Origin of the sequence: Actinacidiphila oryziradicis (assembly GCF_005047355.1) — a bacterium.
In the GTDB taxonomy this organism is placed as follows: domain Bacteria; phylum Actinomycetota; class Actinomycetes; order Streptomycetales; family Streptomycetaceae; genus Actinacidiphila; species Actinacidiphila oryziradicis.
Window position 1 is genome coordinate 1 of the sequence record NZ_SUMC01000038.1, and the last position, 57,671, is coordinate 57,671.

Annotated in this window: 51 protein-coding genes and 2 pseudogenes (1 of these 53 running past the window's edge); 30 read left to right on the top strand and 23 right to left on the bottom strand. The window is 69.7% G+C overall.

The genetic code is table 11. The features are described 5' to 3' along the window. Positions 1–107: 107 nt before the first annotated feature. The 4 genes from FCI23_RS31370 to FCI23_RS31385 all read left to right on the top strand — a co-directional run bounded on the left by FCI23_RS31370 (position 108) and on the right by FCI23_RS31385 (position 2,223). Entirely contained in the window at positions 108–380 is a 273-nt protein-coding gene (locus tag FCI23_RS31370; RefSeq protein ID WP_136727355.1) for a hypothetical protein, read from the top strand. 277 nt (positions 381–657) lie between these two features. Further along, positions 658–918, top strand: coding sequence for a helix-turn-helix transcriptional regulator (locus FCI23_RS31375; RefSeq protein WP_246144230.1), 261 nt, complete (start codon positions 658–660; stop codon positions 916–918). 51 nt (positions 919–969) lie between these two features. Beyond that, positions 970–1,680: a site-specific integrase gene (locus tag FCI23_RS31380; protein WP_136727358.1), complete on the top strand. Its 711-nt coding sequence runs from the start codon at positions 970–972 to the stop codon at positions 1,678–1,680. A 6-nt stretch (positions 1,681–1,686) separates the two neighbouring features. Continuing rightward, the gene (locus FCI23_RS31385) at positions 1,687–2,223 is read left to right on the top strand and encodes a site-specific integrase (protein WP_246144232.1); all 537 of its coding nucleotides are present in this window, start codon (positions 1,687–1,689) and stop codon (positions 2,221–2,223) included. A 123-nt stretch (positions 2,224–2,346) separates the two neighbouring features. On the opposite strand, the gene FCI23_RS31390 is transcribed toward FCI23_RS31385, so the two are convergent. From FCI23_RS31390 to FCI23_RS31405, 4 genes are all read right to left on the bottom strand, one after another. Next, positions 2,347–3,876 (bottom strand): UDP-N-acetylglucosamine 1-carboxyvinyltransferase, encoded by a 1,530-nt coding sequence (locus FCI23_RS31390; RefSeq protein WP_136727359.1) that lies wholly within the window; start codon positions 3,874–3,876, stop codon positions 2,347–2,349. A gap of 14 nt (positions 3,877–3,890) precedes the next feature. Further along, positions 3,891–4,382 carry a methylated-DNA--[protein]-cysteine S-methyltransferase gene (locus FCI23_RS31395; protein ID WP_136727361.1) on the bottom strand — a complete coding sequence of 164 codons (492 nt, stop codon included), beginning with the start codon at positions 4,380–4,382 and terminating at the stop codon, positions 3,891–3,893. A 4-nt stretch (positions 4,383–4,386) separates the two neighbouring features. After that, positions 4,387–5,862: a DNA-3-methyladenine glycosylase 2 gene (locus FCI23_RS31400; protein WP_136727362.1), complete on the bottom strand. Its 1,476-nt coding sequence runs from the start codon at positions 5,860–5,862 to the stop codon at positions 4,387–4,389. Positions 5,863–5,929: 67 nt separating this feature from the next. Further along, the gene (locus tag FCI23_RS31405; RefSeq protein WP_136727363.1) at positions 5,930–6,499 is read right to left on the bottom strand and encodes a Uma2 family endonuclease; all 570 of its coding nucleotides are present in this window, start codon (positions 6,497–6,499) and stop codon (positions 5,930–5,932) included. Positions 6,500–6,662: 163 nt separating this feature from the next. On the opposite strand from FCI23_RS31405, the gene FCI23_RS31410 reads away from it, so the two are divergent. Further along, positions 6,663–7,487: an isocitrate lyase/PEP mutase family protein gene (locus FCI23_RS31410; RefSeq protein WP_246144233.1), complete on the top strand. Its 825-nt coding sequence runs from the start codon at positions 6,663–6,665 to the stop codon at positions 7,485–7,487. A gap of 114 nt (positions 7,488–7,601) precedes the next feature. Here FCI23_RS31410 and FCI23_RS31415 read toward each other — a convergent pair whose 3' ends face one another. Further along, on the bottom strand, positions 7,602–8,915 hold the full coding sequence (locus tag FCI23_RS31415) for an MFS transporter (RefSeq protein ID WP_136727366.1): 1,314 nt from the start codon (positions 8,913–8,915) through the stop codon (positions 7,602–7,604). Further along, on the bottom strand, positions 8,912–9,523 hold the full coding sequence (locus FCI23_RS31420; RefSeq protein ID WP_136727368.1) for an ArsR/SmtB family transcription factor: 612 nt from the start codon (positions 9,521–9,523) through the stop codon (positions 8,912–8,914). Before FCI23_RS31420 ends, FCI23_RS31415 begins: the two co-directional genes overlap by 4 nt. Positions 9,524–9,570: 47 nt before the next feature. On the opposite strand from FCI23_RS31420, the pseudogene FCI23_RS63965 reads away from it, so the two are divergent. Then, a pseudogene (locus FCI23_RS63965) lies at positions 9,571–9,801 on the top strand (helix-turn-helix domain-containing protein); the annotation flags it as partial. Between the two features lie 105 nt (positions 9,802–9,906). After that, the gene (locus FCI23_RS31430; RefSeq protein ID WP_246144235.1) at positions 9,907–10,266 is read left to right on the top strand and encodes a copper homeostasis protein CutC; all 360 of its coding nucleotides are present in this window, start codon (positions 9,907–9,909) and stop codon (positions 10,264–10,266) included. On the opposite strand, the gene FCI23_RS31435 is transcribed toward FCI23_RS31430, so the two are convergent. Next, on the bottom strand, positions 10,263–10,706 hold the full coding sequence (locus FCI23_RS31435; protein WP_136727369.1) for an RICIN domain-containing protein: 444 nt from the start codon (positions 10,704–10,706) through the stop codon (positions 10,263–10,265). The two genes, FCI23_RS31430 and FCI23_RS31435, sit on opposite strands and share 4 nt — an antisense overlap. Positions 10,707–11,100: 394 nt before the next feature. On the opposite strand from FCI23_RS31435, the gene acnA reads away from it, so the two are divergent. From acnA to dxs, 9 genes are all read left to right on the top strand, one after another. Then, positions 11,101–13,833 (top strand): aconitate hydratase AcnA, encoded by a 2,733-nt coding sequence (gene acnA, locus FCI23_RS31440; protein ID WP_136727371.1) that lies wholly within the window; start codon positions 11,101–11,103, stop codon positions 13,831–13,833. A 301-nt stretch (positions 13,834–14,134) separates the two neighbouring features. Continuing rightward, positions 14,135–15,520: an N-acetylglucosamine/diacetylchitobiose ABC transporter substrate-binding protein gene (ngcE, locus tag FCI23_RS31445; RefSeq protein WP_246144236.1), complete on the top strand. Its 1,386-nt coding sequence runs from the start codon at positions 14,135–14,137 to the stop codon at positions 15,518–15,520. A 78-nt stretch (positions 15,521–15,598) separates the two neighbouring features. Then, a complete protein-coding gene (locus FCI23_RS31450; protein WP_136727375.1) occupies positions 15,599–16,531 on the top strand; it encodes a carbohydrate ABC transporter permease in 933 nt (310 codons plus the stop codon). 11 nt (positions 16,532–16,542) lie between these two features. Beyond that, complete coding sequence (locus FCI23_RS31455) at positions 16,543–17,484, top strand: carbohydrate ABC transporter permease (RefSeq protein ID WP_136727376.1); 942 nt, start codon at positions 16,543–16,545, stop codon at positions 17,482–17,484. Between the two features lie 218 nt (positions 17,485–17,702). Then, on the top strand, positions 17,703–18,896 hold the full coding sequence (locus FCI23_RS31460) for an ROK family transcriptional regulator (RefSeq protein WP_136727465.1): 1,194 nt from the start codon (positions 17,703–17,705) through the stop codon (positions 18,894–18,896). Between the two features lie 147 nt (positions 18,897–19,043). Continuing rightward, positions 19,044–20,144: a sugar ABC transporter substrate-binding protein gene (locus tag FCI23_RS31465; RefSeq protein ID WP_136727378.1), complete on the top strand. Its 1,101-nt coding sequence runs from the start codon at positions 19,044–19,046 to the stop codon at positions 20,142–20,144. A 165-nt stretch (positions 20,145–20,309) separates the two neighbouring features. Next, positions 20,310–21,098, top strand: coding sequence for an ATP-binding cassette domain-containing protein (locus FCI23_RS31470; protein WP_136727379.1), 789 nt, complete (start codon positions 20,310–20,312; stop codon positions 21,096–21,098). Between the two features lie 280 nt (positions 21,099–21,378). After that, entirely contained in the window at positions 21,379–22,599 is a 1,221-nt protein-coding gene (locus FCI23_RS31475; protein WP_136727467.1) for a sugar ABC transporter permease, read from the top strand. 257 nt (positions 22,600–22,856) lie between these two features. Beyond that, a complete protein-coding gene (dxs, locus tag FCI23_RS31480) occupies positions 22,857–24,770 on the top strand; it encodes a 1-deoxy-D-xylulose-5-phosphate synthase (protein ID WP_136727381.1) in 1,914 nt (637 codons plus the stop codon). A 76-nt stretch (positions 24,771–24,846) separates the two neighbouring features. Here the strand turns inward: dxs and FCI23_RS31485 are convergent, their stop codons facing one another. Beyond that, positions 24,847–25,263 (bottom strand): NTP pyrophosphohydrolase, encoded by a 417-nt coding sequence (locus FCI23_RS31485; RefSeq protein WP_136727382.1) that lies wholly within the window; start codon positions 25,261–25,263, stop codon positions 24,847–24,849. An 83-nt stretch (positions 25,264–25,346) separates the two neighbouring features. Here FCI23_RS31485 and FCI23_RS31490 point away from each other — a divergent pair, with 83 nt between their 5' ends. The 3 genes from FCI23_RS31490 (at position 25,347) to FCI23_RS31500 (ending at position 28,505) form a co-directional block, all read left to right on the top strand. After that, complete coding sequence (locus FCI23_RS31490) at positions 25,347–26,111, top strand: DsbA family protein (protein ID WP_246144238.1); 765 nt, start codon at positions 25,347–25,349, stop codon at positions 26,109–26,111. A 148-nt stretch (positions 26,112–26,259) separates the two neighbouring features. Beyond that, complete coding sequence (locus tag FCI23_RS31495) at positions 26,260–27,531, top strand: peptidoglycan-binding protein (protein WP_246144239.1); 1,272 nt, start codon at positions 26,260–26,262, stop codon at positions 27,529–27,531. After that, entirely contained in the window at positions 27,528–28,505 is a 978-nt protein-coding gene (locus FCI23_RS31500; RefSeq protein WP_246144241.1) for an SPFH domain-containing protein, read from the top strand. Before FCI23_RS31495 ends, FCI23_RS31500 begins: the two co-directional genes overlap by 4 nt. A 108-nt stretch (positions 28,506–28,613) precedes the next feature. On the opposite strand, the gene FCI23_RS31505 is transcribed toward FCI23_RS31500, so the two are convergent. Continuing rightward, positions 28,614–30,749 carry a 3-hydroxyacyl-CoA dehydrogenase NAD-binding domain-containing protein gene (locus FCI23_RS31505; RefSeq protein WP_136727385.1) on the bottom strand — a complete coding sequence of 712 codons (2,136 nt, stop codon included), beginning with the start codon at positions 30,747–30,749 and terminating at the stop codon, positions 28,614–28,616. Next, on the bottom strand, positions 30,746–31,963 hold the full coding sequence (locus FCI23_RS31510; RefSeq protein WP_136727386.1) for a thiolase family protein: 1,218 nt from the start codon (positions 31,961–31,963) through the stop codon (positions 30,746–30,748). Before FCI23_RS31510 ends, FCI23_RS31505 begins: the two co-directional genes overlap by 4 nt. A gap of 65 nt (positions 31,964–32,028) precedes the next feature. On the opposite strand from FCI23_RS31510, the gene FCI23_RS60320 reads away from it, so the two are divergent. Next, entirely contained in the window at positions 32,029–32,496 is a 468-nt protein-coding gene (locus FCI23_RS60320) for a type II toxin-antitoxin system Phd/YefM family antitoxin (RefSeq protein ID WP_246144245.1), read from the top strand. Here FCI23_RS60320 and FCI23_RS31520 read toward each other — a convergent pair. The 4 genes from FCI23_RS31520 to FCI23_RS31535 form a co-directional block, all read right to left on the bottom strand. Next, positions 32,462–35,128: a beta-galactosidase gene (locus FCI23_RS31520; RefSeq protein WP_169317017.1), complete on the bottom strand. Its 2,667-nt coding sequence runs from the start codon at positions 35,126–35,128 to the stop codon at positions 32,462–32,464. The two genes, FCI23_RS60320 and FCI23_RS31520, sit on opposite strands and share 35 nt — an antisense overlap. 105 nt (positions 35,129–35,233) lie before the next feature. Next, positions 35,234–36,487, bottom strand: a complete 1,254-nt coding sequence (locus FCI23_RS31525) for an HRDC domain-containing protein (protein WP_136727389.1) — start codon at positions 36,485–36,487, stop codon at positions 35,234–35,236. Between the two features lie 182 nt (positions 36,488–36,669). Beyond that, the gene (locus FCI23_RS31530) at positions 36,670–37,332 is read right to left on the bottom strand and encodes a response regulator transcription factor (RefSeq protein ID WP_136727391.1); all 663 of its coding nucleotides are present in this window, start codon (positions 37,330–37,332) and stop codon (positions 36,670–36,672) included. 388 nt (positions 37,333–37,720) lie between these two features. After that, complete coding sequence (locus FCI23_RS31535) at positions 37,721–38,344, bottom strand: DUF3000 domain-containing protein (protein ID WP_136727393.1); 624 nt, start codon at positions 38,342–38,344, stop codon at positions 37,721–37,723. Positions 38,345–38,434: 90 nt separating this feature from the next. On the opposite strand from FCI23_RS31535, the gene hemE reads away from it, so the two are divergent. After that, complete coding sequence (hemE, locus tag FCI23_RS31540) at positions 38,435–39,481, top strand: uroporphyrinogen decarboxylase (protein WP_246144243.1); 1,047 nt, start codon at positions 38,435–38,437, stop codon at positions 39,479–39,481. Positions 39,482–39,644: 163 nt separating this feature from the next. Here the strand turns inward: hemE and FCI23_RS31545 are convergent, their stop codons facing one another. Beyond that, the gene (locus FCI23_RS31545; protein WP_136727397.1) at positions 39,645–40,559 is read right to left on the bottom strand and encodes a DUF4349 domain-containing protein; all 915 of its coding nucleotides are present in this window, start codon (positions 40,557–40,559) and stop codon (positions 39,645–39,647) included. 125 nt (positions 40,560–40,684) lie between these two features. On the opposite strand from FCI23_RS31545, the gene hemG reads away from it, so the two are divergent. Together hemG and hemQ are read left to right on the top strand one after the other, a co-directional pair. Then, entirely contained in the window at positions 40,685–42,088 is a 1,404-nt protein-coding gene (hemG, locus tag FCI23_RS31550) for a protoporphyrinogen oxidase (RefSeq protein WP_136727398.1), read from the top strand. A gap of 49 nt (positions 42,089–42,137) precedes the next feature. Continuing rightward, positions 42,138–42,866: a hydrogen peroxide-dependent heme synthase gene (gene hemQ / locus FCI23_RS31555; protein ID WP_136727400.1), complete on the top strand. Its 729-nt coding sequence runs from the start codon at positions 42,138–42,140 to the stop codon at positions 42,864–42,866. A gap of 77 nt (positions 42,867–42,943) precedes the next feature. On the opposite strand, the gene FCI23_RS31560 is transcribed toward hemQ, so the two are convergent. From FCI23_RS31560 to FCI23_RS31575, 4 genes are all read right to left on the bottom strand, one after another. Then, positions 42,944–44,101, bottom strand: coding sequence for a DUF1996 domain-containing protein (locus tag FCI23_RS31560; RefSeq protein ID WP_136727402.1), 1,158 nt, complete (start codon positions 44,099–44,101; stop codon positions 42,944–42,946). Positions 44,102–44,114: 13 nt separating this feature from the next. Next, positions 44,115–44,861: a DUF4142 domain-containing protein gene (locus FCI23_RS31565; protein WP_136727404.1), complete on the bottom strand. Its 747-nt coding sequence runs from the start codon at positions 44,859–44,861 to the stop codon at positions 44,115–44,117. A 204-nt stretch (positions 44,862–45,065) separates the two neighbouring features. After that, entirely contained in the window at positions 45,066–46,388 is a 1,323-nt protein-coding gene (locus tag FCI23_RS31570) for a DUF692 domain-containing protein (protein ID WP_136727406.1), read from the bottom strand. A gap of 335 nt (positions 46,389–46,723) precedes the next feature. After that, positions 46,724–47,521: an aminoacyl-tRNA hydrolase gene (locus FCI23_RS31575; protein ID WP_136727408.1), complete on the bottom strand. Its 798-nt coding sequence runs from the start codon at positions 47,519–47,521 to the stop codon at positions 46,724–46,726. On the opposite strand from FCI23_RS31575, the gene FCI23_RS31580 reads away from it, so the two are divergent. The 3 genes from FCI23_RS31580 to FCI23_RS31590 are packed head-to-tail and all read left to right on the top strand — an operon-like array spanning position 47,463 to position 49,664. Further along, entirely contained in the window at positions 47,463–48,140 is a 678-nt protein-coding gene (locus FCI23_RS31580; RefSeq protein WP_136727410.1) for an AIM24 family protein, read from the top strand. The genes FCI23_RS31575 and FCI23_RS31580 overlap by 59 nt on opposite strands. A 7-nt stretch (positions 48,141–48,147) precedes the next feature. Next, positions 48,148–48,987 (top strand): ATP-binding cassette domain-containing protein, encoded by an 840-nt coding sequence (locus FCI23_RS31585; protein ID WP_136727475.1) that lies wholly within the window; start codon positions 48,148–48,150, stop codon positions 48,985–48,987. Positions 48,988–48,992: 5 nt separating this feature from the next. Further along, positions 48,993–49,664, top strand: coding sequence for an ABC transporter (locus FCI23_RS31590; RefSeq protein WP_136727411.1), 672 nt, complete (start codon positions 48,993–48,995; stop codon positions 49,662–49,664). Between the two features lie 69 nt (positions 49,665–49,733). Here FCI23_RS31590 and FCI23_RS56845 read toward each other — a convergent pair whose 3' ends face one another. Next, on the bottom strand, positions 49,734–49,886 hold the full coding sequence (locus FCI23_RS56845; RefSeq protein ID WP_169317018.1) for a hypothetical protein: 153 nt from the start codon (positions 49,884–49,886) through the stop codon (positions 49,734–49,736). Positions 49,887–50,091: 205 nt separating this feature from the next. Here FCI23_RS56845 and FCI23_RS31595 point away from each other — a divergent pair. Beyond that, positions 50,092–52,202 (top strand): annotated as a pseudogene (locus FCI23_RS31595) (prolyl oligopeptidase family serine peptidase). Here FCI23_RS31595 and FCI23_RS31600 read toward each other — a convergent pair. Both FCI23_RS31600 and FCI23_RS31605 read right to left on the bottom strand, forming a co-directional pair. Next, positions 52,203–53,105, bottom strand: a complete 903-nt coding sequence (locus tag FCI23_RS31600; protein WP_136727413.1) for a lysophospholipid acyltransferase family protein — start codon at positions 53,103–53,105, stop codon at positions 52,203–52,205. Then, a complete protein-coding gene (locus tag FCI23_RS31605; RefSeq protein WP_136727415.1) occupies positions 53,105–53,878 on the bottom strand; it encodes a GNAT family N-acetyltransferase in 774 nt (257 codons plus the stop codon). Before FCI23_RS31605 ends, FCI23_RS31600 begins: the two co-directional genes overlap by 1 nt. Before the next feature lie 397 nt (positions 53,879–54,275). Between FCI23_RS31605 and FCI23_RS31610 the strand changes: the two genes are divergently transcribed. Continuing rightward, entirely contained in the window at positions 54,276–55,112 is an 837-nt protein-coding gene (locus tag FCI23_RS31610) for a helix-turn-helix domain-containing protein (protein WP_136727416.1), read from the top strand. Next, positions 55,109–55,366, top strand: coding sequence for a DUF397 domain-containing protein (locus FCI23_RS31615; protein WP_136727418.1), 258 nt, complete (start codon positions 55,109–55,111; stop codon positions 55,364–55,366). The genes FCI23_RS31610 and FCI23_RS31615 overlap by 4 nt, the downstream gene beginning before the upstream one ends. Positions 55,367–55,525: 159 nt before the next feature. Here FCI23_RS31615 and FCI23_RS31620 read toward each other — a convergent pair whose 3' ends face one another. Further along, the gene (locus FCI23_RS31620; RefSeq protein ID WP_136727420.1) at positions 55,526–56,998 is read right to left on the bottom strand and encodes a purine-cytosine permease family protein; all 1,473 of its coding nucleotides are present in this window, start codon (positions 56,996–56,998) and stop codon (positions 55,526–55,528) included. 198 nt (positions 56,999–57,196) lie between these two features. Between FCI23_RS31620 and FCI23_RS31625 the strand changes: the two genes are divergently transcribed. Further along, positions 57,197–57,671: the 5' portion of a sulfite exporter TauE/SafE family protein gene (locus FCI23_RS31625; protein WP_136727421.1), read on the top strand. 278 nt of this gene lie beyond the right edge of the window; 475 of the gene's 753 nt are visible here — the first part of the coding sequence; the start codon lies at positions 57,197–57,199; the stop codon falls past the right edge of the window.

The window sequence follows — 57,671 nt, forward strand, 5'->3', positions numbered from 1 at the left end:
ACGTAATTCACCCGTCCAGCCTTTCCCTCGCCTGTTGCTCCCCGATGGCCGGAGAACTCTTGGGCTTGAACGCTCAGCTTCACACCCCGCCGTTACCGGCAACGCATGTGAGCGCGGGATGGGAGCAGGCCCAAGAGGCTGTCCTGCCCCGGGACGAGCTGTACTCGTGGCGCCTGGGAGAGCCCATCTCCATCCTCCGCGAGTCCCGCCTGACGGAGTGGCTGAAGATGGGCATCTCGTCCTTCGCGGTTGCCGAGTTGGCCGGCGTGACCCCGGATTGGCTAGCGCTTCGCTACCCGTACTGCTTCCACGACAAGGATGTCGACATCGACTGGGATCGCCTGGCCAAGGCCATGGCCCTTCCAAAGCTCAAGCGGTGAAACCAGCCCGCGCTCCGGCTGATTCACGGAGCGCGGTTACCCACTGATTTCTTCCTCCGCCCCCTCGCCGGCCCTCACGTCAACGACGCCGTCACGTGACGAGGTCCCTCTCTGCGCCGTACTGCTGCCACGTGGCCAATGCCATGACAGAGCTGGTTGACCTTCGGGGAGCCGGTTCTCCGCCCGCCCGGGTTCACCCCCGCCCGCACCTCACAGAGAACCTCACATGCCTGCACAAACGTTGCTCGCCCCATCCGCTACTCCTGCTTCCCCGGGCGTGGCACGCACGGCGTTCCTGACCGTGAAGGACGCCGCCGAGTACCTCGGCCTCTCACCCCACACCCTCTACGTCTGGCGCCACCGACGGCAGGGACCCCCGAGCTTCCGCATGGGTCCACGCGGCCGCGTCATGTACCGGCTGAAAGCCCTTGACGCTTGGGTGCGCGAACAGGAGCAGGCCGACTCACGGTCCAACTCGGGCCTCAACCCGCTGAACGTGCCTCCCCAGGAGCGGTCCGCCCGCTTCCCCAGCGCCTGACGCTCCCAGGGCCGCAGAGCGCCGTTTCCACCCCTTCGTCAAGGAGTTTCATTGGCCGGCTACATAGAAGACCGATGGCTGAAGAAGCGCCCCAACCCGAAGACCGGCAAGCGCGAACGTACGACCATGTACGGCAAGTGCACCCGCTACCGCGTGAAGGGCATCCCCGGCGTCAAGGACCGTTCCTTCGACGCACTCCAGGACGCCAAGACCTGGCTCGCCCAGGCTCAGACCGACGCACGCCGAGGCGAGTTCGTCGATCCACGCGATGGAGCCATCTCCCTCAAGGACTACATTGCGACCCACTGGTGGCCCACCCAGAGCGGTGACCCGTCCACCCTTGAGCGCATCGAGCAGCGGGTGCGCCGGCACATCGTCCCGCATCTCGCCGCCTTGCCGCTCAACAGCGTCGGCACCGAAGCGCTGCGGAGCTGGAAGAAGCGGCTGGAGAAGGACCTCGGCCCCACTTCGATCCGTCTCGTCTGGGCGACGCTGTCCGGCGTTCTGCAGGCTGCCGTCGAAGACCGCCGGCTTGCACGCAACCCATGCCGCGCGAGTACCGTCCGCCCTCCGGCAGCCGCACCGGGGCGGGTCGAGGCATGGCCACCCGAGCGGGTCCTGGCGGTACGCGCCGCTCTGTCCGAGCGTTACCGGGTCCTCGTCGAGATCGGCGCGGGCCTGGGGCTCCGACAGGGAGAGGCGTTCGGTCTGGCTGCAGAGGACATCGACTTCGAGGCGGAAGTCGTCTACGTCCGACGCTAGGTCAAGGTGGTGCGGACGAAGCTGTGCTTCGCGCTCCCGAAGGGCCGCAAGGTCCGCGATGTGCCCCTGCCCCCGAGCGTGGCCAGAGCCCTGCGGCAGCACATGGAGCTCTTCGCACCTGTGCCGGTCACCATGCCGTGGGACGATCCGAGCCCGCCGCAGACCCCGGTGGAGGCCAAGCACCGTCGGCCCAGGACATATAACCTCCTGGTGACGGAGCGTGAGCGCAAGGCGATCAACCGGAACTACTTCAACTCCTACGTCTGGAAGCCCGCCCTGGCCGAGGCCAGTGTTATTGCGACGTTGGAGGAGAGCGCTCTGGACGGGTCACGTGTCTGGGAGCCGTCTCGGGAGCACGGCTACCATGCCTTGCGCCACTTCTATGCCTCCGAGCAGTTGGAGGCCGGCGAGTCGGTGGTCTCCCTGGCCCGGTGGCTCGGCCATTCCGACCCTGGGTTCACGCTCCGGAAGTACGCGCACTTCCTGCCCCGTGCGGGTGCGCGCGGCAGCGCCACCATCGACGCGGTCTTCGCGTTGCCGTAGCCCCGGGCGACCGGGACCAGCCCGGTCCCGGCCCAAAGTCCCAGAGAAGTCCCAGAGATGCCGCCGCACCCTTCCTTGACCTGTATTCGAGCAGGTCAGACAGGGTGCGGCGGCATCCTCATATCAGATGTCCCGGAAGGTCTCGATCTGCGCTCCGATCGAGGTCAGCCGGTTTGCCAGGTCCTCGTACCCGCGATTGATCACGTAGACGTTCCGCAATACGGAAGTACCCTCGGCGGCCAGCATGGCCAGTAGTACGACCACCGCCGGCCGCAGCGCGGGCGGGCACATCATCTCCGCGGCGCGCCAGCGCGTCGGGCCCTCGACCAGCACCCGGTGCGGGTCCAGCAGCTTCACGTTCGCGCCCAGCCTGGTGAGCTCGGTGAGGTAGATGGCGCGATTGTCGTAGACCCAGTCGTGGATGAGGGTGGATCCCTGGGCGGCGGCCGCGATGGCCGCGAAGAACGGCACATTGTCGATGTTCAGCCCGGGGAAGGGCATCGGATGGATCTTGTCGATGGGGGAGCGGAGCTTCGAGGGGCGCACCGTCAGATCGATCAGCCGGGTGCGGCCGTTGTCGGCCGGGTATTCCGGGGAGCGCTCGTGGTCGAGGCCCATCTCCTCCAGGACGGCAAGCTCGATCTCCAGGAACTCCACCGGCACCCGCCGGATGGTGAGTTCGGACTCCGTCACCACGGCCGCGGCGAGCAGGCTCATCGCCTCGACCGGGTCCTCCGAGGGCGAGTAGTCGACATCGCGGTCGATGGCGGCGACGCCGTGCACCGTCAGCGTCGTCGTACCGATGCCCTCCACTTTCACGCCGAGTTGCTCCAGGAAGAAGCACAGGTCCTGGACCATGTAATTGGAGCTCGCATTGCGGATGACTGTTACACCCTGATGCCGGGCGGCGGCCAGCAGCGCGTTCTCCGTCACGGTGTCGCCGCGTTCGGTCAGCACGATCGGGCGGTCCGGGGTGACCGACCGGTCGACCCGGGCGTGGTACATCCCGGTCGTGGCGGTCACTTCGAGCCCGAAGCGCCGCAGCGCTGTCATGTGCGGCTGGACGGTACGGGTACCGAGGTCACAGCCGCCCGCGTACGGGATCCGGAAACGGTCGGTGCGATGCATCAGCGGGCCCAGGAACATGATCACGCTGCGGGTACGGCGGGCCGCGTCGGTGTCCATGGAGTCCAGGTCCAGCCGGGCCGGCGGGATGATCTCCAGGTCGTTGCCGTCGTTGATCCAGCGGGTGCGCACCCCGATGCTGTTCAGCACCTCCAGGATCCGGTAGACCTCCTCGATCCGGGCGACCCGGCGCAGTGTGGTGCGCCCGGCGTTGAGCAGGGAGGCGCACAGCAGCGCCACGCACGCGTTCTTGCTGGTCTTGACATCGATGCTGCCGGAGAGCCGGCGCCCGCCGACCACCCGCAGATGCATGGGACCGGCGTACCCCAGTGAGACGATTTCGCTGTCGAGTGCCTCACCGATTCTGGCGATCATCTCAAGGCTGAGATTCTGGTTACCGCGTTCGATGCGGTTCACCGCGCTTTGACTCGTGCCGAGGGCCCCCGCCAACTGCGACTGTGTCCAGCCACGATGCTGACGGGCGTCACGGATGAGCTTGCCGATACGTGCGAGGTAGTCGTCTCCCATGGGGACAGGATATCTCACGTGTGAGATAGCAGCCCGCGCTCAAGGTTCAACAGATACTGCTTCCGGCCGACCCCGCCCCCATAGCCGGTGAGGCTCCCGTCCGACCCCACGACACGGTGGCACGGAACGATGATGCCGACCGGATTGCGGCCGTTGGCCAGCCCCACCGCACGGGAGGCCCCGGGCTGCCCGAGACGGTCCGCGAGCTGGCCGTACGAGAGGACCGACCCGAACGGGATCTCCTGGAGCGCGGCCCACACCCGCTGCCGGAACGGCGTGCCCGTCAGCACGAGCGGGATATCGAAGCGGGTCAGCTCACCTTCAAAATACGCCTTCAGTTGTTCGGTCACCTGCTCGAACGCCATGGGATCGCGCTCGCCGAAGGACGACTCGCCCGGCCGGTGGCGTTGCTCCGTCATATAGAGGCCGCTCAAAACGCCGTCATCGGCGACAAGGGTGAGCGGGCCGAGCGGGCTGTCGGCGACGCTATGGGTGCGGCGGGTCATTTGCTCACGCTCCAGGCAGAAGGTTGATGGGATGGTCGCCCGTCGCCCAGAGGTACTGGACGGCATAGGCACGCCAGGGCCGCCAGGCGGCGGCACGACGGGTCAGCGCCGCAGGCGTGGCGGGCAGGCCGAGCCGGCCGGCGGCCAGCCGCACACCGAGGTCGGTCGGGAGAAAAGCGTCCGGGTCACCCAGTGCCCGCATCGCCACGGCCTCGACGGTCCAGGGGCCGATGCCCGGCAGAGCGGCGAGCCGCGACCGCGCCAGCTGCCAGTCGCTGCCGACATCGAGATCGACGTCCCCGGCCGCGAGCGCCGCCACCAGCCCGGTCAAGGTCGCCACCCGGGTCCGCGGCATCGCCGGCACGGCCGGATCCAGCTCCGCCAGCGCGGCCGGCGACGGGAAGAGCCGGGTCAGCCCGCCGGAAGGATCGGGATCGGCCACCGGCTCACCGTGCGCCGCCACCAGCCGCCCCGCGAGCGTCCGCGCCGCCGCCGTCGACACCTGCTGCCCCAGCACCGCCCGCACCGCGAACTCCGCCCCGTCCACAGTCCTCGGCACCCGCCGCCCCGGCGCCTTGTCCACGTACGGCGCGAGCACCGGATCCCCGCGCAACAGCCCGTCCACCGCCACCGGATCGGCGTCCAGGTCCAGCAGCCACCGGCACCGGCTGATCGCGTTCGACAGATCCCGCCAATCGGTGAGCGACAACAGGCACGCGATGTGCCCCGCCTCCGGCCGCAGACTTACGACGCCGTGCCCGTGCGCCAGCCGCAAAGTGCGCCGGTAGGCGCCGTCCCGCCACTCCTCCACCCCGGGCACAGCGGTGGCCGCCAGGTGGCCGAAGAGATTGTCCGGGCACAGCGGCGCCCGGTACGGCAACCGCAGCGGCAGCACACCCGAGACCGGCGCCGGGGTACGCCTGGTGCGCGCCCGCAGCTCGCTCGGCGTCAGTGCGAAGACCTCGCGCACCGTGTCATTGAACGTACGGATACTCGCGAATCCGGCTGCGAACGCCACCTCCGCCATCGACAGCGCCGAGGTGTCGATCAGCAGTCGCGCCGTCTGCGCCCGCTGCGCCCTGGCCAGCGCCAGCGGCCCCGCCCCCAGCTCGGCCAGCAACTGCCGCTCCACTTGCCGTGTGCTGTACCCCAGCCGCGCCGCCAGCCCCGGCACGCCGTCCCGGTCCACCACCCCGTCCGCGATCAGCCGCATCGCCCGGGCGACGAGGTCCGCCCGCTCGTTCCACTGCGGCGAGCCCGGACTCGCGTCGGGGCGGCACCGCTTGCAGGCCCGGAACCCGGCGGCCTGGGCGGCGGCCGCGCTGGGGTAGAAGGTCATGTTCTCCGGCTTGGGCGGCACCGCGGGGCAGCCCGGGCGGCAGTAGATCTTCGTCGTCAGCACAGCCGTGAAGAACCACCCGTCGAAGCGGGTGTCCTTGGACTGCACGGCCCTTACGCAGCGTTCGAAGTCTTCATGCACAGCCCCCAGCATTGTCGGTTGCGGACGCCGGGGCTGGCGGGAATCCGACGTCAGCGTTCCGAGACGCTCAGAAGCCGGACGTGTCCAGCTCAAGGTCGAACGGCTCGGGGAGCTCGACGGGCGTGCCGAACGGATGCGGGCCGTCGACTCTGGTGTAGCCGAGTTCCCCGGGACCGGCGTAGAGGGTGCAGGTCCGCTCCTGCCGGTCGACCAGGAGATACAGCGGCGCCCCGAACTCGGCGTAGCGGCGGCGCTTCACCGTCCGGTCGGTGTCTCCGTTGGATTCGGAGGTGACTTCGACGATCAGCAGGGTCTGGTTGGGCAGCAGAGCGTCCTGGTCCGCCAAGTGTTCGGGTACGACGGCTACGTCTGGCACGTACCAGTTGCTGGTACCCGGAAGATCAATATTGCCTCCGCCCGACAGGCAGCCCAGCTTCTCCACGATGGGCTCGATTTGCTTGCGGATCTTGGCTGCCGCTTTCTCATGGCCCCAGGTTGGTGACAACGGTTCGATGACCCCCTCGACGATCTGCACTCGGTCTCCCTCGATGTGCTGGATCGCATACTTAAGTGCGGTTTCGGGGTCGTCAGCCGTGTACGAATGCGCCTGCGCGTTTGAATGGGGCTGTGCGCTCATCGGTCCTCCAACGGACATCGTTACTGCAGCATGACGACTACCTCCGATCTACCGCAATCCGCACCTCACAGTCGGCGATCCCCGCCCTCGTTCCCCCGAACCAGTGACCTCCATGGCGGAAATCCGCGTGACTGCCCCGGCGCCGCCTGATGAACTCCCCTGTGTGACGACAGACCTGAAGGCCAAGGCCGAGCTCTTCCACTCCCTGCACACCGCCGCCCACCGTCCCCTGATCCTCCCCAACGCCTGGGACGCCGCCGGCGCACGCATCGTCGAGGAGACCGGCGCCACCGCGATCGCCACCACCAGCTCCGGAGTCGCCTGGAGTCTCGGCGCCGCAGACGGCAATCACGCCGACCGGGACGAGGTGGTGCGGAGCGTCGCCCGGATGACCGCCGCCGTGGGCGTCCCGGTGAGCGCCGACATCGAGGGCGGTTACGCGGCGGACACCGATGGCGTCGCGGAAACCGTACGGCGGGTGCTCGCGGCGGGAGCCGTCGGCATCAACATCGAGGACTCCTACGCCGGAGGTCCGCACCCCCTCCGCCCGGTCGCCGACCAGGCCTCCCGCATCGCCGCCGCCCGCGAGGCCGCCGATGAGGCGGGCGTACCACTGTTCATCCACGCCCGCATCGACACCCTCCTCCGCCAGGCCGGCGGCATCGGGGACACACTGGACCGTGCGGCGGCCTATCTCGCCGCCGGAGCCGACGGCATCTTCGTCCCCGGTACCACCGATCCGGGCGTGATCGCCGAACTCGCCGCCGCAATCCCGGCCCCGCTCGGCATCCTCACCGGCCCCGGCGCGCCGCCGGTCACCGCACTGGCACAGGCCGGTGCCGCCCGCATCAGCGTGGGCGGCGCGATCGCTGAGGCGGCGTACGCCCTGGTCCGGCGCGCCGCGCGCGAGGTGCTGTCCACGGGAACGTACGAGGAGCTGAGCGGGGCGCTGGGTTACGCCGAGCTCAACGCGCTGATGCGCGGCTGACGCAGGAGCCGCGGCACCCGTCCACAGGCCGCCGGTGGCCCGGGCCCGGACAGTTGCCGCAAGCATGGGTTCCTCCACCGCGCGGCCAGGGAACGCCAGACCGGGCGGTCGTGGTCAGTGACGCGGCAGGACCGGCTCGCCATCGGGGTCCAGCGGACGTTTCGAATCGCTTTTTGGCTGACGGGACGTCGGCAGGTCCCGGGTACGCCGGATCGGCGAGAAGAACAGGATCAGTGCGGCGAGCGGGACCCCCGCTGTTGTGATCCACATCGCTGTGCGGATGCCGACGGCGGTGCCGAGCGTGCCGCCGAGCAGCGCTCCCAGCGGGATCGTTCCGTAGTTGAGGAAGGCTGTGCTTGCGGTGAGGCGGCCGAGGAGATCCGGCGGGCAGTAGCGCTGCTGGAAACTCGCCTTGATCACATTGCCTGCCACGACGCCCGCGGAGACGCAGAAGCCGCCCGCTACGAAGAGCAGGATCCCGGCTCCGCCGACGGTCAGCGGGATGAGCAGGGCGAACACGGGAAGACCCAGTTCGAACAGCAGCGTCGCGCGGGCTGTGCCCACCCGGGCGGCGACCCTGCGTGCGACGAAGGCCCCGGCAACGCCCCCGGTGCCGGCCGCCGCGATGAGTCCACCGACCACTCCGGGGACCAGGCCGACGTTCCGGACCAGGAAGATCACCAGGAGCGACTGGTATCCCATGAGGGCGAGGTTGGAGGTGGCGCCGAAGAGTGTCAGCGTGCGGAGCCAGGGGTCGTCCGCGACCAGCCGCAGGCCCTCGCCGACTTCGCTGACCAGTGCTTTGGGGCGACGTTCGGTCCTGGTGACGCGTGGCTCGCGGTACTGGATGCCGCCCAGGCAGAGGAGGGACACGAGAAACGTCGCGGCGTTGGCGAACAGCCCGTTCACCGCGCCCGCCAACTGTGCGATCAGGCCGCCGGAGCCGAGCCCGGCGATCTGTGCGGCGGACGCGCTGCCGTGCAGTTTGGCGTTGCCCTCGGGCTGGTCATGGGGTTCCAGAATGCTGGGGAGATAGGCGCTGTAGGCGGTCTGGAAGAACACCGCTGCCGTGCCCGTCAGCAGTGCGACGGTCAGCAGCAGGCCGATACTCAGCCAGCCGAACCGGGCGGCGACCGGGACGCCGGCGAACAGTAAGAGGGAGACCGCGGCGGCGGCCAGCATGATCGGCCTTCGCCGCAGCCGGTCCACCCAGACACCTACCGGAAGACCGATGATCAGCCAGGGGGTCCAGGAAGCGGCGGTGAGCAGGCCGACTTCGAACGTGCCGGCGTGCAAGTTGGAGACGGCGACCAGCGGCATCGCCACCCCGGTGACGGACGCGCCGAACTTGCCGGCGGTCTCGCCGCACCACAGCAGCCGGAAATCACGGTGGCGCCGCAGGAGGCCACCGCGTATGCCCTGGCTCATGCGGTGCCACGCTCCTTGCGTGGGAACGACTGGAGTTGGACGACCACGGGGAGCGCGCCCGGGGCGGGCTCGGCGTCCGGAGCAGGAGTGTGACGGGCGATGACGGCCATCAGTTCCTCGTTGAGCGCCTCCAGCTGATCCGGTGTCATCCGCAGGTCGCGCCAGTCCGAGATGGTGCCGACGCTCCGCCACTCGTCGTCCCAGTCCTCGCTGAAGTAGTTCATGACCCGGCTGAAGTACTGCTGCACCAGTTCGTGCATGTAGACCGACAACGCACCCCGGGTGTCGGGATCGTCGCGGAAATCGGCGGTGTTCAGCACGTTCGTGACGCCGACCGTTCTCCACCAGCGCTCACGTTTTGTGCCCCGTCCGGTCTCCTCCTCGATGAAGCCGTGCTCGGCGAGATGGCGCAGGTGCCAGCTGACGGTGCCGGTGTTCTCTCCGAGGCGTTCGGAGAGCCCGGTGGCGGTGGCGGGCCCGTCGAGACTGAGCAGTTCGAAGATGTTCATCCGCAGCGGATGGGCCAGCCCCCGCAGGCTGCGCGCATCGATGCGCCGGGTGGGCCTGGCCGGCTGGGGTGTGCGTTCGGGTTCGCGTTCGTCAGGCATGTCCGCATCATATATTGCAGAGACTTCTCTGCAGAGAAGTCTCTGCAATTGATCTCAGACGGCGATCGTCTTGTGCTCCAGGTACCCAGAGCAGCACCAAGGGCGACGCCTCCTCCCTCGCTGCGCGTGTCCTCGAACTCATCGCCTCCGGGCAGGCGACATCGCGCACCGAACTCGCGGAACACCTCGGTGCCGCGCCGTCGACGATCTCGCTCACGATCAGTCACCTCGTGGACCGGGGACTCGTCGCGGAGCAAGGCACGCGCACATCCACCGGCCCGTTCGACCCGGACCTGGCAGACCCGGACCTGGCGGCCCGGATCGTCGCGCCCTCGAACGAGCCGCTCACCGGGGCAGACGAGTGAGCCGGTCCGCAGGCTCACGTGGGGGGTGCGGTCACGGCCGCGGCCGGTCTCGCCACCATCGGCGAGATGGTCGCAGCGGCGCCGGGGGTCGAGGTCATGGCCGGTGCGGGCGTACGACCGCCCGACGTGGCCCGGCTCGCCGCCGTGGGCGTCGCCGCGGTGCATCTCTCCGCGGAGCGCGCCGCACCCGCCCACCGTGGCGGCACCTGGGTGCCCATGGGAGCCGCAGGCTCCTCCGCCGACGCGGACACCCATTTCGTCACCGATCCGGACACCGTTGCCGCGGCCCGGGCCGCGGTCGACGCGGTCGGGCCGCCGTCCCAAGGTGGTGCCCGGGCCGGCCTTGGCCTTCCCGGGCACCTGGCTCCGGACTTCTAATCCACGAGTTCGAAGGTCCACGCCTGGCGCTTGTCGCCGACGTCGAGTGGCCTCAGGGCGATGCGCGGCGGAAAGATTCTCAGCATGCTGAGGTCCGCGGCCAGCTCCTCGCCGTCGATGGGGCCTCCGGGAACGACGAGGTGGAAGGTGTGAGGAGCCGAGCTCTGGTAGAGCGCCCATTCGCGGCGCTCGGCGTACCCGCCGACCGGCTTGTTCACCTCGGGGTCGCCGTCGAAGCCCAGGTACGTCCCGCTCTCGAGGTTGCGGATCGTGAAGTTGCCGTTGCTGAGTCCCTCCAGTGACCATTCCTGCTCACCCGGAGTGCCGGTTGGGGGCAGTAGCACCGCCGGTGTCTTGGGCTCTGCCGACCCGCCCTCCATGGTGAGAAGCTGCTCGCCAGGGCGGGCGATCGCGTAAGTGCCGTTCGGTACAGCTGCCAAGGCCGGCTCCATTTCCGATGTGCGGCACCTGTGCGAGGTGCCACCGATCTACTGGGTGGGCCCATCCAATCCCGGCCAAAGCGCCGGATAGCGGGGGAACACGCCCGCATCGCCCTTTAGGGCTACCAACAGCTTCGCCCCGCAGGAACGCGCATCGGACCGGCACCGGGTCGCTGCTGTCACAAGGGCAAAGGCAAGGCCCCAGCGCATGACCGTGCGACGGTGATGTACTAGAGTTATCTCGACATCGAGATATCTACCCGAGGCGCACCACCGCCCACCGGGCAAGGGCAACCTGACTTAGCGTGACCTTACCCGGATCGGCCAGTGGCCGCAGCGGCAGCATCATGGTGGTACGCGCGAAATCACGCACGAAGGCAAGAAGGAGACTGTCGTGTCGGCGAACAGCTTCGACGCCCGCAGCACGCTGCAGGTGGGCGACGAGTCGTACGAGATCTTTCGGCTGGACAAGGTGGAGGGCTCGGCCCGCCTTCCGTACAGCTTGAAGGTACTGCTGGAGAACCTGCTCCGCACCGAGGACGGCGCGAACATCACCGCCGACCACATCCGCGCGATCGGAGGCTGGGACTCCCAGGCGCAGCCGAGCCAGGAGATCCAGTTCACCCCGGCCCGCGTGATCATGCAGGACTTCACCGGTGTGCCGTGTGTGGTCGACCTCGCCACCATGCGTGAGGCCGTCAAGGAACTGGGCGGCGACCCGGCGACGATCAACCCCCTGGCCCCGGCCGAGCTGGTCATCGACCACTCGGTCATCGCCGACCGGTTCGGCACTCCCGACGCCTTCGCGCAGAACGTGGAGCTGGAGTACGGCCGCAACAAGGAGCGCTACCAGTTCCTGCGCTGGGGCCAGACCGCGTTCGACGAGTTCAAGGTCGTCCCGCCCGGCACCGGGATCGTGCACCAGGTGAACATCGAGCACCTGGCCCGCACCGTCATGGTGCGCAACGGCCAGGCGTACCCCGACACACTCGTGGGCACCGACTCGCACACCACCATGGTCAACGGTCTGGGCGTGCTCGGCTGGGGCGTCGGCGGCATCGAGGCGGAGTCCGCGCTGCTCGGCCAGCCGGTGTCGATGCTGATCCCGCGGGTGGTCGGTTTCAAGCTGACCGGCCAGCTGCCGACCGGCACCACCGCGACCGACCTGGTGCTCACGATCACCGAGATCCTGCGCAAGCACGGTGTCGTCGGCAAGTTCGTGGAGTTCTACGGCGAGGGCGTCGGCTCGATCCCGCTGGCGAACCGCGCCACCATCGGCAACATGTCGCCGGAGTTCGGCTCGACCGCCGCGATCTTCCCGATCGACGTCGAGACGGTCAACTACCTCAAGCTCACCGGCCGTTCCGCCCAGCAGCTCGCGCTCGTCGAGGCGTACGCCAAGGAGCAGGGCCTGTGGCTGGACCCGGCCGCCGAGCCGGACTTCTCCGAGAAGCTGGAGCTCGACCTCTCCACGGTCGTGCCGTCCATCGCCGGCCCGAAGCGCCCGCAGGACCGTATCGTCCTGGCCGAGGCCGCCGAGAAGTTCGCCCAGGACGTCCGCGGCTACGTCCCCGTCGCCGACCTCGACGAAGCGGGAATGGAGTCCTTCCCGGCCTCCGACGCCCCGGCCGTCACCAACGGTGTACCGACGCATTCGGTCCTGGTCACTGCCCCCGACGGGTCGACGTACGAGATCGACCACGGCGCTGTCACCGTCGCCGCGATCACCTCCTGCACCAACACCTCGAACCCGTATGTGATGGTCGCGGCGGCGCTGGTGGCCAAGAAGGCGGTCGAGAGGGGCCTGACCCGTAAGCCGTGGGTCAAGACGACCCTGGCGCCGGGCTCGAAGGTCGTCACGGACTACTTCGACCGGTCCGGCCTCAGCCCGTACCTCGACAAGCTGGGCTTCAACCTGGTCGGCTACGGCTGCACCACCTGCATCGGCAACTCCGGCCCGCTGCCGGAGGAGGTCTCCAAGGCGGTCAACGAGCACGACCTGGCGGTCACCGCGGTGCTGTCCGGCAACCGCAACTTCGAGGGCCGGATCAACCCGGACGTCAAGATGAACTACCTGGCCTCGCCGCCCCTGGTCGTCGCGTACGCCATCGCCGGCTCCATGAAGGTGGACATCACCAAGGACGCCCTGGGCGTCGACCAGGACGGCAAGCCGGTCTACCTGGACGACATCTGGCCCTCCGAGCAGGAGGTCAACGAGGTCGTGGCCTCCGCGATCGGCCAGGACATGTTCACCGAGTCCTACAAGGACGTCTTCGCGGGCGACGCCCAGTGGCAGTCGCTGCCGATCCCGACCGGCAACACCTTCGAGTGGGACCCGCAGTCGACCTACGTCCGCAAGCCCCCGTACTTCGACGGCATGACGATGGAGACCACCCCGGTCACCGACATCACCGGCGCCCGGGTGCTCGCCAAGCTCGGCGACTCGGTCACCACCGACCACATCTCCCCGGCAGGTGCGATCAAGGCCGACACCCCGGCCGGCAAGTACCTCACCGAGCACGGTGTCGAGCGTCGCGACTTCAACAGCTACGGCTCCCGCCGCGGCAACCACGAGGTCATGATCCGCGGCACCTTCGCCAACATCCGCCTGCGCAACCAGGTCGCGCCGGGCACCGAGGGCGGCTTCACCCGCGACTTCACCCAGGAGGGTGCGCCGGTCTCCTTCATCTACGACGCCTCCCAGAACTACCAGGCCGCCGGCGTCCCGCTGGTCATCCTGGCGGGCAAGGAGTACGGCTCCGGCTCCTCCCGCGACTGGGCAGCCAAGGGCACCTCGCTGCTCGGCGTCAAGGCTGTCGTCGCCGAGTCGTACGAGCGCATCCACCGCTCGAACCTCATCGGCATGGGCGTCCTGCCGCTCCAGTTCCCCGAGGGCGCCTCGGCGGCGAACCTGGGCCTCACCGGTGAGGAGACCTTCTCCGTCACCGGGGTCACCGCGCTCAACGACGGCGGCATCCCCGAGACCGTCAAGGTCAAGGCCGCCGCTCCCTCCGGGGCCGTTACCGAGTTCGACGCCAAGCTGCGCATCGACACGCCCGGCGAGGCGGAGTACTACCGCAATGGCGGCATTCTGCAGTATGTGCTGCGCAGCCTGATCCGTAAGTAAGCGCATATAGACCCCGCTTTCCGGGCCTGCATCCCTTGCCGGGGGTGCGGGCCCGGAGATGTTTCCGGAAGCCCGCGGACCCGGGCGGAGCCGGCTCCGCGTTTCCGGGAGGTCTCAAGTAGGAGAAGCTGTCCGCCAAACGCGCGCATGACCTTGCTCACCCCACCAGAATTGGACTATACCTGTCGAAAGCCAGGGGGCCCGTGAATGCGGGCCGTAGGCGGGGGGAACGACGGGCATGTGGCCCGCGTACGGTGCTCTCCGCACCGCTTCAGTCCCTGGAGAATGCGAGGGCTTGAACGTGGCATCCGACGTAAATCGACGCGATCTGATCAAGCGGGCGACGGCAGCGAGTCTGCTTGCGGTCCCGTCCGCCGGCGTGCTGAGCGCGTGCGCTTCCAGCGGTGGCGGCACCAGCAGCGACAAGACGGGGGCCAAGACCAACACCAACCCCTTCGGCGTCACCGACTCCGCCGCCCTGGATATCGTTATCTTCAAGGGCGGCTACGGCGACGCGTACGCCAAGTCGTTCGCGACGCTCTACGAATCCAAGCACAAGGGTGCCAAGGCGGCCGTTCTGTCCACCCAGGACATCACGGGCAAGCTGCAGCCGCGTTTCAACGCGGGCAACCCGCCGGACGTCATCGACGACTCCGGCGCCGCGCAGATCAAGCTCGACGTGCTGCACAAGAACGGCCAGCTCGCGGACCTGACGCCGCTGCTGGACGCTCCGTACGCCGACGACCCGACCAAGAAGGTCCGTGACGTGCTGCAGCCCGGCACGATCGACCCGGGGTCCTTCGGCGGCAAGATGTACGCCCTCAACTACATCTACACCGTGTGGGGATTCTGGTACTCCGGCAAGCTCTTCAAGGACAAGGGCTGGACCGAGCCCAAGACCTGGGCCGACTTCCTCTCCCTCTCCTCGGAGATCAAGAAGACGGGTATCGCGCCCTTCTGTCACCAGGGCAAGTACCCGTACTACATCAACATGGTGATCATGGACCTCATCGCCAAGAACGGCGGTCCGGACTACCAGAAGCGCATCGACGCGCTGGATGCCTCGGTCTGGGACGAGGCTCCGGCGAAGGCGGCCATCGACGCCGTCTACTCGATCGTGGACAAGGGCTACCTCCTGCCCGGCACCAACGGCCTGACCCACATCGAGTCGCAGACCGCGTGGAACGAGTACAAGGCGGCTTTCATCCCGTGCGGCTCGTGGCTGGAGAACGAGCAGCTCAAGTCAACGCCGACGGACTTCGACATGAAGTTCATGCCGCTGCCCTCGCTCGCCGGTGACAAGATGCCGTTCGAGGCCATCCGGGCCGGTGCCGGCGAGCCGTTCATCGTGCCGGAGAAAGCCAAGAACAAGGCCGGCGGCCTGGAGTTCCTGCGCATGATGCTGACGAAGGAGGGTTCCGGCAAGTTCGCGGCGGCCGCCAACTCCCTGACCGTCCTCAAGGACGGCGTTGGCAGCGATGTGCAGTTGCGCCCGGGGACGGCGTCCAGCGTGGTGGCGCTGAAGGCGGCGGGCACCAACACCTTCAACTATGCCTACCCCAACACCCAAAGCCAGTTCGACGTCGACGTGCAGAACGCCAGTGGTGAGCTGATGGCCAAGCGCATCACCCCGACGCAGTGGCTTCAGCGGGCCAAGACCGCTGCGCTGAAGGCCAAGAAGGCCTGATCGCAGCAACGCCAGGTGCCGTGGGGGCCGAAACCAGCGGCCCCCGCGGCACCCAGCCCCTCGACCAGGAGCAGGATCATGCGCCACCGTAAGTACCCGTTCATCGCAGGATTCCTCTTCGTCCCGCTAGCGCTGTACCTGATCTTCGTGATCTGGCCCTATCTGCAGACCTTCGGGTATTCGTTCACGGACTGGCAGGGCCAGTCCCAGACGATGAATTTCATCGGGATCGACAACTACAAGGCGCTGTTCTCCGACAGCGTCTTCATGACCGCGCTGGGGCACAACCTCCTGTTCCTGGTCTTCGTGCCGGTGGTAACGATTCTGCTGGCGCTGTTCTTCGCGTTCATGCTGAATGTGGGCGGGCGCGGAAAGTCCGGGGGAGTCAAGGGCGTCACCGGCTCCCCGGTGTACAAGGTGCTCTTCTTTCTGCCGCAGGTGCTGTCAGTTGCGATTCTCGCGGTCCTCTTCGGCGCGGTGTACCGGAGTGACCAGTCCGGTCTGCTCAATGGCGTCCTGATAAAGCTGCACCTGGTCACCGCGGCCAACCCGATCGAGTGGCTGAACGACCCGAACCTGGTCCTCTGGTGCATCCTGGCGATCCTGGTCTGGTGGTGGGTCGGCTTCTATCTGGTGCTGTTCTCCGCAGCGATGCAGTCCATCCCCAAGGACATCTACGAGGCCGCGCTGCTGGACGGCGCGGGCCGCAGCCAGACATTCTTCAGGGTCACCCTCCCGTTGCTGTGGGACAGCATGCAGACCGCCTGGGTCTATTTGTCCATCGTCGCCATGGATGTCTTCGCGCTGGTCTCGACGCTGACCCCCGGGACCGGTTATGGAGGCGGCCCCGACCACCACAGCGAGGTCATGGCCACCGATCTGATGCGTAACTTCCAGTTCTTCGGAAAGAGTGGCTACGCCTGTGCGATGGGCGTGATCATCCTCCTTCTGACCCTGATCCTTTCCGCGATCACGCTGCGGGTCTCCCGCCGTGAGCGCATCGAGTTCTGAGTGGGGCACCGATGAGCACACCCATCAAGGAGTCCAGGGCAGGGCTGCTGGACAATGTGCCGGCCCAGGGCGCGGCGAAGAAGAGCCGGGGCGGTGCGGCGGACCCGGCGGGAGGCGAGGGCCGGGTCCTCAATGTCTTCTCGCACGGTTTCCTCGCTCTGTGGGCCGTGCTGATCGTCCTGCCACTCCTCTGGATCATCCTCGGCTCCTTCAAGAGCGACGCGGAGATCGGTGCCAGCGCCTGGTCCTGGCCCTCGCACTGGGGCCTCGACGCCTTCACCCGGGCCTGGGACAAGGGCATCGGGGACTTCTTCGTCAATACCGTCATTGTCATGGCCTTCTCGGTCCCGCTGACGATGCTCTTCGGATCGATGGCCGCCTATGTGCTGGCCCGCTACGACTTTCCCGGCAACAGGTTCATCTACTTCCTGTTCGTCGGCGGTGCGATGTTCCCGGTGTACCTGGCTCTGGTGCCGCTGTTCTTCATGGTCAGGAACCTGGGGATGCTCAACACCTACCAGGGCCTGATCCTGGTCTACATCGCCTACTCGCTACCGTTCACCGTCTTCTTCATGCACTCGTTCTTCCGGACGCTGCCGACCGCCATACACGAGGCCGCAGTGATCGACGGCGCCTCGCACACCAGGGTGTTCTTCCAGGTCATGGTGCCCATGGCGAAGCCGGGACTGCTGAGCGTCGGGATCTTCAACGTATTGGGCCAGTGGAACCAGTACATCCTGCCCGTCACCCTCATGCAGCAGCAGAGCAGCACCGACCCCGATCACTCGATGCTCGCCCAGGGCCTGGTGAACCTGGCGCTCAGCCAGGGCTACGCCGGTGACCAGCCCGCGCTCTTCGCCGGGATAGTGATCGCCATGCTTCCGGTTCTCGTCGTCTACCTTTCCTTCCAGCGTCAGGTCCAGGCCGGCCTCACCGCGGGCACGCTCAAGTAACTTTCCGTACGTATCCCCGCAGAGCGGCCCTGCGCCACCGGGGCCGCCTGCGGAGTTTTCGGCCGTTTCCGATAACGGAGTGCCTCCGCCCCTTGACGGGACGCAACCCAAAACGCTCAGCTTAGAGTTCACATGTTGTAGACGACGGGGTCTCATCGGTGCGACCCCGTCCGGTTGGGCGGTGGTCGTGCTGCCTGCCGAGGCAGGAGTGGATGAGCGTGGAGACTCCGGGATCGCAGTCGTCGCTGCACCGGGCCAACCTGGAGCGCGTGGTCCGGGCTGTACGGCTGGCGGGTTCGCTCACCCAGGCGGAGATCGCCCGAGGCACCGGTCTTTCGGCCGCGACGGTCTCCAATATCGTCCGGGAGCTGAAGGACAGCGGCACGGTGCAGGTCACGCCGACCTCCTCGGGCGGCAGGCGGGCCCGCAGCGTGGCGCTCTCCGGCAACGCCGGGATCGTCGTGGGTGTCGACTTCGGCCACTCGCATCTGAGGGTGGCCGTTGGCAATCTGGCCCACCAGGTGCTGGCCGAGCAGTCCGAGCCGATCGATGTGGACGCTTCCGCTTCGCAGGGCTTCGACCGGGCGGAACAACTGGTCGGACGGCTGATCCAGTCGACCGGCTCCGGGCCGGACAAGGTGATCGGGGTGGGCCTGGGCGTACCCGGGCCGATCGATGTGGAGACCGGGGCGCTCGGCTCGACGGCGATCCTGCCGGGCTGGAGCGGGATCAACCCGCGCCAGGAGCTCGCCGAGCGGTTGCGAATGCCTGTCCAGGTCGACAACGACGCCAATCTCGGCGCCCTGGGCGAGCTGGTCTGGGGCAGCGGCCGGGGCGTCCGGGACCTGGCGTACATCAAGGTCGCCAGTGGGGTCGGCGCCGGGCTGGTGATCGACGGCCGGATCTACCGCGGCCCTGGTGGCACGGCCGGTGAGATCGGGCACATCACGCTCGACGAGGCGGGTCCGGTCTGCCGCTGCGGCAACCGCGGCTGCCTGGAGACCTTCACGGCCGCCCGCTATGTGCTGGAGCTGTTGAGATCCAGCCACGGACCTGATCTGACCATGCCCAGGATGGTCCAGCTGGCACGCGAGGGCGACCCCGGCTGCCGCCGGGTGATCGCCGACGTGGGCCGCCATGTCGGAATGGGCGTGGCGAGTCTGTGCAACATCCTCAACCCCAGCCGGGTCGTGCTCGGCGGCGATCTCGCCGAGGCCGGGGAGCTGGTGCTTTCCCCGATCAGGGAGTCCGTGGCGCGGTACGCCATCCCCAGCGCCGCCCGCCGTCTCTCGGTGGTGCCGGGGGCGCTCGGTGCCCGCGCGGAGGTGCTCGGCGCTCTGGCGCTGGCGCTCAGTGAAGTGGGCGATTCGTCACTGCTTGACGGTAATATCCCCGCCGTCGCTCCGGCTTGACGAGAGATCAGGCGTGTTCACCTAGATAACGAATCAGACTGTTGCCATCTCGTTAAGGATTTACTTCTTGACGGCATGGTGCGGCCGGGAGTTGACTCACATCCACCTCGGCCGCAGCGTTGCGGCCCTGTCAGGGAGGCAACCCTCATGAACGCAATGATGCGTAGAGTCGTGATCGGTACGGCGGCGGTTTCCATGGCCTTGTCCATGGCCGCCTGCGGCAAGGCCGGCAGTAACAAGTCCAGTGGGGCGAGCGTCTCGAACGGCTTCAAGGTCGGTTTGGCGCTTCCCGAGAATCAGACGGCCCGCTACGAGGCCGTCGACCGACCGATGATCGTCAAGAAGGTCAAGGAGCTGTGCCCGAAGTGCACGGTGGAGTACCAGAACGCCAGTCAGAACGCGAACACGCAGCAGCAGCAGATCGACACGCTGATCAATGACGGCGTCAAGGTCATCATCCTCGACTCGGTCGACTCCAAGGCGATCCAGTCCTCGGTCACCAAGGCCCACAACAAGGGCATCAAGGTCGTCGCGTACGACCGCCTCGCCCAGGGCCCGCTCGACGCGTATGTGTCCTTCGACAACACCAAGGTCGGCGAACTCCAGGGCCAGGGCCTCCTGACCGCCCTTGGCTCCAAGGCCAGTTCCGACCAGATCGTCATGATCAACGGTGACCCGGGTGACCCGAACGCCGCGCAGTTCAAGGCCGGTGCCCTCAGCGTACTGAACGGCAAGGTCAAGAAGATCGCGGCCACGTTCGACACCACCGGCTGGCTGGCCAACAAGGCCAACGAGGAGATGGCCGGTGCCATCGCGAGCGTGGGCAAGAGCAACATCGCCGGCGTCTACGTCGCCAACGACGGCATGGCAGCCGGTGTCATCTCCGCCCTCCAGGCCGCCCACATCAGCCCGCTCCCGCCGGTGACCGGCCAGGACGCGCAGCTCGACGGTGTGCAGCGGGTCATCGCCGGCACCCAGACGCTGACCATCTACAAGCCGTACCTGGAAGAGGCCAACACCGCCGCCGAGATGGCGGTCGATGTGGCCACCGGCAAGTCGCTCAGCAGCGTCGCCGACACCAAGGTCAGCAGCCCGACCAACAAGGACATCGCCTCCAAGCTCATCACGCCGAGCATCATGACCAAGGACAAGGTCCAGTCCACGGTCATCGCCGGCGGCCTGTACAAGGTCAGCGACATCTGCACCAGCCTGTACGCGGCTGCCTGTGCCACGCTGGGCCTGAAGTAACGATCCGCCCCTCGCGGGCCGGTACGTCACCTGCCTCCAGCCTGTCCGGCGCGCCCCGTCCCCGTACCCCCTTCCCCGCCGGGGCGGGGAAGGGGACGGGGGCGCCGGCTGGACCGTACAAGCAAAAGCCTCGATTTCTCGCCGGTCCGTCAGGCGGCGAAGGAGATGATTCACGTGTCCGCTACGCCCGTACTGGCGTTGCGCGGAGTCTCCAAGCGATTCGGTGCCGTTCAGGCGCTCACCGACGTCGAATTGGAGATCCACACCGGTGAGGTGGTCGCCCTGGTCGGCGACAACGGAGCCGGTAAGTCCACCCTGGTCAAGACGATCGCCGGGGTGCACCCCATCGATGAGGGCATCATCGAGTGGGAAGGCGCGCCGGTCAGCATCAACCGGCCGCACGATGCCCAGGCGTTGGGCATCGCGACCGTCTACCAGGACCTCGCTCTCTGCGACAACCTCGATGTCGTCCAGAACCTCTTCCTCGGCCGCGAGATCCGCCGGTTCGGCGTACTCGACGAGGTCGAGATGGAAAAGCGCGCTCTGACCCTGCTGGACACACTGTCCATCCGGATCCCGAGCGTGCGGATCCCGATCGCTTCGCTCTCGGGCGGCCAGCGCCAGACTGTCGCCATCGCGCGTTCCCTGGTCGGAGAGCCCAAGGTCGTCATCCTTGACGAGCCGACCGCCGCGCTCGGCGTCGAACAGACCGCACAGGTCCTCGACCTGGTCGAGCGGTTGCGCGACCGCGGCCTCGGCGTCATTTTGATCAGCCACAACATGGCCGACGTCAAAGCGGTCGCCGACCGGGTCGCCGTACTGCGGCTCGGGAGCAACAACGGTGTCTTCTCCGTGAGGGACACCAGCCAGGAGACGATCATCTCCGCCATCACCGGTGCCACGGACAACGCCGTGACCCGTCGTCAGGCGCGCACCGTGGAGACGGCCTCGTGAGCGGCGCACACGAGGCCGCCGGGCCGCAGACGACCACGAACGCAGCGCTTCTGCGCCGAGTGCGCGGAGAAGCGAACGGAGAGACGCAGTGAGCAGCAACAATCCCGACCTCGCCGAGGGCGCGGAGGGCGCCGGGGAATCCGCGGTCACGGGGGGCACCCCGACCGGCGGGGACACAGCGGCCGCAGAGCCGGCAACGTCCCAGGCGCAGGCACCCGGGCCCGAGACGTCCGAGGCCGCCCGTGACGCCGTCGCCGCTCCGGCGGTCGCGGAGCAGGCGATCCCGGCGATCGACCCGCGGCTCCTGGTACGCGAGCAGGGCCTCCGCGGCTATCTCACCGTATTCCAGCGCCGGGTACGCAGCGGTGACCTCGGCTCCATGCCGGTGATCGCGGCGCTGATCATCATCTGGGGGACCTTCCAGGGACTGAACAGCTCCTTCCTGTCGGCCAGCAACCTGTCGACCATCGCGGTCAACATCGTCGGCACCGGCATGATCGCCGTCGGCATCGTCTTCGTCCTGCTGCTGGGCGAGATCGACCTGTCCGTCTCCTACGTCAGCGGCCTGTGCGGCGCGGTCTTCGCGGTGCTCAGCGTCGAGCACGGGGTGACGCCATGGCTCGCGCTGGTCCTCGCCATCCTCGCCGGTACGGCCATCGGCGGCCTTCAGGGCTTCTTCTTCGCCAAGGTCGGCGTGCCCGCGTTCGTCGTGACCCTGGCCGGCTTCCTGGCCTGGAACGGCGCCATGCTGTGGGTCCTCGGCAAGAACGGCACCGTCAACCTGCCGCCCAACGGCATCCTCTACAACCTCTACAACTACACGTTCACCGATGTCGCCGCCGCGTACGGCCTGGCCCTCGTCGCCACGCTGGTCTACCTCGGGGCCGCACTGAGGGAGGTCAACCGACGACGCAAGGCGGGCGTTCCCTACAGCCCGCTGAGCGAGGTGGTGCTGAAGACCGTTCTGCTCGCGGTCGTGCTCTTCGTCTCGGCCGCGGTGCTCAACCAGTCCTCCGGCCTGCCGCTCGGCCTGGTCATCTTCCTGGCGTTCATCGTCGTGCTGGACCTGGTGCTGCGCCGTACCACGTACGGCCGGCAGATCTTCGCGGTCGGTGGCGGCATCGAGGCCGCCCGACGGGCCGGTATCAACGTCCCGTGGATCCGTATCTCGGTGTTCATGATGTCCGGCACCATGGCGGCCATCGGCGGCATGTTCCTGGCCGGCCAGGTCAACTCCGCGCAGTCCACCCAGGGCGGCGGCAACACGCTGATGAACGCCATCGCGGCGGCCGTCATCGGTGGTACGAGCCTGTTCGGCGGCCGGGGCAAGACCTGGTCCGCGCTGCTGGGCGCGCTGGTGATCGTCTCCATCCAGCAGGGCATGTACATCCTCAACCTGAACACAGCCATCCAGTACATGATCACCGGCGCGGTGCTGCTGGCCGCCGTGGTCATCGACTCCCTCTCGCGCAGGACGCAGAAGGCCTCGGGGCGCGCATAGGGTCTGTCCCGCGGAGATCCGCTGGACAGACCCTGGGGGATGCCGCTGCGGGCGGGCCGCTTGTGCCCCGCGAACGCCGGGCGGGCTTGAGGACTTCAAGCCCGCCCGGCGTTCGGCGTATGCCGCCCTCCGCGGCGCCCTTCCGCGGGATGGTTCCGGCCGGAACGGTGAGATGGATCTCACGATGCCTGAGCCGACACCGCAGACGGAACATTAGACTCGGCAGACCGACAGGTTCGACCAGCAAGGAGGCACGGGTGGCGCTGCTGACCCGTATCAAGGGACCGCGCGACCTCGACCGGCTCAGCCAGGAGCAGTTGGTGGAGCTGGCGGACGAGATCCGCGTCTTCCTGGTCGACGCGGTATCGAAGACCGGCGGGCACCTGGGCCCGAATCTCGGTGTGGTCGAGCTGACGATCGCCATGCACCGGGTGTTCGACTCGCCCAAGGACAAGGTGCTTTTCGACACAGGGCACCAGAGCTATGTGCACAAGCTGCTCACGGGCCGCCAGGACTTCTCGAAGCTCAAGGCCAAGGGCGGCCTGTCCGGTTACCCTTCGCGGGCCGAGTCCGAGCACGACATCATCGAGAACAGCCACGCCTCCACGGTCCTGGGCTGGGCCGACGGCCTGGCCAAGGCCAATGAGGTGCTCGGCCGAGCCGACCATGTCGTCGCCGTCATCGGCGACGGCGCGCTCACCGGCGGCATGGCCTGGGAGGCTCTGAACAACATCGCCGCCGCCAAGGAGCGGCCGCTCGTCATTGTCGTCAACGACAACGAGCGCTCGTACGCCCCCACCATCGGCGGCCTCGCCGACCATCTGGCGACGCTGCGCGTCACGGACGGGTACGAACGTTTTCTGGCCCGCACCAAGGAGCTGTTGGAGCGCACGCCGGTCATCGGCCAGCCCCTGTACGAGACATTGCACGGCGCGAAGAAGGGCCTCAAGGACTTCATCGCCCCGCAGGGCATGTTCGAGGACCTGGGCCTGAAGTACGTCGGCCCGATCGACGGCCATGACATCGAGGCCCTGGAGTCCGCGCTGCAGCGCGCCAAGCGCTTCGGCGGCCCGGTGATCGTGCACTGCCTCACACAGAAGGGCCGCGGCTACCAGCCCGCCGAACAGGACGAGGCCGACCGCTTCCACGGCATCGGCCCGATCCACCCCGACACCGGTCTGCCGATCTCCGCCGGCGGCGCCGACTGGACGTCGGTCTTCGGCGAGGAGATGGTCAAGCTCGGCAAGGAGCGGGCCGACATCGTCGCGATCACCGCCGCGATGCTGCAGCCGGTCGGCCTGGAGAAGTTCGCCAAGGCCTTCCCCGACCGGGTCTACGACGTCGGCATCGCCGAGCAGCACGCCGCCGTCTCGGCGGCGGGCCTGGCCACCGGCGGACTGCACCCGGTGGTCGCCGTCTACGCGACGTTCCTGAACCGCGCCTTCGACCAGGTGCTGATGGACGTGGCCCTGCACAAGTGCGGCGTGACCTTCGTGCTGGACCGGGCCGGGATCACCGGCACCGACGGGGCCTCGCACAACGGCATGTGGGACATGTCGATCCTTCAGGTCGTGCCCGGCCTGCGGATCGCCGCCCCGCGCGACGCCGACCAGGTCCGCGCCCAGCTCCGCGAGGCCGTCAAGGTCGATGACGCCCCGACTGTCGTCCGCTATTCCAAGGGCGCGGTCGGCCCGGCCGTCAAGGCCGTCGGCCGGATCGGCGGCATGGACGTGCTCCGCGAGGCGGAGACCGACCACCCCGACGTGCTACTGGTCTCGGTCGGCGCGCTCGCCCCGATGTGCCTGGAGATCGCCGGCCTGCTCGACGCCCAGGGCATCACCACCACCGTCGTCGACCCGCGCTGGGTCAAGCCGGTCGACGCGGCCCTGCCGCCGCTGGCGGCCGGGCACCGGGTCGTCGTCACCGTCGAGGACAACGGCCGGGTCGGCGGCGTGGGTTCCGCGGTCTCGCAGGCGCTGCGCGACGCGGACGTGGACGTACCGCTGCGCGACTTCGGCATCCCGCAGGAGTTCCTCGAGCACGCCTCACGCAAGGAGATCCTGGACGCGATCGGCCTGACGGCTCCGGCCGTCGCCCGTCAGGTCACCGGCCTGGTCGCCAAGCTCGACGGCCGCTACGAGGACGAGCCCGCGAGCTTGGCGGGGGAATAAGAGCGTCGCGTACGGACGGGGGCACAGCAGGATGAGGCGCGGATAGCCGCCGACCCCGCACAGCCGGGACCGGGTTTCAGGGCCGTACGGAACGCGGCCCGGCCACCTCCGCGCCGTGGGCGGCGACCCGGCCCCGGAGCTCCCGGTCGGCGGTGATGACGAGGCGGGGCCGGTCGGGGGTCTCACGGGGGGCCCGGGCGGCGAGGTCGACGATGAGATCGTCACCACTACCGGGGGCGGCGACCACCCGTACGCCCGGGACGGAGGCGACACCGTGAGCGGCGCCCTCGACCACGAGGACGATGTCCAGGGGGCCGTGCTGCGCCCAGTCCGGCACGCCGGCCCGTGCGGGCAGCCCGGTGGCGGCCAGGGGCGCGAGGGCGTCGCGCAGGCGTTCAGTGGCGCCGTGGCGGTCGCGCCACCAGCCGTCGGGCACAGAGCCGACGGTGTTGGCGGCGTCAACGATAACCAGGGGGAGCTGGGCAGTGTCCACAGTGGTCACCCTGCCACGGGTGGCGGGCGGAGACGGTGCTATACAGGGCCGGTAGAGCGGTACGGCTATCGAGGTGACGATTCATGACGGGGTCCAAGGGGCTCAAGGCACGGCGCGGCAGTCGGCTGAAGCCGTACATCGGGACAGTGGCGGTGCTGGCCGTGGTGTTCGGCGGCTCCGCGCTGATCGGCGCGCATGTACGCGGCGCGAAGGAGGACAAGGTCAAGGTGCCGACGGGGGCGAGCGGCCAGGAGATGCTGGCGGTGCCGGTGAATCCCACGGTGCCGGTCACACTGACGGTGTACGAGGATCTGCGGAGCCCGGCGTCGAAGGCCTTCGCGGCGCAGTACAAGGACACTTTCGCCACGCTGCTCGCCGGCGGCCAGGTGCGGATCGAGTACCGGCTGGTCACCCAGTCGGACACCGAGTACGGCGGCCGGGGTGCGCTCGCCGTGGCGAACGCGGCGGCCTGCGCGCAGGACCTGGGTCGCTTCAAGGAGTACCTGGACCAGGTGTGGGCCGCGCAGCCGACGGACCCCAAGGATGACGCGCTCGCGAGCCAGAAACTGCTGAAGGAGCTCGGCAAGAAGGCCCACAAGATGGACGAGGCGAAGTTCGTGCCGTGTGTGCAGGGCGGCGACCATGACGGCTGGGTGCGCAAGTCCCAGAAGGCGTTTGCCGCCGCCGGCTTCACAACGGCCCCTGTGGTTCAGCTGAACGACCAGACGGTTGCCGGCGCCGGCGGCAAGACGCTCACTCCGGCCGCTCTGCGCACTCTCGTGCGCAAGGCCGTCAAGGAGGCGGCCGCGCACCCCTCGGCGACTCCCTTGCCGAGCGCCTCCGCCTGACGTTCGTCCGGCCTTCACCGGTATCTCCACCTGACCTCCGCGGTCGGGCGCGCTACTGCACATGCAGATGAATATCACTTTTCGTCAAGTTTCGGGCGAAATCGGGTATTAAGGGCATGTGGCGTCCGATCGCGGAGGAGTGTTGCCTGTGTCCACACCGGTGTTCGTCGAGTTCGAACCGCTGCCCGGCTGCGTCTGTGAGGACTGCGCCCGGCGGCGGCTCACCCAGTTGGCTGCCCGCAGTCCCGGCGGTTGTCGTGTTCCGCCTCCTGCGGCCGCCCGGGTGCTGGTGGTCGCTGCCGCGGGGGCGGTCGCCACCGCGGCAGCGGTCCCGGCAGCGGCCGAGGCGCGTGCGCCGGCCCCCCACCAGTCGTCCAGGCCCATGGTCCTGACGCCCAGCCAGATCCTGGGCCGGGCCCGGACCTGGGTGGACGCGGGCGTGCCGTACAGCATGGGCAAGCGCTGGCGGGACGGCTACCGCCAGGACTGCTCCGGCTTTGTGTCGATGGCCTGGGGTCTCGGCAGCAATCAGTGGACCGGCAGCCTGCCGGAATACGGGGAGCGGATCCACTCGTCGGAGCTGATGCCGGGCGACATCCTGCTCTACCACAACCACGCGAATCCGATCCATGGCTCGCATGTCGTGATCTTCGGAGGCTGGGCGGACTCCTCGCACAGCCGGTACATCGCGTACGAGCAGACCAAGCCCCGTGCTCGGATCAGGACTATCCCGTACCCGTACTGGTCCAACTCGTCCCAGTATGTTCCGTACCGCTACCGGTATGTCCGGGACGGGAGCGTCCCCGATCCTGGCGGCTCCGACATCTCCGACACCTCCGACGACTCCGACGACTCCGACGGTTCCAACGGCAACCGCCCGGGCGGGGGCGAATACCCGGGCTCCGCATCCTTCGGTCCCGGCGCGTTCAACGACCACATCACCCAGCTAGGCAGCATGCTCATGAGGAGCGGCGGCCGCCCGTACTACCGCAGCGGTCCCGGTCCGCGCTGGGGCGAGGCCGACCGGCGCGCGGTGGTGGCGTTCCAGCGCGCCCAGGGGTGGTCCGGCGAAGAGGCGGACGGCATCCCCGGACCGGGTACCTGGCGCCTCCTGCTGCACGGCGGGGGCCGGGACGCAAGGGCCGGCGGCGGCACCGGCAGCCGGTCTGCGGACACTCCGGCGCCGCCCTACCCGGGGGCCGCCCGCTTCCGTCCCGGCCAGTCCGGCGACGCCGTGCTCGCCCTCGGGCGGCAGCTGGTGGCCAAGGGCTTCGACAAGCACTACGACGAAGGGCCCGGCCCCGCCTGGGGCGAGGCCGACCGGCGCGCGGTGGAGGCCTTCCAGCGCGCCCAGGGCTGGTCCGGCGACGACGCGGACGGCTATCCCGGACCCGAGACATGGAGGCGACTTTTCTCGTGACCAGTAACACCGCCGACACCGTGCCCCTCGCGTACCCCGTCGCCGACGACCTCGGCGAACACCCCGGCCGCGCCCTGCCCGGCTGGTCCGCGGTCCTCGCCGTTCTCGCCGCGGCCGCCGGCGCCGGCTGGGTCCTGTGGCGTGCGGCCGTCCTGCCGGTGGCCGTCGCCGGCGAGCAGTTGCTCCCGGAACCGCCCGACCGGGCAGGCCTCAACGGCGTCTGGGGCGCCATCGCGCTGCTGGCCGCCCTGGTCGCTTTCGCTGTCGGCGGCCTGTGCCGGGGCCGCCCCGGCGTCGTCTGGGTCCTCACCCGGCACGGTGCCTACCGGGGCACGGTCCGGGCCACCGGCCTGCTCTGGATCAGCCCGCTGCTCGTGCGGCGCCGGATGGACGTCACCCTGCGCCACTGGCGCAGCAGCCCCATCGAAGCAGTGGACTCCGCCGGCACCCCGGTGCTCGCCACCGTCCTGCTGGTCTGGCGGGTCCGCGACACCGCCCGTGCCACCTTCGCCGTCCACGACCACACCCGCTACCTCCGCGAGCAGGTCGAAGCCGCCGTCACCCGTGCCGTCTCCCGTTTCCCCACCGACGACTTCCGCGACGGCGGTCCGACTCTCCGAGACACCGACAGCCTCGCCAACTCCCTCACCTCCGGGCTCGCCGCCGACCTCCGGCCCATCGGTGTCGAGCTCTTCTCCGCCCAGCCCGTACGGCTCTCGTACGCCGACGAGGTCGCCGCCGCCATGCAGCGCGCCCAGATCGCCGCGCTCGACGCCCAGCACCGCCGCGCGGTCCTGGACGACGTCCTGACCGCCGTCCAGGAGACCGTGCGCGGCCTCACCGACCGGGGCATGGTCCAGCTCGACGACTACGAACGCAAGGCACTGGTCAAGGACTTGACGGTGGCCTTCTACACCGCCCGGGGCCCGGTGACCGAGGCCCCGCACAAGGACGTGAGCCGGCAGAGCGCTTAGCGGTCCGCCGGACAGACTCACGCCGGGAAAGGGTTTCCACCTCATACGCCGGACGGGCCGCGCGGGATCTGCTCCCACGCGGCCCGTCAACGGCCGGGACCGGCCTGCTTACGCCGGCACGCTGGCCACACCGGGCGCCAGGAACGGCTTGCCGTTCACGCGCTCGGAGACGCCCTCGCGGTCCAGGTACGGGGTGACGCCGCCCAGGTGGAAGGGCCAGCCGGCACCTGTGATGAGGCACAGGTCGATGTCCTGCGCCTCGGCGACGACGCCCTCGTCGAGCATGAGCCCGATCTCCTGGGCGACGGCGTCCAGCACCCGCGCGCGGACCTGCTCCTGCGTCAGGACCGTGTCGCCCTGCACCAGAAGCGCGGCGACCTCCGGGTCCAGCTCCGGCTTCGCCGGGTTGCCGCCGGCATAGACGTAGAACCCGCGCTTGCCGGCCTTGACGATGGCGGCGAGGTTCGGGGAGACCGTGAAGCGGTCCGGGAAGGCGCCGTGCAGGGTCTCGGAGACGTGCAGGCCGATGGCGGGGCCTACCAGCTCCAGCAGCACCAGCGGGGACATCGGCAGGCCGAGGGGCTCGATGGCCTTCTCGGCGACCTCGACCGGAGTGCCCTCGTCGATGACGGTCTGGATCTCGCCCATGAAGCGGGTGAGGATGCGGTTGACGACGAACGCCGGGGCGTCCTTGACCAGCACCGCGGTCTTCTTGAGCTTCTTGGCGACGCCGAAGGCGGTGGCCAGTGAGGCGTCGTCGGTCTGTTCGCCACGGACGATCTCCAGCAGCGGGAGGATCGCGACCGGGTTGAAGAAGTGGAAGCCCACGACCCGCTCGGGGTGCTCCAGCTTGGAGGCCATCTCCGTCACCGAGAGCGAGGAGGTGTTGGTCGCCAGGACGGTGGTCGGCGAGACCACGGCCTCCAGCTCGGCGAAGACCTGCTGCTTGACGCCGATCTCCTCGAAGACCGCCTCGATGACGAAGTCCGCGTCGCCGAAGGCGGTGGCCTTGTCGAGGTGGCCGGAGACCAGGGCCTTGAGGCGGTTGGCCTTGTCCTGGTTGATCCGGCCCTTGCCCAGCAGCTTGCCGATCTCGTCGTGGACATAGCCCACGCCCTTGTCGATGCGCTCCTGGTCGATGTCGGTGAGGACCACCGGCACCTCCAGGCGGCGCGCGAACAGCAGCGCCAGCTGTGAGGCCATCAGGCCCGCGCCGACCACGCCGACCTTGGTGACCGGGCGCGCCAGGCTCTTGTCCGGGGCGCCGACCGGGCGCTTCCCGCGCTTCTGCACCAAATTGAAGGCGTAGATTCCGCTGCGCAGTTCGCCGCCCATGATCAGGTCCGCGAGAGCGGTGTCCTCGGCGGCGAAGCCCGCCTCCAGGTCCCCGTCCTTGACCGCCGCGATGATCTCCAGCGCGCGGTAGGCGGCCGGGGCCGCGCCGTGCACCTTGGAGTCCGCGATGAAGCGGCCACGGGCCACGGCGGCGTCCCAGGCCTCCCCGCGGTCGACCTCGGGACGGAGGATCTCGATCTCGCCCCTGAGCACGGCAGCGGTCCAGACCAGGGACTGCTCCAGGAAGTCCGCGCCCTCGAAGATCGCGTCGGCGATCCCGAGCTCGTAGACCTGCTCGCCCTTGAGCTGCTTGTTCTGGTTGAGCGAGTTCTCGATGATCACCGAGACCGCCCGGTCCGCGCCGATCAGGTTCGGGAGCAGCGTGCAGCCGCCCCAGCCCGGTACCAGGCCCAGGAAGACCTCGGGCAGCGAGAAGGCGGGCAGTGCGCGGGAGACCGTCCGGTACCGGCAGTGCAGGCCCACCTCGACGCCGCCGCCCATCGCCGCGCCGTTGTAGTACGCGAACGTCGGCAGGGCCAGCGCCGCGATCCGCTTGAAGACGTCGTGGCCGCCCTTGCCGATGGCGAGCGCGTCACTGTGGTTCTTGAGCAGCTCCACGCCCTTGAGGTCGGCGCCGACCGCGAAGATGAACGGCTTGCCGGTGATGCCGACGCCGGTGATCGTGCCGTCGGCGGCTTCCTGCTCCACCTGGTCGATCGCGTCGCTGAGATTGGCCAGCGACTGCGGGCCGAAGGTGGTCGGCTTGGTGTGGTCCAGGCCGTTGTCCAGCGTGATGAGCGCGAAGCGCCCGGCGCTGGGGAGGTCGATGTGGCGTACGTGCGCGGACGTCACGACCTCACCGGGGAACAGCTCGGCCGCTCCCTTGAGAAGCTCGGCGGTGGTGGTCACTTGTCCCCCTCGAAGTGCGGGTTCTCCCAGATGATGGTCCCGCCCATGCCGAACCCGACGCACATGGTGGTCAGGCCGTAGCGGACCTGCGGCGCGTCTTCGAACTGGCGGGCCAGCTGCGTGATCAGGCGTACGCCGGAGGAGGCCAGCGGGTGGCCGAACGCGATGGCCCCGCCGTACTGGTTGACGCGCTCGTCGTCGTCCGCGATGCCGTAGTGGTCCAGGAAGGCGAGCACCTGGACGGCGAACGCCTCGTTGATCTCGAACAGGCCGATGTCGGAGATCGACAGGCCCGCCTTCGCCAGCGCCTTCTCGGTCGCCGGGACCGGGCCGATGCCCATCACCTCGGGCTCGACGCCCACGAAGGCGTACGACACCAGGCGCGCCTTCACCGGCAGGCCCAGTTCCAGCGCCACGTCCTCGGCGGCGAGCAGCGACGCCGTGGCGCCGTCGTTCAGGCCCGCCGCGTTTCCGGCGGTGACCCGGCCGTGGGCGCGGAAGGGGGTCTTGAGGGACGCCAGGCTCTCCAGCGTGGTGCCCGGGCGCATCGGCTCGTCGGTCGTCGCCAGGCCCCAGCCGGTCTCGCCGACCTCCGGGTTGCTGCGACGCACCGAGATCGGAACCAGGTCCGGCTGGATCTTGCCGTTGGCGTAGGCCTTCCCTGCCTTCTCCTGGCTGCGGACCGCGTACTCGTCGGCGCGCTGCCTGGTGAGGTGCGGGAAGCGGTCGTGGATGTTCTCGGCGGTCATTCCCATGAACAGCGCCGACTCGTCGACCAGCTTCTCCGACACGAAGCGCGGATTGGGGTCCACGCCCTCGCCCATCGGGTGGCGGCCCATGTGCTCCACGCCGCCGGCCACGACAACGTCGTACGCGCCGAAGGCGATGCCGCCGGCGGTCGTCGTCACCGCGGTCAGCGCGCCCGCGCACATGCGGTCGATCGAGAAGCCGGGGACGCTCTTGGGCAGCCCGGCCAGGATCGCGGCCGTCCGGCCCAGGGTCAGGCCCTGGTCACCGATCTGCGTGGTGGCGGCCACAGCGACCTCGTCGATGCGCTCCGGGGGGAGGCTGGGGTTACGCCGGAGCAGCTCCCGGATCGACTTGATCACCAGGTCGTCGGCGCGGGTCTCGTGATAGATGCCCTTCGGGCCCGCCTTGCCGAACGGGGTGCGGACACCGTCGACGAAGACGACGTCCCTAGCGGTACGAGGCACTTTGGCTCTCCTCCTGGGTGCGGGTTCGCTTGCCGCTGGTTTTCGTCGCGGCGGCTCCGAAGGCCATGCTACTCGTGGGTAACCGGTGTGCACAGCACCCCACGTCGGAGCGGCGAACGTCACAGGTTTTCTGGCTGCCCGCCTGCCCCTTTTTACGCCCTCCGGACGGGCTGCGACGCGGTCCGCGACCGGCCCGGCGCTGTTCCTCTTCCTCGCCGGGCGCCAGACCCACGTCGCTGCGTGCCATCTCCCCGGCGCGCAGGCACTCCCAGCACGGGCCGTTCCCGGGAACGCGGTCCTGTGGTGGCAAGCGGCTCGTCCAGCAGGCCCGCGCCCAAGCCAGGACGCATTTCTCCCGGATCCTGGAACAGGTCGCGCGCGGCGAGAAGGTCGTAATCAGCAAGGCAGGAGAGCCGCTGGCCCACAGCCGTCACACGCGGGGCGGATCCGGCGAGAGTGAGCCACATCGAGGCAGGCCGCCCCGTGCGGCTCGCTGGCTCACGGCACGTCGGCGTAGCTCAGCGGCGTCGTGAAGTTGCCGGTGGGGGTGAGGGTGACAGTGGGGGCGGGGCCGTTGATGGCGGCGATGGCGAGGGTGTTGCGGCCGTGGGTGTGCAGGAGGCCCGGGGGGACCGGGAAGGCGGTCTGGGGGCCGAGTGCGGGGATGTAGTGGCCGATGAGGTAGCCGTTGAGGTAGAGCTGCGCGCGGGAGAGGCCGGAGACGGTGAGGGAGACGGGGACGTCCTGGCCCGGGGGGAGGGCGAGGGAGAAGGCGGTGCGGGCCCAGAGGACGCCCGGGGCGGTGGCGGGTGCCGTGATGGACCAGCCGGCGTCGGGGCGGGCGGGGAGGTGGAAGCCGTGGTGCTCGCCGTAGAGGCCGCCGTTGTTGAGGGGGCCGCGGACGGGATCGGGCAGGCCGCCCCGGATACGCCAGCTGATCGGTTGCGCGGAGCCCAGCAGGGATGCCGAGACCAGGCCGCGGGGCTGCTTGTGGGAGTCGTTGTCGTGGAAGTCCTGCTCATGGCCCATGTTGACGGTGAGGACGGACAGGACGTTGTCCTGGCCGGGCTTCAGGGCCTCGGCCGGGAAACCGAGATCCCTGCCGGTGCCCAGGTAGTGGCCGTTCAGCCAGGCGAGATGGGTGCCTGCCTTGCCGGTGGAGACGGTGAGGGCGGCGCCGGTCTCCTCGCCGGTGGCGGTGAAGTGGCCCTGGTAGCGGACGGCGCCGGCGTGGTAGCCGTAGAGGTCGGCGTTGAGGGACGGGCCGGCGGCGGTGCGCCACGTGCGGTCGTCCTCGGTGGCGGGCTCTTGGGCGTACTTCCAGCCGGAGAGCTCGGGCATCGTGACCGGCCCGGGCCCGGGGAGCTCGCCGCCGAGGACCGGTCTGCCGTTCCAGGTGACGGCGGCGGCGCGGGCGCCGTCGAAGACCGCCAGCCGGGTCGGCCGGTCGGTGTCGCCGGTCAGCTTGAGCACCCCGTTCCCGTACGCCGCCGTACGCACCAGCTCCGGGCCGCGCACCAGCGACGGGCCGACCCGCCAGAAGGTGTCGGCGGTCGCGTCGTCCGCCAGCAGGAGCAGCAGCGGGGTGCCGCCGCCGGTCGGCTGGACGAGGACCCGGGCGAGGCCGAGGTGGGTGTAGTCCAGCATCAGGTCCCCGGCGTTCCAGGTGTGCCGCACCGCGCCGGACAGCACTGTCACCCGGGGCTGCGCGCCGTACCGCAGGACGGTTCGGCCCGGCTGCCCCGGGCGGCCGTACAGCAGGGCGATGTCGCGGTCGCCGAAGGTGCCGTGCGTCATGATCTCGGAGGTGGAGTACTGGAGCCGCTGGTGGTCCATCGTGTAGTCGGCGACCAGGAGCTTTGAGTCCCGGCCGGCGATGGTCACCGGGATGTCCAGGTGACCGCCGAGGGTGATGAGGGCGGTGTCGGTGGCCTTGTCGTTGACGTCCTGGTGGCGTACGACGGCGAAGGTCGTGCATGTGTCGGGATTGCGGCGGGTGCGTTGCAGCACGGCGGTGCTGCTGGGCGCCGGGACATCGGTGACCTCGTCGGTCTTGGTCAGCGGGGCGACGGACTGGACGAAATAGCCGAGCCGCTTGTCGACCAGGTACTTCTCGGTCAGCGTGCGGTCCTCGCGGATCGGCGCGCCGTAGTCGTAGGAGGTGTAGACCGAGCCGGGGGTGGCGAGGTAGCCCCAGGAGGTGCCGCCGTAGGCCATGTAGAAGTTCTGCATGGTGGCGCCGGAGGCGATGTTGTTCTCGTACGCGGCCTTCTCGAAGTCGCCGTCCGTGAGCTGCCGGCACTTGTCGTAGCCGGGGCCGCCCCACGGGTCGAAGGCGCCGCCCTGGAACTCGGGGAGGAAGAGCGGCTCGCCCGGATTGTGGGAGAAGGCCATGTCGGGGAGCTTGTTCCAGACGTCGGGGTGCGAGCAGTTGAACTCCTGCGGATACCGGTCGTACCCGTCGATGTCCAGCTCCTTGGTGAAGATCCCCTTGTGGTTGCCGGTGAGCGGCACGCTGATTCCGTCGGCGCGGGCCTTGTCGCGCAGGTGCTGGATGTAGGCATGGCCGTCGGGAGTGTCCCGGTAGTACTCGTTCTCCACTTGGTACGCGATGACGCTGCCCTTGCCGTCGGTGAGCTGGTGGCGGGCGATGACCGGGTCGATGTGGGACAGCCACTCGTCGGCGGCGGCGAGATAGCCGGGGTCGGTGGAGCGGGCATGGCCCTTCTGGACGGCCAGCCAGCCGGGAAAGCCGCCGCCGTCGGTCTCGGCGTTGATGTACGGGCCGGGGCGGGCGATGACGTAGATGCCCACCTCGTCGGCGATGTCGAGGAGGCGGTCGACATCCCGGATGCCGGTGAAGTCGTAGACACCGGGAGCGGGGGAGTGGAAGTCCCAGTCGAAGTAGATGGAGGCGGTGTTGAAGCCGCCGGACTTCATCTTCTGCAGCACGTCGCGCCAGGCGTCGGGGCTGGGGAGGCGCCAGTAGTGGAAGTCGCCGGACCAGATGTAGAGGCGACGGCCGTCGATGCTCAGGGAGTGGTCGTCGTATGTGATCGTGTGGGCCTGGTGCGCGGCGGCGGAGTAGGCCTGCGCCGGGCCGAGGGCGGCCAGCAGGACGGGCGCGAGCAGGGCCGCCGCGCGGCAGGCTTTTCGGGGGCGCACTGGGCGAGCGTAGGTTTGCGCGCCGGGGGTGACAAGGCGCCGCGCGCCCCGTCGGGTGCCCGGGCCCCGCATGGCGCAGGGGCGCCGCCAGTGGGCCCCTGCCTCCTACTGCGGTGCCTGCACCGGGCCTTCCACGGCCAGCGCGGCGGTCAGCGGCACGGTCACCAGACCGACCTGCCAGGGGCGGGCGCCGAGGCCGGAGAGGATGGCGGAGACGGCCTCCGGGGAGATCTCCGCCGGCGGCTCCCAGCAGAGCCGGCGGACGGTGTCCGGGGTGATGAGGTTCTCCTGGGGGAGATTGAGCTCCTCGGCGAGGGCGGAGACGGAAGCGCGGGCCGCGGAGAGCCGGGCGGCGGCGGCCGGGTCCTTGTCGGCCCAGGCGCGGGGCGGCGGGGGGCCGGTGAAGGAGGGGCCGGGCTGGGGGAGCTCGCGGTCGGGGAGGGCGCGGGCGCGGTCGATGGCGGCCTGCCACTGTTCGAGCTGGCGGCGCCCCATGCGGTGCCCGAAGCCGGGCAGGACGGCGAGCGCGTGGACGTTCAGCGGCGAGTCGAGCGCGGCGGCGACGATCGCGGCGTCGGTGAGCACCCGGCCCGGCGAGACGTCGCGTTCACGGGCGACACGGTCGCGGGTGTTCCACAACTCCCGTACGACGGCGATCTGCCGGCGCCGCCGCACTTTGTGCATGCCGGACGTACGCCGCCAGGGGTCCACCCGGGGCGCGGGCGGCGGGGCGGCGGCGATCGCCGCGAACTCCTCCAGGGCCCAATCGAGCTTGCCCTGCTCGCGCAGCTCGGCCTCCAGCGCGTCGCGCAGGTCCACCAGCAGCTCGACGTCCAGGGCCGCGTAGTGCAGCCACGGCTCGGGGAGCGGGCGGGTGGACCAGTCGACTGCGGAGTGGCCCTTCTCCAGGGCGTACCCGAGTACGTTCTCGACCATGGCGCCGAGACCGACCCGGGGGAATCCGGCGAGCCGGCCGGCCAGCTCGGTGTCGAAGAGACGGGCGGGGCGCATCCCCGTCTCCTCCAGGCACGGCAGGTCCTGGGTCGCGGCGTGCAGCACCCACTCGGCGCCGTCGAGGGCGGCACCGAGGGTGGAAAGGTCGGGGCACCCCACGGGGTCGATCAGCGCGGTCCCTGCTCCGGCGCGGCGCAGCTGGACCAGGTAGGCCCGCTGCCCGTAGCGGTAGCCGGAGGCGCGCTCGGCGTCGATGGCGACCGGTCCGGAGCCCGCGGCAAAGGCCGCCACGATGTCGGCAAGGGCGTCCGGGCTGGCGGTCACCGGCGGGATGCCCTCGCGCGGTTCCAGCAGCGGGACCGGCGCCGGGGCAGCCTGGGTCGCGGTCTCTCTGGCGTCGGTCACGTGTAAAGGGTAGCTGTGCACAGCAAGCGCCCGCCGACGGAACGTTCCGTCGGCGGGCGGAGATGTGCGCCGGTACACGTCGTGGGGGAGCGGAGGCGGGTTCCCCGGCCCTCCAGGGCACCTCAGGTCACTTCGGATCACGTGGAGTCACTTGGAATTATTCGGAGTCATTGGGAATCGGCTCAGTGGATGATCCCGGTACGCAGCGCGACCGCGACCATGCCGGCCCGGTCGCCAGTGCCGAGCTTGCGGGCGATACGCGCCAGATGGCTCTTCACCGTCAGCGCGGACAGCCCCATCGAGACGCCGATCGCCTTGTTGGACTGGCCCTCGGCGACCAGTCGCAGTACCTCGACCTCGCGGCCGGACAGCTCCCGGTAGCCGCCGCCGTGCCCCGGGGTCCCGGGCGGCCGGCGCTGGATCCGGGCGCCCACCGCGCCGATGGGGGCGGCGCCGGGGCGGCCGGGGAATCCCAGGCTGTTGCGGGTGCCGGTGACGACATAGCCCTTCACGCCGCCCGCGAGGGCATTGCGTACGGCGCCGATGTCGTCGGCGGCGGAGAGTGCGAGGCCGTTGGGCCAGCCTGCCGCGCGGGTCTCGGCGAGGAGGGTGAGGCCGGATCCGTCGGGGAGGTGCACATCGGCAACGCAGATGTCGCGGGGGGTGCCGACCCGGGGCCGCGCCTCGGCGATGGACGACGCCTCGATCACATCGCGCACTCCGAGCGCCCACAGGTGGCGGGTCACGGTGGAGCGGACGCGGGGATCGGCGACGACCACCATGGCGGTCGGCTTGTTCGGGCGGTAGGCGACCAGGCTTGTGGGGTGTTCGAGAAGAACCGACACCGGGCCTCCTGAGGAGTGGCTTTGGAAGGGTCACAGTTCCCTTCGGCAGCTCTAGGGCCCGGCTTTAGAGAAAGATCACGATTTGTTGGTAACAATTCCGGCAATTCGGACGCGCTTACGATCCTCTGTGGTAAGCGGTGCCACTTGGGCCTGACGGCCGCCGCAGCTGATTTGCCTCCCCCGGATACCTCCCCCAGCCTTCGGCCGGGAGGCGCCCTCAGCGCGGCCCGGCGTGTGGCCGTGGAGCGCGCTGGGGGCACCTCCCAGGCAGTAGCTGGGGGAGGCAATATCAAGCCGCAGCGGCCGGACAGCGGGGAGCGCCTGCTACGGGCTTCACGTTCCGCCCCGCGCGATGCCTGCCCGCCACCACCCCGGGGCGCCCCGGCCGTCAGCCGCGCGGGCCCCGGCGGTTGGGGAGCGGCAGCACTGTCGGCATGGCGCCGGCCGGCGGCAGCCCCGCGCTCGTACACAGCAGATCGCACCACGCCGCGAGGTGCGCCGCCGCGTCCGGCACCCCGCCCGGCCCCTCGCGCGGGGTCCAGGACGCCCGGATCTCGATCTGGGTCGAGTCCGCGCGGTCGGCGAGCGCGCCGAAGTAGTGCGACGAGGCCCGTGACACTGTGCCGCTGGGTTCCAGGTGCAGGGCGCCGTGCGCCTCCAGTGCGCCCATCAGCCACGACCAGCTCACCTCGGGCAGCAGCGGGTCGGCCGCCATCTCCGGCTCCAACTCCGCCTGTACGAGGGTGACCAGCCGGAAGGTGCCGCGCCAGGCCTCCGGCCCGTCCGGGTCGTGGAGCAGTACCAGCCGGCCGTCGGCCAGCTCCTCGCCCTCCGGCTCCGCGGTGACGGCCGCTTCGAGCGCGTACGCGTACGGCGCGAGGCGCCGTGGCGCCGGGATCGGGGTGAGCTCCACCCCGGGGCGTACGTGCGCGCGCAGCAGCGCGTCGACCGCGTGCTGGAACGGGAGAGGGGCGTCGTCCCCGTCCGAGAGGTGCCCATGAGCCGTTGCCATGGGCGGAAGACTAGGCGGAACGAGGGCCCCAGTAGTGGAGGAAGGCCCGGGTGGGCGGGTCGCCCGGTTGGCGCATGCGAAGATTTCGGGGTGAGTACGCACCAGCAGACCGCTGCTTCCCCCTTCATCCTCGCCTGCCGCCGTGAGCCCGTGCCGCACACCCCCGTGTGGTTCATGCGCCAGGCCGGGCGCTCGCTGCCGGAGTACCTGAAGGTGCGCGAGGGGACCGCCATGCTGGACTCCTGCATGCGGCCCGATCTCGTCACCGAGATCACACTGCAGCCGGTGCGCCGGCACAAGGTCGACGCGGCGGTCTACTACAGCGACATCGTGGTGCCCCTCAAGGCAATCGGCCTCGACCTGGACATCAAGCCCGGAGTCGGACCGGTCGTCGCGCAGCCGATCCGCTCCCGGGCCGATCTGGACCGGCTGCGGCCGCTGGACCCGGACGACGTCAAGTACGTCACCGAAGCCATCGGCATGCTCACCGGGGAACTGGGCGCCACGCCGCTCATCGGCTTCGCCGGGGCGCCCTTCACCCTGGCCAGCTATCTCGTCGAGGGCGGCACCTCGAAGAACCATGAGCGCACGAAGGCGCTCATGTACGGGCAGCCGGAGATCTGGGCCGAGCTGCTCGACCGGCTGGCCGATATCACCGCTGCCTTCCTGAAGGTGCAGATCGAGGCCGGGGCAAGCGCGGTACAGCTCTTCGACTCCTGGGTCGGCGCGCTGGCTCCGGCGGACTACCGGCGGTACGTCATGCCGGCGTCCGTGAAGGTCTTCGACGCCGTCGCGGGCTACGGCGTGCCCCGGATCCACTTCGGGGTGGGCACCGGTGAGCTGCTCGGCCTCATGGGCGAGGCCGGTGCCGATGTCGTCGGCGTCGACTGGCGGGTGCCGCTGGACGAGGCCGCCCGCCGGGTCGGCCCCGGCAAGGCGCTCCAGGGGAACCTGGACCCGGCGGTGCTCTTCGCCGGGCAGGAGGCGGTCGAGGCCAAGGCACGCGAGGTGCTGGACGCTGCGCGCGGCTTGCCGGGGCATGTGTTCAACCTGGGGCACGGGGTGCTGCCGAGCACGGATCCGGACGCGCTGACGCGGCTGGTGGAGTTCGTGCACGAAGCGACTGCGTCGAGCTGAGCGTTGCGCTGCGTTGTGCTGCGTTGGGCATGGAAGGGTGCGTTTTCGGCCTGCGGGCCGGTGGTCGGTGCCCGCGCCTGGGGCGCGGGAGTCGCCCGCAGTAACGGGTGGGCGGGAGGGCGGGGTAGGCCCGCCGGAGGCGAGGCGGGCCTACGTACGCCCGTCAGGTGTCGTCGCTGTGCGGCTCCGGGTGTGCCGGGAGGCGTTTGCGGACGGCGCGGTAGACGAACCACCCGGCCAGGCCCAGCGCAGCGAAGGGCAGGACGGCCGCCAGGGCCATCAGGACGCCCCGCAGGGCGACGTAGAAGGCGTGCCAGCCGCCGGTGAGGGCGTTGCCGACGGAGGCCCAGAAGCCGTCGGCGGCCTTCGGCTTCGCGGATGCCGGCTTGGCGGCGGGTTCGGTCAGCACCAGCGTGACCGTGGCCATGCCGGTTCGTTCCTTGAGGGACGCTTGCTGGGCCTGGAGGGACTCCAGGTCGGCCTCGCGGGTGCTGAGCTGGCCTTCCAGGCTGACGATGTCGCTGATCTTGGTGGCGCGGTTCATCAGCTCGCGGACCCGGGCGACGCTCGCCTGCTGCGTCTTGATGCGGCTCTGGACATCGACGACCTGCTCGGTGACGTCCTGGGCGCTGACGGTACGCCCGAGGAGTCTGCCGAGCCCGGCGAGGTCGCCGAGGACCCTGTCGTACGTGTCCGGCGGCACCCGCAGTTGGAGCCGGGAGTGCTGGAGGCCCTTGCTGTCGAGCGAGGTGTTCTCGTCGCCCACATAGCCGCCGGCGCCGGCGACAAGGGTGCGGGCCTGGGCGAGCGCGTCGGCGACGTTGTTCGCCTGAACGGTGAGTGTCGCCGTACGCACGATGTAGGACTGGGCGAGGCTCGATGTCTTGCTGTCGGTCTTGGTACCGCTGCCGGTACTGCCGGCGCCGGCAGTACCGGCAGCCGCGGGAGCGGCCTGCCTGCCTGCGGCGGCCTTGCTGTCTGCCGAGCCGCCGCTGCTGGAACCGCCACTGCAGCCCGCGAGGGCGAGTGAGGCGGTTATCAGTACTGCGGCCAGAGCGGCGAATGGTCGTCTCTGCATCACGGTCCCCCCAAAGGTCCGGTTGTTGTGCCGATTCGACGTACTGTCCGGTCTGGGCGTTGCGTATCGCTGATCCCGAAGAGGTCACGGTTCGGGCTCGTAATGGCGTCTGAGACAGTGGAGACATGAGCTCAGACGTGGTCGTCGTGGGCGGCGGGATCTCCGGACTCGCCGCGGCATATTTCCTGGCGGAGCGCGGGGCGCGGGTGACCGTGCTGGAGTCCACGCCACGGCTCGGCGGGAAGCTGTACGCGGACGAGATCGCGGGCGTACCGGTGGACCTCGGGGCCGAGTCGATGCTGGCGCGGCGGCCGGAGGCGGTCGGGCTGGCGAAGGCGGTCGGGCTCGCGGACGCTCTGGAGGAGCCCGCGACGGCGAAGGCGTCGCTGTGGACCCGGGGGCGGCTGCGGCCGATGCCCAAGGGCCAGCTGATGGGCGTGCCGGGGGACATGACCTCGCTGGCGGCCTCCGGGGTGCTCTCGGGTACCGGGCTGGCGCGGCTGCCGCTGGATCATGTGCTGCCGCGCACGAAGGTCGGCGAAGACGTGGCGGTGGGCGGGTTCGTGGCGGCCAGGATGGGACGCGAGGTCGTGGACCGGCTGGTGGAGCCGCTGCTGGGCGGCGTGTACGCGGGCAACGCGTACGAGATCTCGCTGCGCGCCGCGGTACCGCAGCTCTACGAGGCCGCGCGGACCGGCCGCTCGCTGATCGAGGGCGTACGGGACATCCAGCGGCGGGCCGCCGCCCAGCAGGACGGGCCCGCCGCCCCGGTGTTCGCCGGTATCCGCGGCGGCGTCGGGCGCCTGCCGCTCGCGGTCGCCGACGCGTGCCGTGCCGCCGGCGCCGTTATCGAGAGCGGCACGCTGGTGCGGGAGCTACGGCGGTCCGCCGCGCACCGCTGGCAGGTCGTCGTGGACGGCGACCGGGTGCTGGACGCGGACGCGGTGGTGCTCGCGGTGCCCGCCGGCCCCGCGGCGCGACTTCTGTCGGCCGAGTCGCCAGGGGCGGCGGCGGAGCTGTCGGCGGTGGAGTACGCGAGCATGGCGCTGGTGACGATGGCCTTCCGGCGCCGTGACCTGGCCCTGCTGCCGCCGGGCAGCGGTTTCCTGGTGCCGCCCGTCGACGGCAAAACGATCAAAGCGTCCACCTTCTCCTCCCGTAAGTGGGGCTGGATCGGTGAGGCGGACCCGGAGACCTTTGTGCTGCGAACCTCCGTCGGCCGGTACGGCGACGAGGCGGATCTGGCCTGGGACGACACCGATCTCGTGCGGCTGTCCCGGCGCGACCTGGAGGAGGCCGTGGGCCTCACCGCCGCACCCGTCGCGGCCCGCGTCACCCGCTGGGACAGCGGGCTGCCGCAGTACCCGGTGGGGCACCTGGGGCGGGTGGCCCGGATTCGGGAGCATGTCGGCAAGCTGCCCGGTCTGGCGGTATGCGGGGCGGTCTACGACGGCGTGGGCATTCCGGCGTGCATCGCGAGCTCCCGGAAGGCGGCGGACGCGGTCCTGAGCGGCCTGCGGCCGGTCTGAAACGAGACCCTGGCGACCGAACCCTCCCGTCGCGCGGGAGAATGGCTGTATGAGCGATTCCACTGAGGCTGCCCCCGCCAAGACCCCGAATGCCGGCAAAAAGGCCAAGGACATCAATGAGGTCATCCGTTACACACTGTGGTCGGTGTTCAGGCTGCGCGATGTGCTGCCCGAGGACCGCTCCGGGTACGCGGACGAGGTGGAGGAGCTCTTCGAGCAGCTCGCCGCGAAGGACGTCACCGTACGCGGCACCTATGACGTATCGGGGCTGCGTGCCGACGCCGACCTGATGATCTGGTGGCACGCCGAGACGTCCGAGGAGCTCCAGGACGCCTACAACCGCTTCCGCCGCACCAAGCTGGGCCGCGCGCTGGAGCCGGTGTGGTCCAACATGGCGCTGCACCGCCCGGCCGAGTTCAACAAGTCGCACGTCCCGGCGTTCCTCGCTGACGAGACAGTGCGCGATTACGTGAGCGTGTACCCCTTCGTGCGCTCCTACGACTGGTACCTGCTGCCGGACGAGGACCGCCGCCGGATGCTCGCCGATCACGGCAAGATGGCGCGCGGTTTTCCGGATGTACGTGCCAACACCGTGGCGTCCTTCTCGCTGGGTGACTATGAGTGGATCCTGGCGTTCGAGGCGGATGAGCTGTACCGGATTGTTGATCTGATGCGTCACCTGCGGGCGTCGGAGGCGCGGCTGTATGTGCGTGAGGAGGTGCCGTTCTACACCGGGCGGCGTAGGGCGGTCGCTGATCTGGTGGCGGGCCTGGCCTGAGGGACGGAGCAGGAAACGGCTGTGGGGCAGGGCCGAAGCCCTGCCCCACAGCCGTGTCTACCGGAGGGGATCCGGGGTCAGCAGTTCTTGCCGCTGTTGATGCAGCCGACGATCTGGTTCATGAGGGTCGCGCCGGTGAAGTTCGCGAAGTCCGCGTGGTCGGTGACCGGCTTGTGGTTCTGGTCCGGGAAGCTGTCGACCGCGAAGTTCGGGCCGGCGGCCACCGTGTAGACCAGCCGGTACTCCAGCGCCGGGACGGCCTTGAAGCCCGCCTGGCACTGGCCCGCGCCATCGGGGAAGACGATGTGGGTGCGGTGGTTGGCGCTGTCGGTGTTGACGCCGTCCCAGCAGCTGGGGAAGTCCAGGGTGCGGACGACCTTGCTGCCGCTCGGGCACAGCGGGTACTTGTCGGTCAGCTGCACCTTGTCCTCGAAGCCGGTGCAGCTCCACTGCGCCTTGGCGTTGCCGGTGCCGTTGGTGAGGGCCTTGGCGTCACCCGTGATGACCTTCAGGGTCTCCGGCATCGCGGTGACCTGGGAGTTCGCGCTGCCCTTGAACTTGATGGTGACGGAGTCCGCCGTCAGGATCGTGCCGGTGTTGTTGTCGGCGCCGGGCGTGTCGTTGGCGCTCAGGTTACGCAGCACGGGCCAGAAGTACGCCGACTTGTCGTTGTTGGCGCAGGTGGTGCCGCCGGCGGCGAGCGTCTGGTTGGTGGAGAAGCCGTTGGTGGTGAGGTTGCCGACGTAGTCGTGGGTGTGCTGGGCGCCGTTGGCGACGCCGGGTGCCACGATGAAGTTGTCGGGGTTGAAGTGCTTGTTCTCGTTCTTGCCGCACTGCGCCACGAATGAACCCGTGGAGCCTCCGGCCAACTTCTGGGGCTTCACCACATTGGGCGTGACGGTGGTGATGTCAACGAAGTCGGCGTCGACGGGGCCGTTGGCCCGGGCGCCGGCCTGGCCGGTGCCCCCGGCGGGGGCGGAAGAGGAGGCGGAAGCACCGGCCGAGGCCGAGGCGCTGGCCGAGGCACCGGCTCCGGCGCCTGCGCCGGCGTTGTTGCTCCCCTGGTTCTTGTTCGTGTGCCCGTGTTGTCGGCCGTTGTGGCGCAGGGCCGCGTTGGCGGTTCCGTTGACCAGGGCGAAGGTGCCGCCCGCGCCGAAGAGGGCTAGTACGGCGATCAGCACAAGGTGCTTGGAACTCAACCGGCGGCGACGGTCGTAGCTTTGTCGTTTGGACATCAGACGCTCATTTCTACTGCGACGCGGGGGCTGAAGCCGCTGGGGGGAGGGAGAATGTGGCGGACGGGGTGACGATGACGGTCGGCGAGCCGGGCGGCGGTGTTGGCGCCGCCTGGGTGGCAATGCCCGACGGGCTCGCTGTCGTGTCGATGGCGATCTGGTCGAAGTTGACCAGGCCCGTCGCCTCAAGGACGGTCATATGGTCCAGGACGGTGGTGTTGGCCTGGTCGGCCAGCATCCGGACCAGCGAGTTGCGCGTTTGGGCCCGCACCTGCGAGACGAGTGAGAAGACCTTGCCGTGCTGGAGCCGCAAGAGGTTGGCGAACTTCTGGTCGAAGTCCACGCCGGTAGCGGCCGACAGTGTGACGAGGAAACTCTGCTGCAGCGGCGAGGGCTGGTTCGGCAGTGTGATGCCGAGCTGTGGCGCGATCTTGCGGGCCGTGGTGTCCAGATTCGTATGGCCGCCGATCAGATGCTGCCCAGCTGTCTTGACCGCGGCGGTCGTGCCCTTCTGCTCGGCCATCTGACCGGCTGGGAATTCCCACAGTCCAGCGAGTCGTACCTTAGTGACGAACTCGCGGTCGAGTGGTGTCATCGGTCCGAACTGGGTAGCCACGGTTTGGGCATTGATGTTGGATGCGGCATTCCCGATCACCCCGCTCTTGAACGTGGTCATGACGGGGTACAGCAGCGCGGCGAGTGTTACCGCCAGCGCACCGACAACAAGGCCGGTTCCCGTGAGGTACCGGGTGGATCGCATCAGGCCTCCTGGGTGTGAGCCGCCCGGCTCAGAGAGCTCAGGGAGCTCGCACTCGGCTTTCCAAGGTGCGACCGCACGCTAGTGCGTTTGATGCGTTCCCATCGCCGAATCGTCACGTCCCAGCGAAACTCGGGATTTCAGGGGCTGATGGTTGGTATGTTGCCCGGTTAACCCTCTGTGGCCTGAGTGTGCGTCGGCTGTGTGTCAGCGCACCCCCCGGCGGCCCCGTCCACGCAGCCGCCCGCGCCACGTCGGGGCCGGACCCGACCGCTCCCGCCACCACGCCGCAAGTTTTTTTCGGGCCCCTGCATCTACGGGCTGACCTGCGGAAAGAAGGTGTTCGGCGAAGCTCAGCGCATCCCGCCGGTAACCCCCGTTGAACGGACTCGCGGCCGCGTACGTAAGGAATGCCGGGCGGTAACTCTCGCCCAGGATGAGCGGGAGCTCGGGTGCGACCTTCGCTACGACGTCGCTGCGTTTGGCGGCGAGGGCCGAAAATTGTACCCGGATCCGCGCTCCGTCAAACCCTGCCGGAATCGGGGTGCCGGCGACAAGGGAGGAGAGCAATGCCGTTTGCGCGAGCGCGAGGCGGCTCCGCGAACCCGGCGTCGCGGTCCCGGGCCGGCGCGGTCCGATCCCGGCGGCGCGCTCCGCCGGGCGGCCGGAACCGGCGGCCGTCACCGCCCGTATCGCGGTCAGTTCCGCCCCCAGTTCCGCCGCGGGCGGGAAGTTGTCGTCCCGCTCCAGCAGCACTCCCGGCGGGCGGGTCCGCTCGCACAGCGCCGCCAGCACATCGAGGACGGGCCGGGTGACCGGGTGCGCGTGGCTGTCGTGCCACACGCCGTCCTTCTCCACCCCGCCCGCGACATGGACGTACGCGATCGCCTCGACCGGCAGAGCGTCCAACGCCGCGACCGGGTCCTCGCCGCGGTTGACGCGGTTGGTGTGGAGATTGGCCACATCGATCAGCAGCCGCACGCCGGTGCGCTCGACCAGCTCCGCGAGGAACGCCCCCTCCGACAGCTCGTCGTCCGGCCAGCCGAACAGCGCCGCGATGTTCTCCAGCGCCAGCGGTACCGGCAGGGCGTCCTGGGCGATCCGCACGTTCTCGCACAGCACGGCGAGCGCGTCGCGGGTCCGTGGCACGGGCAGCAGATGTCCCGCCTCCAGCTGCGCGGAGCCGGTGTGCGGGCCGCCGGCCCGTACGAACGCGATGTGCTCGGTGACGAGCGGCGCGCCCAGCGCCTCGGCGCGCTCGGCCAGCGCCGCCAGCCGCGCCGGGTCCGGGCGGTCGGCACCGCCGAGGCCGAGCGAGACGCCGTGCGGGATGACCGTGGTGCCGCGGTCGAGCAGGCGCCGGACGGGGTCCGGGAGATGGTCCGGGCAGATGTTCTCCGCGACCACCTCAACCCAGTCGACGTCGAGGGCCTCTACCGCGTCCGCGATTTCCGGGCGCCAGCCGATGCCTGTGCCGAGTGCCAGCTCTCTCGTGACGGGTTTCGTAGCGGCTTTCGTGGCGGCTTTCATAGCGGGGTCATGGCCCCGGCGGGGCCGGGCGAACCCTGCCGGGGCCGGATTCAGAGGTTGATTTGAGCTTAGAGGCCGCGCGAATAGGTGGGGCGGCGTCGCGGGGCGATGGGCGGCGCCTGGCGGCGTTGTCGTCGGTCGACTCTCCCCCAGACTCCGTCCGGGAGGTGCCCCCACCAAGCTCTCGGCTCCGCTCGAGCAGGGGGCACCCCCATCGCGTCGCCTCCCTCCTCCGCCTTGCCAGACTTGCCCCTCGCCCCGCTCCTTCCTCCACCCCACCTATTCGCGCGGCCTCTTATGAGCTTCGGCCCGGTGGCCGACCTGCCTGGTGCCGGTCACCGTGTGCGCAGCGCCGGGTGATCGGCGACCACGGTGCAGGAACCAGGGGCGATCTCGGTGAAGCCCGCGTCGCGGACGACGGGGAGCCCTGAAGCGGTGAGAGTCGACCAGCGGGCGGCGGACGGGGTGCGTACCGCCAGCGGGAACCCGGAGTCGCGCCAGGCGGCGCGCTCGTCCGCCGGGAGGTCCCACCAGGCGAGCTGGGCGCCGTGCCCGGCCTGTGCCATGGCCTTGCCCGCGGACATGTCCAGGCCGGGGCTGAGCCAGAGCACAGCACCGGCGAGATCCGGGCCGGACGGCGGCTCGGGGTCGTCGAGTTCGGTGCCGGAGACCTGGAGCTTGGCGAGATCCTTGGGCCAGCCGTCCAGCGGAACCGGCGGGAAGACCCGCACCTCGGCCGACTTGCCGGTGACGGTGATCCCGGGGAGGGCCTCCGCGCGACGCCATTCCGAGCCGCGGGCACGACGTACGACCTTGCGGATGCGGGCGTCCTCCCAGCCGCGCACGGCCCCGGCCCATTCGCCCTCGCCCAGCGCGCGTTCGTCGGAGAGGAACGTGAGCACGGCCCGCGCCGCTGTCTCCAGCGCGTCGGTGCGCGCCGGGGGAGCGGCCCGTTCGATACGGACGACGAGCGGGAGGACGTACTGGGGGGCGGCATCACGGTCGGTACTGGTCACCGGCCCAGTCTGCCAGGAGCCTCCCGGCGGGTGCGTCCGTGATGTGATGATGTCCTGCGTGCACAGCGACCTCTTCGCCGCCGACAACACGGCGCAGCCGGCCACCGAGCCCGGCATGACTCTCCAGAACGCCAAATCCATCAAGTACGCCGTCAACGGTGAGTGCTACGCCCGCCAGGGCGCCATGATCGCCTTCCGCGGCAACCTTCAGTTCGAGGTCAAGGGGCAGGGCGTCGGCAAGTTCCTCAAGCGCGCCTTCACCGGCGAGGGACTCCCGCTGATGTCCGTACGCGGCCAGGGCGAGGCCTGGTTCGCCCACGACGCCGCCAACTGCTTCGTCATCGACCTCGACCCCGGCGACGCACTCACCATCAATGGCCGCAATGTGCTGGTCTTCGACCCCACCCTCAATTACGAGATCAAGGTCGTGAAGGGCGCCGGCATGGTCGGCGGCGGCCTCTTCAACAGTGTCTTCACCGGCCACGGGCGGCTCGGCGTCATCTGCGAGGGGAACCCGATCGTCATCCCCGTCACCCCGCAGGCACCCGTCTACGTCGACACCGACGCCGTTGTCGGATGGAGCGCCCAGCTCCAGACCTCCATCCACCGCTCCCAGAGCTTCGGCTCCATGCTGCGCGGCGGCTCTGGAGAGGCTGTGCAACTCATGCTCCAGGGCGACGGCTTCGTCATCGTACGGCCGAGTGAGACCAAGCCCGAGCAGAAGCCGGCCAACTGACGTGCGCCTGCTTCTGGAGGGAGTCGGCCGGCGCTACGGGGCACGCGGGCCCTGGGTGCTCAAGGACGTCGACCTTGAGGTGGGCGGCGGCACGCTGCTGCGGGTCGAGGGCGCCAACGGCACCGGCAAGTCGACCTTCCTGCGGATCGTCGCCGGCATCGACCGGCCCAGCGCCGGGCGGGTCAGCGGGCGGGGACGTACCGCGTACGTTCCCGAACGGTTTCCGGCCGCGCTGCCCTTCAGCACGCACGGCTACCTCGTGCACATGGGACGGATCCAGGGACTGGGCACCGCGACCGCTTCCCGGCGGGCCGACCACTGGCTGGAGCGCTTCGGCATCGGTGCCTATGGCGGTACCCCGATGGACCAGCTGTCCAAGGGCACCAGCCAGAAGGCCGCCGTCGCACAGGCGTTCCTCGCCGAGCCGCAACTGCTGGTCCTCGACGAGGCCTGGACCGGGCTCGACCACGACGCCCGTACGCTCCTCGACGACGAGGTGCGCTCGCGGGTCGCGGCGGGCGGCACGGTGGTCTTCGTCGACCACGATCCGTGGCGGTTGGCCGGCGAGGCGACGGCCGTGCAGCGGGTGGCGGGGGGCAGGGTGACGGTCGTGGGAGGAGCGACGGCGGTCGGTGATCGTGTTGCCGGCCGTGTGCTGGTCGAGGCCACCGGATCCGGCGAGCCGCCCGTCCTGCCCGGGGGCGTTGTCGTGGAGGAGCCGGTCGTGGACGGGCTGTTGCGGCTCGCCGTCCCGGCCGATGAATCCGACGCCGTGCTGAGGGCGCTGCTCGCCGCGCGGCCGCCATGGCACATCCGTGCCGTACGACCCGAGGCCGGGGGCCGATAACCGTCATGACCGCTCTACTGCGCTACCAAGCCGCCCTGCTGCTCCGCTCCCACCGCTGGCTGCCGCCGCTCCTTCTCTACTGCGGCCTGATGACGATCGGAGTCTGGGCCACCGGCCAGCCGCTGCTCGACTCGCTGGGCTTCGCGGCCGCCGTGCTTCTTCCGGTGGCCGCCTGGTTCGTCCGGGTCTGTACGACCAACGAGCCGCCGGCCGCGCGTGCGATCGCCGCTGCCGCGACCTCCCCGGAGCGGGCGCATCTGGCCTGTGTTCTGACCGGCTTCCTCGCGGCCGCAGCGCTGGGGGCCGTTGGCACGCTCGTTGTCGTGGCTGTCAGCGATCCCCACACTTCCGATCACGTCAAGGAGATTCCGGTCGGGTCCGCGGCCGTCGCCGGGCTGCTCGCCGCGCTGGTCTCCGCCCTCCTCGGCACGGCTGTCGGCGCTCTCACCAACCCGCCTGTCCTCCGCCACCCGGGCTGGGCCGTCCCCGTGACCGGTTTGACGGTCCTGATCGTCCTTGTCACCTCTGGCTCGCCCGCGAACGCCGCCGTGAGCGGCCTTGTCAGTGGGTCCAACACGGGGGCGGTTTCGCTTCCGCTGCTGCCTTTTGCCTTGGCGGCGGCGATTGCCGGGGTGGGTACGGGGGTCGCTTGCGCGCTCAGCTCCAGGCGGGGGTGATCTTTCCGATCGGTGCTCTGCGCCGGGGTTTGGGGGCGCTTTGTTCGGTGGGTCCCAGCGCGGGGCGGGTCAGCGGCCGGGCCGGCGAACGCCGCCGTCGGCGGTCTTGTCAAGCGGGTCCAACACGGGGGCGGCCACCGGGGTGGTGTGCGCGCTCAGCTTCTCGGCGGGGGTGTTCAAGAAGTCCCTGTCTGGATCACCGTCCGGTGGTATGATCTTCACTGATAAATGAGGTGGGCGGTCCGGTACCGCCGCACCGGATCGCGCCAGAACGGGCGTGAGAGCCCCGGCCAATGGCCGACCACGCAGTTCGATTCTCGTCGTCCGCACCACACTTGAGCTCCAGGCCCGCGCCTGGAGTCTTTTTGTTGTTCCGGTCAATCTGAGAACCGTGCCGCACAGTGCCCCTGCAGAGATCACGGAGACCATGGATACCAGTGGATTCCCCCGTCAGTTCGCCCGGACCCGCCGCTTCTCGCTCGGTGTCCCCCGGCAGTTCACCGTCTCCCCGGACGGTGAGCGCGTGCTGTTTGTCCGGTCCGTTTCCGGCACCGATCCGCGCAGTTTGCTGTGGATGTACGAGAGGGGAGAAGAGCGGATTCTCGCCGACCCGGCAGCGCTCGGCGGTGACGAACAGGTGCCCGACGCGGAGCGGATACGCCGAGAACGGGACCGCGAGACCGCGGCGGGAGTGGTGGCGTACGCGGCGGACCGGGAGGCACGAGTCGTGGCGTACGCCCTGGGCGGCGCGCTGTGGACCGTACGGACGGACGGTGGCGCGCCGCGCTGTGTCCCCACGGCCGGCCTGGTGACCGACCCACGGCCGTCCCCGGACGGGACCCTGATCGCGTACGTATCCAAGGGCGCACTCCGGGTTGTTGGGACCGACGGGACGGGGGACCGGCTGCTGGCGGAGCCCGAGGGCGCAGAGGTGACGTACGGGCTGGCTGACTTTGTCGCGGCGGAGTTGCGCGGCTATTGGTGGTCGCCGGACAGCGACGCGCTGCTCGTGGCCCGTATCGACACGTCGATGGTGGAGCGCCGGTACGTCGGCGACCCGTCGAATCCCGGCCAACCGCCCCGGTCGGTCCCCTATCCGGCGGCCGGCACGGCCAACGCGGAGACCTCGCTGCGCCTGGTCACGATCGACGGCGGGCACACACCGGTCCGGCTCCCGCACCGGGCCCCCGAGGAAGACGCCCCGGTCGGTGCGTGGCAGGACCTCGCCTTCGAGTACGTCGTCAACGCCAGCTGGGAGAGCGTCGGCCCGGTGATCAGCCTGCAGACCCGGGACCAGCGCACGATGTGGGTCGTTCGCGTCGACCCGGCGACCGGCGATGTCGATCCGCTGTCCCGGCAAAGCGACGACGGATGGGTGGAGTTCCCGCCTGGGGCTCCATTGCACACTGCGTCCGGGGTGCTGGTGCTGCCGTGCGTGCGCGGCGACGTGCGGACGATCCGGATAGGGAACGCCTTCGCGCCGGCAGGTCTGCAGGTTCGCGCGGTACTGGGGGCGGTGGGCGAGCGGGTGCTGTTCACGGCGAGCGAAGAGCCGACGGAGACCCATGTCTGGTCGTACGCGGCAGAGAGCGGCTTCGAGCGGCTGTCGGAAGAGCCAGGCGTGCACACGGCCGCCGCAGGGGGCGACACGGTCGTCCTCGACAGCCGGACCTTGGACGGGCACACAGTGACGGTGCTGCGAGGCGGGAAGCCGTCCGGCCGGATCACGGTCCTGACGGAGGAGCCGCTGGTCACGCCCAGGCCGGTCCATCTTGTGCTCGGTGAGCGTGAGTTGCGCAGCCGGCTCCACCTACCGTCCTGGTACGAGCCGGGCTCGGGCAGGCTGCCGGTGCTGCTCAGCCCATACGCCGGTCCCGGCATGCAGGTCGTGACCAAGGCGCGGGGGTGGTACACGGCGGTGTGCCAGTGGTACGCCGAGCAGGGCTTCGCTGTACTGGCCACGGACGGCGCGGCACTCCCGGGCGAGGAGTGGATTGGCAGCGGGCCATCCTCGGCGACCGGCTGAGGCCCGTGCTGGAGGACCAGATCGACGCCCTGCACGCGGCGGCCGAGCGCTACGACGTCCTGGACCTGGGGCGGGTGGGCATCCGGGGCTGGTCGGCCGGCGGATATCTGGCGGCGGGCGCCGTGCTGCACCGCCCCGATGTGTTCCACGCGGCGGTCGCAGGCGCGCCGCCCACCGACCGGCGGCTGTACAACGCGTACTGGGAGGAGCGCTACTTGGGGCATCCGGACGTCCAGCCCGACAATTACGAGCGCTCGTCCCTGATCCCGTACGCCGACAAGCTGACCCGTCCGCTGATGCTCGTCCACGGACTCGCCGACGACAACGTGGCCCCGGCCAACACTCTGCGCTTCTCGGCGGCGCTGCTCGCGGCGGGCCGGCCGCACACCGTACTGCCGTTGTCCGGGGTGGGCCACCTCGTCGCCCGGGAAGGCGTGGCGGACAACCTGCTCCAGCTTGAGCTGGACTTCCTGAAAAAGTCGCTCGGCGGTGAGGAAAGGTCGGCACCGTAGTTATTGCGCGCCCGCCGGCTCGCAGGCCGGGAGGCCGTGGCTCGTCGGAGTGCTTTGGCACCCGGTCACCTGACGCTCCCGGGTAATGGGCGGGTGGGTGGGGCACTCCCGCGCTGCAGGCGCGGGCGGTCCCACGGCATCCTGGGCCGCACGGGCCAGGGCGCGCCGGTCCCCGTACGTCCCGCAGGGGAGGGCCGGAAGGACTCGGACCTCCGCCACCAGGCCCCGGGCGGCGGTCACCCGGCGCAGGGAGGCGAGGAGCGTGTCGTCGCCGACGAAGGCAGCCAGCGTGGCGGGGGAGGCATCGCTGAGCCGGTAGCGGATGCGTACCGGCTGCACGGGCACCCCGGCGTCCAGGGCGGCCTGGAAAGCGGCCGGGCGGAAGCGGCCGTGGCCCCGGCCGCACCAGGTGCTGCCCTCGGGGAATACGACGACGGTGGAGCCGGAGCGGAGCGCGTCCGCGAGGTCGGAGACGACCTGCGGCAGGGCCCGGAGGCGGTCGCGGTCGATGAAGAGAGTGCCGGCGCGGACGATCAGCGGGCCGAGTACGGGCCAGGTGCCGACCTCGCGCTTGGCGAGCATACGGGCGGGCCGGACGGCGGCGAGGAGCGGGATGTCGAGCCAGGAGATGTGGTTGGCGACGATCAGCACGCCGCCGGAGGGCGGCAGCGGCTCGCCGGTGATGCGTATCCGTACTCCGAGAGCAGTCGGCACGGCCTGGGCTCCGGACCGGATCAGTTTGGGGGTGCGGCGGGCGAGCGGCAGCAGCAGGAGTCCGAGGAGTACGACGGTGAGGAAGGCGGCGGCCCGGGCCAGCCGGCGCGGGCGGCCGACGGTGGGCGGGGAGCCGCCGGCCAGGCAGAGCACGGGTGTGCAGGGCGCGGTGGGGAGCCAGAGGCTCATCAGGCCGGGACGAGTGAGAGGAAGTGGCGGAGGTAGCGGGGGTTGGTCTGCCGCAGCGACAGGAGTACGTAGAGGTCGGCGACCCCGAAGTCGGCATCGAGCGCGGGCTCGCCGCAGACCTGGGCGCCCAGCCGTATGTACCCGCGGAGCAGTGCGGGCAGCGGGGTGCGGCCGGGTGTCCGCGCTATGCCGGAGGCGTCCCAGGGCAGGCGCGGCCGGACCCGGTACTCGGCGGGGGCGAGGTGCTTGTCGCGCACGGTGTCCCAGACGCCGGCCGCGAACGCCCCGCCGTCGGCGAGGGGGACGGAGCAGCAGCCGGCGAGCCAGTTGTGTCCCGTACGGACGAGGTAGCGGGCGATGCCGGCCCACATGAGGCCGATGACAGCCCCGTCGCGGTGGTCGGGGTGGACGCACGAGCGGCCGACCTCGACCAGGTCGTGGCGGATCGCGGCGTGCGCGCTGATGTCGAACTCGCCCTCGGCGTAGAGCCGTCCGGCGATGGCCGCGCGTTCCGGGGGGAGGAGCGGGTAGGTGCCGACGACGGCCCCGGAGTTGTCCTCGCGGACGATCAGGTGGTCGCAGTAGGCGTCGAAGGCGTCGATGTCGAGGCCGGGCTCGGGGGTGGTGAGCAGGGCGCCCAGCTCCATGGCGAACACGTCGTGGCGCAGCCGCTGTGCCGCGCGGACCTCGGCCTCGTCGCGGGCGAGGGACACCGAGTAGCGGGGTGCGGCGGGGTGAGCTGCGGTTGGGGCGAGGGCGGTCGGGGCGGTCATCGCTGTCTCTCCAGTGCCGTTCCGGTAGCGGGTTTCGCTTGATCCCTCTCTTCATCCCCGTACCGGCTTGCCTCGACGTGGCTGATGTAAGGCGCGGTGATGTGCGGTGGCTGAATACGGCGGGCCAAGCCCGGGGCGGTCAGGACGGGGCAGAACCGCCGTCGGTTGCCGTGCGCTGACGCCTGTAGTGGCGAGCCGCCCTGGTCCTGTTCAACACCCGCTACGTGGACGCCGGCCGGACGGTGGGTGACGGGCCCGGCTCGCCGACGACCGTTCCAGCGGGCGGAGCGCCGCAACGGATTTCTGACTTCGAGGAGTGATCGGCCGAGTACGCAGATAGCCTGACCGGATCGGCGGAATGACGTCCTTACCGGGACGAACTGGGGACGGGGCGCGCATGAGTAACCGGCAGCCGAGGAAGCGGAACAACGATGACGACCGGCCGGGCATTTGGAAGGGCTACGGCAAGCTGGTCAAGCTCTTCCGGGAGCGGGCCGGGATGACGCAGCAGGTGTTGGCCGACGTGGTCGGCTACTCGATCGAGCAGGTCTCCTCGATCGAGCAGGGGCGGCGGCCCGCCAAGTCGGCCTTCACAGCGGCGGCGGAGGAGGTGTTGCAGGCGGGTGGCGTGCTGGTGGCACTGCAGGAGGAGGTGGATCTGGCCAAGCTCCCGGCGTTCTTCCTGGACTTCGCGCTGATCGAGATGGGGGCGGTGAGTCGGTTTGAGTACGAACCCGTGCTGATTCCCGGCCTGTTGCAGACCGAGGAGTACGCGCAGGCCGTGTTCACCGGGCACTGCCCGCCGCTGGAAGAGGAGATCATCGAGCAGTACGTCGAGGCGCGTATGGAGCGGCAGAAACTGCTGACGCGGTCCCCGGTAGTGGCGCTCAGCTTCATCATCGGGGAGCAGGCTCTTCGCAACCCGGTGGGTGGTCCCGAGGTGCTTGCGGCCCAGCTCCATCGGCTGCTGAAGCTTACGGAACTGCGCAACGTGGAGATCCAGGTCATGCCTGCTTCCACCGGGTTCCATCCGGGCCTCAACGGCCCGATGGTGCTGCTGGAGACCGATGAGCACCGGCAGGTGGGATACATCGAATCCCAGGGCGTTGGTGTGGTGGTCACCGATGCACACAAGGTCAGCGTGTGCGGGCTGCGTTATGGCAAGCTGCGTTCGCAGGCTCTCAACGTAGAGGAGTCAGTGCGTCTCATCGAGCGTGTAGCGGGAGAACTATGAGCGCCGAGCAGGGAACGAACGCAACCGCCGAGCTGACCTGGTTCAAGAGCAGTTACAGCGGCAGCGACGGCGGCAACTGTGTCGAAGTGGCCTGGTTCAAGAGCAGTTACAGCGGCACCGGCGGCGGCGACTGTGAGGTGGCGGCAGCCCCCGGCACGGTCCACGTACGCGACTCGAAGGTCAAGCAGGGCTCCACGCTCGCCTTCGCGGCTGAAGCTTGGGCCCCGTTCATAGCGTTCGCGGCCGGGCGCTAACGCGTCGCGCGGGGGAGTCACGGAGCGCCGTCGGCCGCGCGGGTGACCCGGGCGCCCAGCGCGCGCAGATACTCGGCCAGTTCGGGCGGCTCGTTCCCACCTGCCGCGGTGTCGCCGGACGGGCTCTTTCTGAGCCCGTCCGGCCGGGGGGCGGTTCCCTCAGACGCCGGCCAGTTGCTGCTCGCTGAGCGCGATCGCGGCGTCCTCTCCGGCCCGGTCCGTGGTGCGGGCGGCGGCGAGGAAGACCAGGGCGCTGACCGCGAGTCCTACCAGCCAGGCGATGTCGGTGCCGGCGAGCTGCTTGGCGAGGGGGCCGGTGTAGTTCCAGCCGCCGAGGTCGGGCAGGACCATGAAGGGGATCTCGGCCACGATGCCCACCGCGTAGGCGGTGAGCCCGCGCCAGGACCAGGCGCCGTAGATCCCGGACGGGGTGAAGAGATCGGTGACGGCGTAGTGTCCGCGCCGGACGAAGAAGAAGTCCACCAGGTTGGTGGCCGTCCACGGCACCAGCAGGTACAGCATCAGGGTCAGCGCGGTGAACACCGTGGCCACCGCGTTGGCCGAGATCAGCGACGCGATCAGGTACCAGACCACCGCCAGCCCGAGGATGGCGACGATCCGGATGCGCCGGGTCGGAGTGATCGGCCGGAACGAGTCGATGCCGGTCAGCACCGTGAGCATGCCGCCGTACGCGTTCATGCCCATCGTCGCCACCAGGCTCAGCGCCGAGAGCACCGCGGCCGCGGCCCCCAGGCCCGGCAGGAAGTGGTCGCCCGCCTGCCGCAGCCCGACCAGCCCGTCGCTGACCCCCAGCTTCAGCGCAAGCCATCCGCCGAGCGCGATCAGCCAGACCGCGGAGCCGGAGGCGCCGAAGAAGACGGACGCGATGAGGGCGCGGGCGGAGGTCGTACGCGGCAGATAGCGCGAGTAGTCCGAGACATACGGGGCGTACGTGATGTTGTACGCCGCTGCCGCGGAGAACTGGGCGAAGAAGGCGGCCCAGGTGAATGCGAGGTGCTGGTTCGCGACGTGGGCGCCGCCCGCGTGCCCGGTCAGCACGCCGACGGTGACCAGCACCATCAGTGGCAGCGAGACATACAGCAGCCAGCGGAAGGCCCGGTGCAGCCAGTCGTGGCCGTAGATCGCCAGCAGCACCGCGATCGCCCCGGCCCCGAGCGCGACGGCGGTCTCGTTCCAGCCGAAGATGCCGTTCAGGCCCTGGGCGAGCAGCACCTGGTCGGCGACGTTGAAGGCGATGTACGTGAAGATCGTGGCCGCCAGCGCCACGATGACACCGCGATAGCCGAACTGCGCCCTCGACTGGATCATCTGCGGCAGCCCGAGCACCGGCCCCTGCGAGGCGTGGAAGGCCATGAACAACGTCCCGACCACGATCCCCAGCGCCCCCGCGAGCACCGTCTGTCCGAGCGGCAGGCCCAGCGACGGGCCGACGAAGCCGACGGCGATGGTGAAGTACTGGAAGTTGCCCAGGAACCACAGCGGCGCCTGATGCCAGACCTTCCCGTGCCGCTCCTCGTCCGGCACCCAGTCGATCGACCGGGTCTCCACCACCCCCAGCGCCCCGCCCGGCCTCGCCGGCTGCGCCACAGGAGCGCTCTGGGAATCCACCATTTCCGGTTCCTCCATATACCCGCCGTTGCCGCTTGCTGTGCGGGGGACGCTATCCGGCCATCCAGCATGCCGGAAGGGGATGTTTCATCCAAAAATGCGATGACGAATGGATGAACCGCACATCCGGGACGGCCGGCGACAGGACCCGGCGCCCCTGCGGGTAACTTTCTCCCACATGGACATAACAGGCACTGCACGATGATCCTCGCCGAGCCATTGCTGCTGCTCGTCGCCGGAGTCGCGGCCGGTCTCGCGGGCACAGTGGCCGGCCTCGCCTCGCTCGTGTCGTATCCCGCGCTTCTGGCGACGGGGATGCCCGCCCTGTCGGCCAATGTCACCAACACCGTCGCCCTGGTGCTCGGCGGCGTGGGTGCGGCGGCCGGCTCGAAGCGGGAGCTCACCGGCCAGGGCGGGCGCGTGCGCCGCTACCTGGCGCTCACCGCCGCCGGAGGTGTCACGGGTTCGGTCCTGCTCCTGGTCACCCCGCCCGGCGCCTTCGAGCTCATCGTGCCCTGGCTGGTGGCCGGTTCGTCCGTCGTACTGCTCCTCCAGCCGCGCCTGCGGAGCCTGCGGCCGGAGGGCCTGGGCGAGACAAACCCGGCGGTCATGCTCGCGGTGTTCGCCATCGCGGTGTACGGCGGGTACTTCGGGGCCGCCGCCGGGGTACTGATGC

Bases quoted from the DNA above. Each gene is read 5' to 3' on its own strand.
- FCI23_RS31455 (WP_136727376.1), top strand. From the start codon at position 16,543: ATGAGCACACCCATCAAGGAGTCCAGGGCAGGGCTGCTGGACAATGTG.
- FCI23_RS31575 (WP_136727408.1), bottom strand. From the start codon at position 47,521: ATGCCGGGCTCGGTGGCCGGCTGCGCCGTGTTGTCGGCGGCGAAGAGG.
- FCI23_RS31600 (WP_136727413.1), bottom strand. From the start codon at position 53,105: ATGAGCCTCTGGCTCCCCACCGCGCCCTGCACACCCGTGCTCTGCCTG.
- FCI23_RS31620 (WP_136727420.1), bottom strand. From the start codon at position 56,998: ATGGTGGATTCCCAGAGCGCTCCTGTGGCGCAGCCGGCGAGGCCGGGC.
- FCI23_RS31565 (WP_136727404.1), bottom strand. From the start codon at position 44,861: ATGCGATCCACCCGGTACCTCACGGGAACCGGCCTTGTTGTCGGTGCG.
- FCI23_RS31560 (WP_136727402.1), bottom strand. From the start codon at position 44,101: ATGTCCAAACGACAAAGCTACGACCGTCGCCGCCGGTTGAGTTCCAAG.
- hemG (WP_136727398.1), top strand. From the start codon at position 40,685: ATGAGCTCAGACGTGGTCGTCGTGGGCGGCGGGATCTCCGGACTCGCC.
- FCI23_RS31570 (WP_136727406.1), bottom strand. From the start codon at position 46,388: ATGAAAGCCGCCACGAAAGCCGCTACGAAACCCGTCACGAGAGAGCTG.
- FCI23_RS31610 (WP_136727416.1), top strand. From the start codon at position 54,276: ATGAGTAACCGGCAGCCGAGGAAGCGGAACAACGATGACGACCGGCCG.
- FCI23_RS31605 (WP_136727415.1), bottom strand. From the start codon at position 53,878: ATGACCGCCCCGACCGCCCTCGCCCCAACCGCAGCTCACCCCGCCGCA.
- FCI23_RS31420 (WP_136727368.1), bottom strand. From the start codon at position 9,523: ATGCCTGACGAACGCGAACCCGAACGCACACCCCAGCCGGCCAGGCCC.
- FCI23_RS60320 (WP_246144245.1), top strand. From the start codon at position 32,029: ATGCTACTCGTGGGTAACCGGTGTGCACAGCACCCCACGTCGGAGCGG.
- FCI23_RS31490 (WP_246144238.1), top strand. From the start codon at position 25,347: ATGACGGGGTCCAAGGGGCTCAAGGCACGGCGCGGCAGTCGGCTGAAG.
- FCI23_RS31450 (WP_136727375.1), top strand. From the start codon at position 15,599: ATGCGCCACCGTAAGTACCCGTTCATCGCAGGATTCCTCTTCGTCCCG.
- FCI23_RS31590 (WP_136727411.1), top strand. From the start codon at position 48,993: ATGACCGCTCTACTGCGCTACCAAGCCGCCCTGCTGCTCCGCTCCCAC.
- FCI23_RS31615 (WP_136727418.1), top strand. From the start codon at position 55,109: ATGAGCGCCGAGCAGGGAACGAACGCAACCGCCGAGCTGACCTGGTTC.
- FCI23_RS31395 (WP_136727361.1), bottom strand. From the start codon at position 4,382: ATGACCCGCCGCACCCATAGCGTCGCCGACAGCCCGCTCGGCCCGCTC.
- hemQ (WP_136727400.1), top strand. From the start codon at position 42,138: ATGAGCGATTCCACTGAGGCTGCCCCCGCCAAGACCCCGAATGCCGGC.
- FCI23_RS31545 (WP_136727397.1), bottom strand. From the start codon at position 40,559: ATGCAGAGACGACCATTCGCCGCTCTGGCCGCAGTACTGATAACCGCC.
- FCI23_RS31470 (WP_136727379.1), top strand. From the start codon at position 20,310: ATGATTCACGTGTCCGCTACGCCCGTACTGGCGTTGCGCGGAGTCTCC.
- FCI23_RS31415 (WP_136727366.1), bottom strand. From the start codon at position 8,915: ATGAGCCAGGGCATACGCGGTGGCCTCCTGCGGCGCCACCGTGATTTC.
- FCI23_RS31535 (WP_136727393.1), bottom strand. From the start codon at position 38,344: ATGGCAACGGCTCATGGGCACCTCTCGGACGGGGACGACGCCCCTCTC.
- FCI23_RS31405 (WP_136727363.1), bottom strand. From the start codon at position 6,499: ATGAGCGCACAGCCCCATTCAAACGCGCAGGCGCATTCGTACACGGCT.
- FCI23_RS31390 (WP_136727359.1), bottom strand. From the start codon at position 3,876: ATGGGAGACGACTACCTCGCACGTATCGGCAAGCTCATCCGTGACGCC.
- FCI23_RS31465 (WP_136727378.1), top strand. From the start codon at position 19,044: ATGAACGCAATGATGCGTAGAGTCGTGATCGGTACGGCGGCGGTTTCC.